The sequence below is a fragment of the Streptococcus parasanguinis genome (genome assembly GCF_001069785.1).
In the GTDB taxonomy this organism is placed as follows: Bacteria; Bacillota; Bacilli; order Lactobacillales; family Streptococcaceae; genus Streptococcus; species Streptococcus parasanguinis_T.
This window is the reverse complement of sequence record NZ_JVSR01000110.1, coordinates 1-57,671: the sequence shown is the minus strand read 5'-3', so window position 1 is coordinate 57,671 and position 57,671 is coordinate 1. Positions and strand designations below refer to the sequence as shown.

General features: G+C 40.6%; 55 protein-coding genes and 3 pseudogenes. 10 read left to right on the top strand and 48 right to left on the bottom strand.

What is annotated here, in order from left to right:
* Positions 1 to 497: 497 nt before the first annotated feature.
* Positions 498 to 752: pseudogene (locus ADG03_RS11785) on the bottom strand (hypothetical protein); the annotation flags it as partial.
* A 334-nt stretch (positions 753 to 1,086) separates the two neighbouring features.
* Here ADG03_RS11785 and gshAB point away from each other — a divergent pair.
* Positions 1,087 to 3,351, top strand: coding sequence for a bifunctional glutamate--cysteine ligase GshA/glutathione synthetase GshB (gshAB, locus tag ADG03_RS10550; protein ID WP_031573805.1), 2,265 nt, complete (start codon positions 1,087 to 1,089; stop codon positions 3,349 to 3,351).
* A gap of 120 nt (positions 3,352 to 3,471) precedes the next feature.
* On the opposite strand, the pseudogene ADG03_RS10545 reads toward gshAB, so the two are convergent.
* The 21 genes and pseudogenes from ADG03_RS10545 to ADG03_RS10445 form a co-directional block, all read right to left on the bottom strand.
* Positions 3,472 to 3,855 (bottom strand): annotated as a pseudogene (locus tag ADG03_RS10545) (ISL3 family transposase); the annotation flags it as partial.
* Positions 3,856 to 4,227: 372 nt separating this feature from the next.
* On the bottom strand, positions 4,228 to 4,467 hold the full coding sequence (locus ADG03_RS10535; protein WP_141754482.1) for a hypothetical protein: 240 nt from the start codon (positions 4,465 to 4,467) through the stop codon (positions 4,228 to 4,230).
* A 198-nt stretch (positions 4,468 to 4,665) separates the two neighbouring features.
* On the bottom strand, positions 4,666 to 5,073 hold the full coding sequence (locus ADG03_RS11920; RefSeq protein ID WP_080976946.1) for a hypothetical protein: 408 nt from the start codon (positions 5,071 to 5,073) through the stop codon (positions 4,666 to 4,668).
* Positions 5,074 to 5,089: 16 nt separating this feature from the next.
* On the bottom strand, positions 5,090 to 5,278 hold the full coding sequence (locus ADG03_RS10530) for a hypothetical protein (RefSeq protein WP_049472572.1): 189 nt from the start codon (positions 5,276 to 5,278) through the stop codon (positions 5,090 to 5,092).
* Positions 5,279 to 5,281: 3 nt separating this feature from the next.
* Complete coding sequence (locus ADG03_RS10525; protein WP_003007809.1) at positions 5,282 to 5,587, bottom strand: hypothetical protein; 306 nt, start codon at positions 5,585 to 5,587, stop codon at positions 5,282 to 5,284.
* Positions 5,588 to 5,598: 11 nt separating this feature from the next.
* Positions 5,599 to 6,333 (bottom strand): hypothetical protein, encoded by a 735-nt coding sequence (locus ADG03_RS11915; protein ID WP_053090710.1) that lies wholly within the window; start codon positions 6,331 to 6,333, stop codon positions 5,599 to 5,601.
* 87 nt (positions 6,334 to 6,420) lie between these two features.
* The gene (locus tag ADG03_RS10515; RefSeq protein WP_003007812.1) at positions 6,421 to 6,768 is read right to left on the bottom strand and encodes a barstar family protein; all 348 of its coding nucleotides are present in this window, start codon (positions 6,766 to 6,768) and stop codon (positions 6,421 to 6,423) included.
* A 302-nt stretch (positions 6,769 to 7,070) separates the two neighbouring features.
* A complete protein-coding gene (locus ADG03_RS10510) occupies positions 7,071 to 7,304 on the bottom strand; it encodes an Imm74 family immunity protein (RefSeq protein ID WP_003007814.1) in 234 nt (77 codons plus the stop codon).
* Between the two features lie 2 nt (positions 7,305 to 7,306).
* Positions 7,307 to 9,114 (bottom strand): annotated as a pseudogene (locus ADG03_RS10505) (hypothetical protein).
* A gap of 227 nt (positions 9,115 to 9,341) precedes the next feature.
* The gene (locus ADG03_RS11950; protein ID WP_275043113.1) at positions 9,342 to 9,464 is read right to left on the bottom strand and encodes a hypothetical protein; all 123 of its coding nucleotides are present in this window, start codon (positions 9,462 to 9,464) and stop codon (positions 9,342 to 9,344) included.
* A 2-nt stretch (positions 9,465 to 9,466) separates the two neighbouring features.
* Positions 9,467 to 9,814, bottom strand: coding sequence for a TIGR04197 family type VII secretion effector (locus tag ADG03_RS10495; RefSeq protein WP_049472573.1), 348 nt, complete (start codon positions 9,812 to 9,814; stop codon positions 9,467 to 9,469).
* Positions 9,815 to 10,204: 390 nt separating this feature from the next.
* Positions 10,205 to 10,789: a DUF1307 domain-containing protein gene (locus ADG03_RS10490; RefSeq protein WP_049472574.1), complete on the bottom strand. Its 585-nt coding sequence runs from the start codon at positions 10,787 to 10,789 to the stop codon at positions 10,205 to 10,207.
* Positions 10,790 to 10,916: 127 nt separating this feature from the next.
* Positions 10,917 to 11,915 carry a UDP-glucose 4-epimerase GalE gene (gene galE, locus ADG03_RS10485; RefSeq protein WP_049472575.1) on the bottom strand — a complete coding sequence of 333 codons (999 nt, stop codon included), beginning with the start codon at positions 11,913 to 11,915 and terminating at the stop codon, positions 10,917 to 10,919.
* Between the two features lie 63 nt (positions 11,916 to 11,978).
* The gene (gene galT / locus ADG03_RS10480; RefSeq protein ID WP_049472576.1) at positions 11,979 to 13,451 is read right to left on the bottom strand and encodes a UDP-glucose--hexose-1-phosphate uridylyltransferase; all 1,473 of its coding nucleotides are present in this window, start codon (positions 13,449 to 13,451) and stop codon (positions 11,979 to 11,981) included.
* Positions 13,452 to 13,463: 12 nt separating this feature from the next.
* Complete coding sequence (locus ADG03_RS10475; RefSeq protein WP_414716481.1) at positions 13,464 to 14,642, bottom strand: galactokinase; 1,179 nt, start codon at positions 14,640 to 14,642, stop codon at positions 13,464 to 13,466.
* Positions 14,643 to 14,882: 240 nt separating this feature from the next.
* Positions 14,883 to 17,315 carry a glycoside hydrolase family 3 N-terminal domain-containing protein gene (locus ADG03_RS10470; RefSeq protein WP_049472577.1) on the bottom strand — a complete coding sequence of 811 codons (2,433 nt, stop codon included), beginning with the start codon at positions 17,313 to 17,315 and terminating at the stop codon, positions 14,883 to 14,885.
* Between the two features lie 124 nt (positions 17,316 to 17,439).
* The gene (gene gtfA / locus ADG03_RS10465) at positions 17,440 to 18,882 is read right to left on the bottom strand and encodes a sucrose phosphorylase (protein WP_049472578.1); all 1,443 of its coding nucleotides are present in this window, start codon (positions 18,880 to 18,882) and stop codon (positions 17,440 to 17,442) included.
* Positions 18,883 to 19,186: 304 nt separating this feature from the next.
* The gene (locus ADG03_RS10460; protein WP_021153463.1) at positions 19,187 to 20,020 is read right to left on the bottom strand and encodes a carbohydrate ABC transporter permease; all 834 of its coding nucleotides are present in this window, start codon (positions 20,018 to 20,020) and stop codon (positions 19,187 to 19,189) included.
* A 13-nt stretch (positions 20,021 to 20,033) separates the two neighbouring features.
* Positions 20,034 to 20,900, bottom strand: coding sequence for a carbohydrate ABC transporter permease (locus ADG03_RS10455; protein WP_021153464.1), 867 nt, complete (start codon positions 20,898 to 20,900; stop codon positions 20,034 to 20,036).
* Positions 20,901 to 20,913: 13 nt separating this feature from the next.
* Positions 20,914 to 22,173, bottom strand: coding sequence for an extracellular solute-binding protein (locus ADG03_RS10450; protein WP_049472579.1), 1,260 nt, complete (start codon positions 22,171 to 22,173; stop codon positions 20,914 to 20,916).
* A gap of 14 nt (positions 22,174 to 22,187) precedes the next feature.
* On the bottom strand, positions 22,188 to 24,350 hold the full coding sequence (locus tag ADG03_RS10445; RefSeq protein ID WP_049472580.1) for an alpha-galactosidase: 2,163 nt from the start codon (positions 24,348 to 24,350) through the stop codon (positions 22,188 to 22,190).
* 160 nt (positions 24,351 to 24,510) lie between these two features.
* On the opposite strand from ADG03_RS10445, the gene ADG03_RS10440 reads away from it, so the two are divergent.
* The 3 genes from ADG03_RS10440 (at position 24,511) to birA (ending at position 27,369) form a co-directional block, all read left to right on the top strand.
* Positions 24,511 to 25,344: an AraC family transcriptional regulator gene (locus ADG03_RS10440; protein ID WP_049472581.1), complete on the top strand. Its 834-nt coding sequence runs from the start codon at positions 24,511 to 24,513 to the stop codon at positions 25,342 to 25,344.
* A gap of 67 nt (positions 25,345 to 25,411) precedes the next feature.
* The gene (locus ADG03_RS10435; protein WP_049472582.1) at positions 25,412 to 26,419 is read left to right on the top strand and encodes a LacI family DNA-binding transcriptional regulator; all 1,008 of its coding nucleotides are present in this window, start codon (positions 25,412 to 25,414) and stop codon (positions 26,417 to 26,419) included.
* Between the two features lie 8 nt (positions 26,420 to 26,427).
* Complete coding sequence (gene birA, locus ADG03_RS10430; RefSeq protein WP_049472583.1) at positions 26,428 to 27,369, top strand: bifunctional biotin--[acetyl-CoA-carboxylase] ligase/biotin operon repressor BirA; 942 nt, start codon at positions 26,428 to 26,430, stop codon at positions 27,367 to 27,369.
* Between the two features lie 1,247 nt (positions 27,370 to 28,616).
* Here birA and ADG03_RS10420 read toward each other — a convergent pair.
* From ADG03_RS10420 to ADG03_RS10375, 10 genes are all read right to left on the bottom strand, one after another.
* Positions 28,617 to 29,015, bottom strand: a complete 399-nt coding sequence (locus ADG03_RS10420) for a hypothetical protein (protein WP_049472585.1) — start codon at positions 29,013 to 29,015, stop codon at positions 28,617 to 28,619.
* A gap of 291 nt (positions 29,016 to 29,306) precedes the next feature.
* Positions 29,307 to 29,669, bottom strand: coding sequence for a hypothetical protein (locus tag ADG03_RS10415; RefSeq protein WP_049472586.1), 363 nt, complete (start codon positions 29,667 to 29,669; stop codon positions 29,307 to 29,309).
* A 198-nt stretch (positions 29,670 to 29,867) separates the two neighbouring features.
* On the bottom strand, positions 29,868 to 30,071 hold the full coding sequence (locus tag ADG03_RS10410; protein ID WP_021153475.1) for a CsbD family protein: 204 nt from the start codon (positions 30,069 to 30,071) through the stop codon (positions 29,868 to 29,870).
* 415 nt (positions 30,072 to 30,486) lie between these two features.
* Complete coding sequence (locus tag ADG03_RS10405; RefSeq protein ID WP_003007835.1) at positions 30,487 to 30,726, bottom strand: GlsB/YeaQ/YmgE family stress response membrane protein; 240 nt, start codon at positions 30,724 to 30,726, stop codon at positions 30,487 to 30,489.
* 619 nt (positions 30,727 to 31,345) lie between these two features.
* The gene (locus tag ADG03_RS10400; RefSeq protein WP_049472676.1) at positions 31,346 to 31,549 is read right to left on the bottom strand and encodes a CsbD family protein; all 204 of its coding nucleotides are present in this window, start codon (positions 31,547 to 31,549) and stop codon (positions 31,346 to 31,348) included.
* Positions 31,550 to 31,666: 117 nt separating this feature from the next.
* Positions 31,667 to 31,870, bottom strand: a complete 204-nt coding sequence (locus ADG03_RS10395; protein WP_021153476.1) for a CsbD family protein — start codon at positions 31,868 to 31,870, stop codon at positions 31,667 to 31,669.
* Positions 31,871 to 31,915: 45 nt separating this feature from the next.
* On the bottom strand, positions 31,916 to 32,494 hold the full coding sequence (locus ADG03_RS10390; RefSeq protein ID WP_049472677.1) for an Asp23/Gls24 family envelope stress response protein: 579 nt from the start codon (positions 32,492 to 32,494) through the stop codon (positions 31,916 to 31,918).
* Positions 32,495 to 32,509: 15 nt separating this feature from the next.
* Entirely contained in the window at positions 32,510 to 32,680 is a 171-nt protein-coding gene (locus ADG03_RS11100) for a DUF2273 domain-containing protein (protein WP_049472678.1), read from the bottom strand.
* An 11-nt stretch (positions 32,681 to 32,691) separates the two neighbouring features.
* Entirely contained in the window at positions 32,692 to 33,258 is a 567-nt protein-coding gene (gene amaP, locus ADG03_RS10380) for an alkaline shock response membrane anchor protein AmaP (protein WP_049472679.1), read from the bottom strand.
* A gap of 80 nt (positions 33,259 to 33,338) precedes the next feature.
* Positions 33,339 to 33,578: a GlsB/YeaQ/YmgE family stress response membrane protein gene (locus ADG03_RS10375; protein ID WP_049514611.1), complete on the bottom strand. Its 240-nt coding sequence runs from the start codon at positions 33,576 to 33,578 to the stop codon at positions 33,339 to 33,341.
* A gap of 655 nt (positions 33,579 to 34,233) precedes the next feature.
* Here ADG03_RS10375 and ADG03_RS10370 point away from each other — a divergent pair.
* The gene (locus ADG03_RS10370) at positions 34,234 to 34,722 is read left to right on the top strand and encodes a hypothetical protein (RefSeq protein ID WP_239667190.1); all 489 of its coding nucleotides are present in this window, start codon (positions 34,234 to 34,236) and stop codon (positions 34,720 to 34,722) included.
* A 267-nt stretch (positions 34,723 to 34,989) separates the two neighbouring features.
* Here ADG03_RS10370 and ADG03_RS10365 read toward each other — a convergent pair whose 3' ends face one another.
* The gene (locus ADG03_RS10365; RefSeq protein ID WP_049472622.1) at positions 34,990 to 35,352 is read right to left on the bottom strand and encodes a hypothetical protein; all 363 of its coding nucleotides are present in this window, start codon (positions 35,350 to 35,352) and stop codon (positions 34,990 to 34,992) included.
* A gap of 666 nt (positions 35,353 to 36,018) precedes the next feature.
* Between ADG03_RS10365 and ADG03_RS11910 the strand changes: the two genes are divergently transcribed.
* Positions 36,019 to 36,639 (top strand): hypothetical protein, encoded by a 621-nt coding sequence (locus ADG03_RS11910; RefSeq protein ID WP_239667189.1) that lies wholly within the window; start codon positions 36,019 to 36,021, stop codon positions 36,637 to 36,639.
* Between the two features lie 266 nt (positions 36,640 to 36,905).
* On the opposite strand, the gene ADG03_RS10355 is transcribed toward ADG03_RS11910, so the two are convergent.
* The 3 genes from ADG03_RS10355 to ADG03_RS10345 form a co-directional block, all read right to left on the bottom strand.
* The gene (locus tag ADG03_RS10355) at positions 36,906 to 37,139 is read right to left on the bottom strand and encodes a hypothetical protein (RefSeq protein WP_049472621.1); all 234 of its coding nucleotides are present in this window, start codon (positions 37,137 to 37,139) and stop codon (positions 36,906 to 36,908) included.
* 297 nt (positions 37,140 to 37,436) lie between these two features.
* Positions 37,437 to 38,381, bottom strand: a complete 945-nt coding sequence (locus ADG03_RS10350; RefSeq protein WP_049472620.1) for a cell wall-binding protein — start codon at positions 38,379 to 38,381, stop codon at positions 37,437 to 37,439.
* A 371-nt stretch (positions 38,382 to 38,752) separates the two neighbouring features.
* A complete protein-coding gene (locus ADG03_RS10345) occupies positions 38,753 to 39,688 on the bottom strand; it encodes an N-acetylmuramoyl-L-alanine amidase family protein (protein ID WP_049472619.1) in 936 nt (311 codons plus the stop codon).
* Between the two features lie 527 nt (positions 39,689 to 40,215).
* Between ADG03_RS10345 and ADG03_RS10340 the strand changes: the two genes are divergently transcribed.
* On the top strand, positions 40,216 to 41,319 hold the full coding sequence (locus ADG03_RS10340) for an ABC transporter permease (RefSeq protein ID WP_049472618.1): 1,104 nt from the start codon (positions 40,216 to 40,218) through the stop codon (positions 41,317 to 41,319).
* A 1-nt stretch (position 41,320) separates the two neighbouring features.
* A complete protein-coding gene (locus ADG03_RS10335; protein WP_049472617.1) occupies positions 41,321 to 42,010 on the top strand; it encodes an ABC transporter ATP-binding protein in 690 nt (229 codons plus the stop codon).
* Positions 42,011 to 42,053: 43 nt separating this feature from the next.
* On the opposite strand, the gene ADG03_RS10330 is transcribed toward ADG03_RS10335, so the two are convergent.
* From ADG03_RS10330 to ADG03_RS10290, 9 genes are all read right to left on the bottom strand, one after another.
* Positions 42,054 to 43,379, bottom strand: coding sequence for a sensor histidine kinase (locus ADG03_RS10330; RefSeq protein WP_049472616.1), 1,326 nt, complete (start codon positions 43,377 to 43,379; stop codon positions 42,054 to 42,056).
* On the bottom strand, positions 43,376 to 44,029 hold the full coding sequence (locus ADG03_RS10325; protein WP_009731294.1) for a response regulator transcription factor: 654 nt from the start codon (positions 44,027 to 44,029) through the stop codon (positions 43,376 to 43,378). Before ADG03_RS10325 ends, ADG03_RS10330 begins: the two co-directional genes overlap by 4 nt.
* 72 nt (positions 44,030 to 44,101) lie before the next feature.
* Entirely contained in the window at positions 44,102 to 45,478 is a 1,377-nt protein-coding gene (locus tag ADG03_RS10320; protein WP_049472615.1) for an ABC transporter permease, read from the bottom strand.
* 12 nt (positions 45,479 to 45,490) lie between these two features.
* On the bottom strand, positions 45,491 to 46,132 hold the full coding sequence (locus ADG03_RS10315) for an ABC transporter ATP-binding protein (protein WP_049472614.1): 642 nt from the start codon (positions 46,130 to 46,132) through the stop codon (positions 45,491 to 45,493).
* A 6-nt stretch (positions 46,133 to 46,138) separates the two neighbouring features.
* Positions 46,139 to 47,401 carry an ABC transporter permease gene (locus ADG03_RS10310; RefSeq protein ID WP_049472613.1) on the bottom strand — a complete coding sequence of 421 codons (1,263 nt, stop codon included), beginning with the start codon at positions 47,399 to 47,401 and terminating at the stop codon, positions 46,139 to 46,141.
* Between the two features lie 181 nt (positions 47,402 to 47,582).
* Positions 47,583 to 48,221: a YesL family protein gene (locus tag ADG03_RS10305; RefSeq protein WP_049472612.1), complete on the bottom strand. Its 639-nt coding sequence runs from the start codon at positions 48,219 to 48,221 to the stop codon at positions 47,583 to 47,585.
* Positions 48,222 to 48,325: 104 nt separating this feature from the next.
* Entirely contained in the window at positions 48,326 to 49,888 is a 1,563-nt protein-coding gene (locus tag ADG03_RS10300) for a type 2 periplasmic-binding domain-containing protein (protein WP_049472611.1), read from the bottom strand.
* A 9-nt stretch (positions 49,889 to 49,897) separates the two neighbouring features.
* Positions 49,898 to 50,794 (bottom strand): carbohydrate ABC transporter permease, encoded by an 897-nt coding sequence (locus ADG03_RS10295; RefSeq protein WP_049472610.1) that lies wholly within the window; start codon positions 50,792 to 50,794, stop codon positions 49,898 to 49,900.
* 15 nt (positions 50,795 to 50,809) lie between these two features.
* Complete coding sequence (locus tag ADG03_RS10290; protein ID WP_021153492.1) at positions 50,810 to 51,727, bottom strand: ABC transporter permease; 918 nt, start codon at positions 51,725 to 51,727, stop codon at positions 50,810 to 50,812.
* A gap of 195 nt (positions 51,728 to 51,922) precedes the next feature.
* Between ADG03_RS10290 and ADG03_RS10285 the strand changes: the two genes are divergently transcribed.
* On the top strand, positions 51,923 to 53,596 hold the full coding sequence (locus ADG03_RS10285; protein ID WP_049472609.1) for a sensor histidine kinase: 1,674 nt from the start codon (positions 51,923 to 51,925) through the stop codon (positions 53,594 to 53,596).
* Entirely contained in the window at positions 53,571 to 55,115 is a 1,545-nt protein-coding gene (locus ADG03_RS10280) for a helix-turn-helix domain-containing protein (RefSeq protein ID WP_049472608.1), read from the top strand. Before ADG03_RS10285 ends, ADG03_RS10280 begins: the two co-directional genes overlap by 26 nt.
* Before the next feature lie 43 nt (positions 55,116 to 55,158).
* Here ADG03_RS10280 and ADG03_RS10275 read toward each other — a convergent pair whose 3' ends face one another.
* Genes ADG03_RS10275 through ADG03_RS10265 form a run of 3 tightly spaced genes read right to left on the bottom strand, consistent with a single transcriptional unit; the run spans position 55,159 to position 57,568 of the window.
* Positions 55,159 to 55,356 carry a DUF3272 family protein gene (locus tag ADG03_RS10275; RefSeq protein ID WP_003002577.1) on the bottom strand — a complete coding sequence of 66 codons (198 nt, stop codon included), beginning with the start codon at positions 55,354 to 55,356 and terminating at the stop codon, positions 55,159 to 55,161.
* 38 nt (positions 55,357 to 55,394) lie between these two features.
* Positions 55,395 to 57,071 (bottom strand): DNA polymerase III subunit gamma/tau, encoded by a 1,677-nt coding sequence (gene dnaX, locus ADG03_RS10270; protein WP_049472607.1) that lies wholly within the window; start codon positions 57,069 to 57,071, stop codon positions 55,395 to 55,397.
* Positions 57,071 to 57,568: a GAF domain-containing protein gene (locus tag ADG03_RS10265; protein WP_023918486.1), complete on the bottom strand. Its 498-nt coding sequence runs from the start codon at positions 57,566 to 57,568 to the stop codon at positions 57,071 to 57,073. Before ADG03_RS10265 ends, dnaX begins: the two co-directional genes overlap by 1 nt.
* Positions 57,569 to 57,671 lie beyond the last annotated feature (103 nt).

Genomic DNA, 57,671 nt, shown 5'->3' with positions numbered 1-57,671 from the left:
GGAATAGCTAGAGGAGAGATTACAGGTTAGAGTTTTTCAACTCTTCCCGTACTTGCATTAGGAGAAAGCCAGAGTTCTATTTATATTTTCAACACATTTTGGGAGAGATTCATCTAGTGCACCTAAAGAAACTTGTCCACAACTAACGGTGTCTAAACAAGTTCCACGCAGGCTATTTCAATGGTGATACATAATTATCAGGATAAAATATGATGTAATTTTTGACAATATCTGTTAGACTATCTTCAGTTATGTTTCTCCACTTATGGAGATAGAAGGTTTCAGACTTGAGAACAGAGTGAAACCATTCGATACAGCCATTATCTGCTATTTCGCCTCTTTTCTGAGAATTCTTACACTCCTGTTTCCAGCGATAAAGGTGGAGCGTTTGACGCCGAAACATTCTAAAATAATAGATACAGCGCACGTTTTCTTATACTCTTCTACTAGCTTGATAAGACTTACTTTGTCGATTCTCTTATCAAGCTCTGATACTTTTTTAGTAATTCTACCTGCAAACGTAACTGTTCCACTTCAGATAACTGTTTCATCCCATTACCATAAGTATATTGTTTCCCCACGGGTTGGTGGAAACGGTACAATTCATCATTCTGATACCATCGCAACCAGTTCTTGGCCTGACTAGCATTTTTGATACTGAGGGTATCCATGATAACTTTATTTGATTTGCCTGCCTTCTTCATTTCGATACAGGCTAACTTAGTTTCTACCGAATATGCTTTTTTGACCATAACAAAACACTCCTGTTTCTAGTTTACCAGATTTCAACAGGAGTGTTTTCTTGTGTCTCATTTTATGGGTGCAGTGCCGACCCTAGGGATTCTTTCGTTCTCATATATACGTCATTAGTATAGGCTAATTTGATTTAAATTCCAAGAGAAATAACATTTTACATAAAAATCAGTGGGTATTTTACAATTTTTCCATATAATATAGCTAAAAAACAACTGGTTTTAAGAATTCTTATCTGAAACATTCGGAAATTCCCCTTAACCGTAGCGGAAAGTTGTTTTCATCTCCTATTTATAATAGACTATCACTAACATTAGATGAAAAGGTGACTCTATGACTATAAATCAACTGCTTCAAAAGCTGGAGCCTACTAGCCCTATCCTTCAAGCTAACTTTGGAATTGAACGCGAAAGTCTTCGTGTCGATAGACAGGGAAAATTAGCACATACGCCTCACCCTTCCTGCCTAGGAGCTCGAAGTTTCCACCCTTATATTCAAACAGATTTTTGTGAGTTTCAGATGGAACTCATCACACCAGTTGCTAAATCTACCACTGAGGCTCGTCGATTTCTTGGAGCCATTACCGATGTAGCTGGACGTTCCATCAGTAAAGATGAACTTCTCTGGCCCTTGTCCATGCCTCCTCGTATCAACGCCCAAGAAATCCAAGTTGCCCAACTGGAAAATGAATTTGAACGCCATTATCGTAACTACCTGGCCGAAAAATACGGAACTAAACTACAAGCTATCTCAGGTATCCACTATAATATGGAACTAGGGAAAGATTTGGTTGAAGCCCTATTCCAAGAAAGTGACCAGATTGATATAATTGCTTTCAAAAACGCCCTCTATCTTAAGCTGGCTCAAAACTACTTGCGCTACCGTTGGGTGATTACCTATCTTTTTGGGGCTGCACCTATTGCTGAGCAAGGATTCTTCGACCAAGAAGTTCCAGAACCTGTGCGTTCCTTCCGTAACAGTGACCACGGCTATGTCAATAAGGAAGAAATACAAGTATCTTTTGCAAGCCTAGAAGACTATGTCTCTGCCATCGAAAACTATATCGAACAAGGTGATTTGATTGCGGAAAAGGAATTTTACTCGGCTGTTCGTTTCCGTGGACAAAAGGTTAATCGCTCCTTCCTTGACAAGGGAATCACCTACCTAGAATTCCGTAACTTCGACCTCAACCCCTTTGAGCGTATCGGTATTAGCCAAACTACCATGGATACCGTACACCTACTCCTTCTAGCCTTCCTCTGGCTGGATGCCCCTGAAAATGTTGATCAGGCTCTGGCTCAAGGTCACGCGCTGAATGAAAAAATTGCCCTCTCTCATCCTTTAGAACCTCTACCTTCTGAAGCTGAAACTCAGAACATTACGACAGCTCTAGACCAACTGGTGCAACATTTTGGGCTTGGTGACTATCATCAAGGGCTGGTCAAACAAGTTAAAGATGCCTTTGCAGATTCCAGTCAGACACTAGCTGCTCAACTTCTTCCTCATATCAAAGACAAGTCCCTTTCTGACTTTGCCCTTGACAAGGCGCTTGCCTATCATGATTACGACTGGACTGCCCACTATGCCCTTAAGGGTTATGAGGAGATGGAACTTTCTACCCAGATGCTGCTCTTTGATGCCATTCAAAAAGGGCTTCATTTTGAAATCCTAGATGAGCAGGATCAATTCCTTAAACTCTGGCATAAAGATCATGTTGAGTACGTCAAAAATGGTAACATGACCTCAAAAGACAACTATGTAGTTCCTCTTGCCATGGCTAATAAAACCGTGACCAAAAAAATCCTGGCTGATGCTGGCTTCCCTGTCCCTGCCGGCGACGAATTTACCAGTCTAGAACAAGGTCTAGCCTACTATCCTCTTATCAAGGGCAAGCAAATTGTGGTTAAACCAAAATCAACCAACTTCGGTCTGGGCATTTCCATTTTCCAAGAGCCTGCCAGCCTTGATAACTATAAGAAAGCTCTCGAGATTGCCTTTGCAGAAGATACAGCTGTTCTTGTTGAAGAATTTATCCCAGGAACCGAATACCGTTTCTTCATTCTGGACGGGCGTTGTGAGTCTGTCCTCCTTCGTGTCGCTGCTAATGTTGTCGGTGATGGCAAACACACCATTCGTGAATTAGTCGCTCAGAAAAATGCCAATCCATTGCGAGGCCGTGACCACCGCTCACCTCTGGAAATCATTAAGCTAGGAGACATCGAACAATTGATGTTGACTCAGCAAGGTTATGCACCTGATGATATTCTCCCAGAAGGGAAAAAGGTCAATCTCCGCCGTAACTCCAACATTTCTACGGGTGGTGACTCTATTGATGTCACTGAGACAATAGATTCCTCTTACCAAGAATTGGCAGCAGCTATGGCAACTAGCATGGGGGCCTGGGCTTGCGGGGTTGACCTCATCATTCCAGATAAAACTCAGCCTGCTAGCAAGGAAAAACCTCATTTCACTTGTATCGAGCTCAACTTCAATCCCGCTATGTATATTCACACCTATTGTGCTGAAGGTCCTGGACAAGCTATCACTCCAAAAATTCTAGACAAGCTTTTTCCAGAAGTTGCCACAAGTCAAACCTAAAACCTAATTCTTAGGAACAAACAAATCACCTTTATCTCGATGATATGATACCTCTTAAGTAGACAAGGTAAATACCTAAAATCTACGGCTCTTTGTCAACTTTAGTGGGTTGAAGAAAAGCTAAGCTCGAGAAAGGACAAATTTCGTCCTTTCTTTTTTGATATTCAGAGCGATGAAAATTCGCTTCTTGAAGTTTTCAAAGTTCCGAAAACCAAAGGCATTGCGTTTGATAAGTTTGATGAGATTATTAGTCGCTTCCAATTTTGCGTTGGAATAGGATAACTGAAGGTCATTGATGATTTTCCCTTTGTCCTTTAGAAATGTTTTAAAGACAGTCTGAAAAAGAGAATGAACCTTCTTTATATTGTCTTCAATGAGTCCAAAAAATTTCTCTGGTTCCTTATTCTGAAGGTGAAAAAGCAAGAGCTGATAGAGATTATAGTGGTATTTCAAGTCTTCTGAATAGCTCAAAAGCTTGTCTAGGATTTCTTTATTGCCTAAATTGTCAAATTAAGTTAGACTTTTCAAGTAACTCAGAAAAACTTGGTAGGGTAATTGAAATAGTTCTAATGGGAATTCATAGACTACCCTCTGTTCAGCTATTCCCCCTTCATCTGTAACAAAAAAATATTTCTCATGATGTCGCCAAATATGTTGTCCATAACCTTTTATTTCCTCAAACTTACTAACTTCTTCCCAGCCTAGTTTACTATATTTCATGAACATTATCCGCTCTTTGTATTAATATTTGGTGATCATCAATACTGATAGGGCACAAAAATTTTGTCTGTAATAATTCTTTAAATAATTGTATCTCTATACTTTTATCATAACATATTCTTAGGTTCATTATCTAATCAATTAATCTATTGTCCATCAATTTTCTTTTTTTAACTCTTTCTCTAATTGTTTTAAGACTACTAAAATTTCGCTTTTATAATCCATAGTTTCATCTATAAATCTTCTTGCTAAACTAAAAAAATTAATGTCACCGATATTTTCTCCTCTTCTTATACACTTAGTTAAGTTATATATATCCTGTATAATTCCCGGGTATAACTTTTGACTTGGATATTCTAAGTCAATTAAATCTTGTAATTTGTCTGTATATTTCATATATTTATTTTTCATAATTCAAAACATCAACTTGGTACAATTCCTATATTCACTATCCAGTCTAATGGCCATTGATTTGGTAATAATGGAATTCTGTCAATATTTTGGACACATTTTCGGAGCGATTCATTTAGTCCACTTAAAGTAAAAACAGGAACTTGCTTACAACTAATAGTGTATAAACAAATTCCTTACAAGCTATTTCAATGGTGATACATAATCATCTGGAAGTTTACCTCTCCAGTCAATCCACATTTGCTCAGCAATCGGAATTAATCTTTTTAGCTCTTCCTGAGTAAATAATTCTCTAGTTTCAGGTATATCAATTAATGATGTGGGACTCTCTTCTATGAAACGTTTCTCACTAGCTTTCTTCTCTTCTTCCGTCAGTGGCCAGCAATCGTTCTGCGCTTTATAATCAATTTCATGTGCCGTCCTCTTGCCTAATAAGTATTCGTGAAAATCCGAAGGATTAATTTCAAAGATACGACGAACTGAAGCTACTCCAAACTCTCCAAAAGTGTAGTATTTTCCTTCATGTGTTCGAAAATCATATCCCTTCGGTGACTCAATCTTATCAAAGGCATCAAATTCTTCCCATGTTATTTTAGTTAAACTCGTTCTAGTCGCCTCCTAATTTTCTAATTGTAAATTCTCCCCACGGAACTTCATCAATGATTGCTTCTGGCATATTTCCTGGGAAGGTTTGTCCTCCTGGTTTCCAAAAATCTTCAAAAGCAGATGCTTCATTTCCGCTTGGAATTCTTGTATGAGATTGATGAAATGCTTCTAATTTTAAAATTTGATGCATTTACTATGATTCCAAGTTTTCTATTTGATTTAAAAGCTCCCATAATCTATTATTGTAGGCTTCAATTTCTTCATTAATTTTTAGTCGTTCCAAATAATCATTCTTCCAAACAAAAAAGTCTGATAGACCTCCTCTTGGAGGATAAAGGATATCTTTAATTTCTCTTATTGTAGGGAGTGAGTCACCATTTTCCAATGCACATTCTAATCCTTGTAAAAATGAAATTTGTACATGAATTGTCCCATCATTGTATTGATTTAATAGTGGTAATATTAATTTGATATTATCTAATAATTCTTTTCGTTTCATTTCTTTCCTCACTAATTTAATGATTTTGAGCTAATAACCTCTACACCTTCTATTTTCCACGGAGTTTCAATAAAAATTTGTTCATATTCCAAACCACCTTGATAGATGCCTCCTTGACTCGCAACAGGTCCTCTGTATATTGTTGTGCCAGCTGGTATTTTTATTTCGTAAACTGTATTTAAAGGAGAGCTGCCAGTGTAGTTTCCTGAACGATCTGTCCAAATTGGTTTTACTGCCGTATTTATTCTAACTTCTATCTCAGAATGTGGGGCTGATTCTGTAAACCATTGCCCTAGCGGATTGCTTTGGTCGCCAGCTCGATATAATATTTTGGGAGACTTCAAAACTTCAACATCATACCGTCCCCCATAAAAATTAACATTAGGCTGACCTCTTAAATCATTTAGTGGACCAGGATTTGTATATGAATTATATTCATAAGTTTGCAAATCGGGATATTTAGATTGAATATTATTTACTACTGGTCCCTCAACATCTAAATTCTTAGGTGCAGGCTGAGGCTTGACTACCGGCTGAAGCCTCGTGGTTGAAAAGTCTTTAAACCCTGAATTCTCCCTCGCAAGCCTGCTTTCTTCTATATTTCGTAAAATATGTTCGCGATCATAAGGTTTTGTGGTTTCTGTTATAGTTTTACCATTGATATCTACCTTAAGGTTAACCTCAGGAATTACTGGATTCTTATTGAAGAATGGAATCTTCCCTTTTACCTTACTATATACATCCAAGAACGTTGTATAGGGTTTATTGTAGTACTGATTATATCCAACATAAGTGGTTACCTTAAGGTAGCTCCTTAAAACTTTGTCCTATTTTTAATTTTCTACTATGTAAACTTGAAAACTCTTGACCTTACTGCCAACAACATGCTTTTCAACATCGCATTCCCACCAAGGAAGAATATCTTCTTCCAAAATTTCTAAAAATAAGTCTTTAGATGATAAGTCATCTTTTAAGAAGCTATCATAATTTTCAAGAATAAAGTTGTATTCTTCAGCTTTTATCCATGATAAGTCTGTCAGCCAATCTGTAATAGATGACCAATTATTGGCATCAGGAAGTCCGACATTTTTTTCAAGAAAACGAAATAGTTCTTCTTTGTTTTGGATCTGCTTCCCATCAAAATTTGCTACAAAGCCACTGAAAGGCAATCGATCTTGCATTTCAAGTTTCGTAATGTAATGAATTCTATTTTTCAGGATTTCAAACCTCTATTCTATTTTTTTAAAATGTTTTATAATGGTCTTCTGTTTTGAGTAAAATCTATTTTTGAATATCGATTTGAAAAAATAGGTTGATTCAAACTAAACTTGCTGGTTGCTGAGGAGGCCACATAACCTCCTACGATGTTCCCGATAAAGTTTGCAGTTTGAGCATCTTCTTCACTTCCACCTAGGAGTTTGGTCCCATGATAGACAACCTGACCACTTGTATAGAGATTTATTTCTCTTAGAATACAATATAATTATACAAAGTCTAATTGAATAGTTTGATTGCTCTCCATTTTTTTAGCTGTATTAATAATATTTTCTATTTCTCTTTGAGTTATCGGAAGATTCTCATGAGGAGGCTCCCATTGTGTCATACTATCTTTATAAACAACAAATTTTTTATTGATCAGCAATTCTCCTTGTGCTTTTAAGAGGAAACCATTCTCTAAATCAAAAGTAATTGTTGATCTTGTACCTGTAATTTTCATTTCTACCTCTCGAATATAATTTTTTCTACCCCTGTTTTAGGATCTATTGTTGTAACCTTAGTAACATTTGGATTGGCCTTCAATCTTGGTAGTTCGATGTTTTCCCAAATATTTCCTGGTCGTAGTTCGCTACCAACTACAGCTCTTATTTCACCAGATACTTGCTCTGCGTAAACATTCGAAGCTTCCTCCCAAGCTGTTACACTTGAAGGAGTATTAAAATCCCATTCAGGCATTACAATGTTCGTATCATCAATCGTAGATTCTAATGTAACTCCTCCTTTATTTTTTGCTATTTTTTTCGCAACATCCATTCCTCCAATGCCATCTGTTCGTCCTGACCAGAAAAAAGCCGTATCTGGATCAGTTTTCAATCTACCTCTTATTAACTCAACATCAAAGTCAGTTTGAGTAAAATCTATTTTTGAATATCGATTTGAAAAAACAGGAATTACTGGTTTCCTATTAAAGACAGGAATCTTCCCTTTTACCTTACTATATACATCCGAGAAAGTTGTATAGGGTTTATTGTAGTACTGATTATATCCAACATAAGCGGTATATAAGGTACTTGCTAGTTGGAGGGTATCAGTAAAACCTCTCACCTTCTTGATATTTTTTGCACGATTGATTTCTTCCTGTGTAGCTGGTTTGCCTGTAAAAGGATTAATTCCTTCTTCAATTATATAATAATCATATTTAGTTTGAAAGGTGGGATCTCGCCAACTAAGCATTTTTTGACTATCTAAAAGGAAATAGCGATCTAGTAGGTAATCATAATTAGCGCGTTCTGTTTCAGATTTAAATAGTTGTGCATAGGGATTCACATGAGCCATGGAGATCAATGTTTTAAGTTCTGGGTAGGCCTCTTCTAACGCTTCTTGATCCATTGCATCGATACGTTTCTTAAATTTCGGGTCCACCTTGGCTAATTCTGAAGGTAATAATCCTAAGTGATCATCCTTCACTTCATTATACCGTTTCCATAACAATTTGAGATCGTTCATATCCCATTTGGCAAGGATCGCATCACCTTGCCCCATATTCGTAAATCTTATATAGGCTTGAATCACATCTCCATACTCTTCCTCCAGTTCTGCACGTGACATTTTTGAAAGTTTGTCTTCCAATGTTTCAACCTTAGGATTCTTCACTTTGTTTAGGATTGCTTGACGTTTTTTCCACCCTAAAGAGACTGTTTGCTTCCACGATAGATCCACTCCACTACTTGGAGGTAAGTAGGTTCCACTAGCAGCATCCCATGATTGTGCAGCTTGGGCAAAACCATTTTGAACGGCCAATAAATACCGCTCTGAATTTAAAAAGATAGTTGGAGATACTGCATTAAAAGTAAGCAGGCTAATTAATATTTTCTGTAATTTTTGTTTTGCTCCTTCTAATACGGCTATGGATACCGAAAGATTTAGAAAAGCTGAAATCTTATTATCCGATTTTGTTTCCATTAACTGTCGTAGACTGGAAATCTTTTGATCTGCTTCTCTAATTTTTTCTTCTAGATCCACTTGACTCCAACTTTTACTATCTACGTCAGAGGTATACTGACTGACAAATTTTTGACACTCCTCCGCCAGAGATTCTTGGTATAAGACAATTCCTTGAATTAAAGGAATAACAGTACTTGTAATATGCGCCTTTGCTGAGTCGTAAGCATGCCCTTTAACTTTTCTTCAGCGACAAAATTTTCAAGAACTTTAATCAATTCCATATTCTGTTGCACGCACTGGGTGGATATACTAGATAAACTAGTTGCCTGACTTCTGGCGGATTCTAGATACATATCTATACTCATGTGATTTCCTCCGTCACTAATCGTCTTTTTTCTTGGTGAATTGAATCTAACTTCATTTCAATAGATTTATGTTCTTTCCGAAGTTTTTCTAATTCTTCATCCAAACTGTATTCCATTATTCTCACTTGATGCTGAAATTCTAACCGGTCATCCATCATTTGACTTTGATATCTACTACCTTCAAAAAGAAAATTTAGATCATTTAACCAATGTGAATCATTCAACAGCTAATCCATTACTTCCATTTTTTTAAAATCTAATTTTTCTATCCGCTGATATAGGTCCCACTCCTTATCTGAAAGTTGTAGTTCTTTCTCATGGAGCTTATTCCATGTATCTTCTGCACTCATATCTAATCCTCTAATACATCTAAGTATTTTGATTTCACTTCATTTGAGAATGATGGCTTAGACTGAATGGTATTCAAAATATTTAAATTTTGACGAATCATGGCATCCTTATCTTCAAATTGGTCGGCTAAGCTATGGATATTTTGAATCATATTAACAATATGATTCGATAGTTGAGTCTGAAGATTCTCAAATTGACTAATACCATTTTTGGCACTATTATTACCAGCAACTGTTGTTTGTTCATCTCTTTGAACTGTAATAGCTGAATGATTATTGGCAAATCCTATTGCAGTAGCATGCTTAGCAGCCACCGAAAGATCACTTTTTACGGTGTATTTATCTCCCATTCATTTCTCCTTTAAATTTTTTCATATTATAACATCTTTCACAGCTATAAAAAAGCCTAGTTAGTGGTATTCCCAGCTCATTCGCACACAAAAAAACTCAAGCTGATTCACTTGAGTTCCTTCTTATGGATCATTGTAATCATCTGGTTGGTGGCCCTACCAAGCCTAGGGGGTTAAGTGAAATAGCTCGAGAAGAGAAGTTATCTGCCCCACAAATCTTCTATAGTACTCGTCTGAAAAACATACAAGATCGTATTGGTTATACGATAAAGTAATCTCTACTTCTTTGACATCTTCATCTATCCATTCTTTTTTCCACATTAATCATTAATTTCTCCGCAACATCTAAAACAAAAAGAGAGCAGCAAACTGAGCTGCTCTCCATTTTGTTTATTTTTCTACCATTCCGCCTTTGATAAGACTGTCTTTCGTTACTGAATAACTAACTGTTTTGTCATCTAGGGGATTAAATCCTGGGACGATTTCTTTTAATTTATTAAAATCGATTTTTGTGTAATCAATGGTATTGCGGATATAAAAGATTCCGTCTTTGTATTCTGATGTTAGTTCAAATCCATGTCCCATCAGATCTTTGAATTTTTCTTGGCTCTTAGCGACGGCTTCTTTCATGGTTTCAAGAGGGTTCTCACCAGGCACTTTTGAGACGTCGTAATCATCAACTTTTTCTTGTAATAACAAGGTATCTCCCTTGTAATACAAGGTGATAGTTGACTTACCTGCTTCATCACTCGTTTCGAGAACAGTCATTTGTGCACCTGCTAGTGCATCTTCTTTTTTGCTTTCATCAGTTGATGACTCTTTTGTCTTCTCTTTGGCGGATGATTTGCTTGTTGCTTTACTGGTCGCTTTAGTAGACGATGGACTAGTAGATTTTGTAGTCTCTTTTTGTGTGCAACCAGCTAAAAGAAGACCCGCTGTCAAGAAGACGGCTAACATTTTTGTGGTTTTATTCATTTTGAATACCTCACTTTTTATGATGGTTAAGGAAATGACTGACGTTTGAAACGAGTCATTTAGCAAGATCAACTGTCGTTTTAAATGTTATTAAAAAAGTCTCAAAAATGATGTTCGCAGTCCCTCCTTATCGATCATTGTAGCCATCTGGGTGGCTGGAATGCCAAGCCCAGGCTGTTTGGATGATGGTTTCGATATTGTCAAATTTTGGTTGCCAACCGAGGATGGCACGCGCCTTCTCAGATGATGCGATCAGGGTATCTGGATCTCCTGGTCTGCGATCGGCTATCTCAAGTGGGATCGGATGTCCTGTAACCTTGCGGGCTGCTTCAACGATTTGAAGATTGGAGAATCCAGTCGATGAGCCCAGGTTAAAGGCGGTAGATGGGTTGCCGTTTCGGAGATACTCCACTGCTAAAAGATGGGCATCTGCCAAGTCAAATGGATGGACATAGTCCCGAACATTGGTCCCATCTGGTGTCTGGTAGTCATCTCCAAAAATAGAGATCTTTTCGCGTTTGCCTTGGGCTACTTGCAAGACGATCGGCAAGAGATGGGTCTCTGGTCCATGGTCTTCTCCGATGGATCCATCTGGCTTGGCACCCGCTACATTAAAGTAACGAAGGGGCACATACTTGATCCCGTAGGCTTGATCGGCCCAGCGCATAATGGTTTCCATCATGAGCTTGCTTTCGCCATAAGGGTTGATTGGTTTTTGCGGAGTGGTTTCAAGAATCGGAATTTCTTCTGGAATGCCGTAAGTGGCAGCAGTTGAAGAAAAGACGATGTAGTGCACCCCACATTCATGCATGACTTCCAAGAGTTTGACCATGCCTGCTGTATTATTGTCAAAATATTTCAATGGATCGGCCATGGATTCAGCGACCAGTGAGTAAGCCGCAAAGTGGATGACCGCATCGATATCTGCATGTTCCTTAAAAACAGTGCGCATAAAGTCTTGATCCGCCAGGTCTCCTTGGTAAAAGACGGCATCTGGATGCACCGCTGCACGGTGGCCTGTGACCAGGCTATCGACCACGACGACTTTTTCCTGTCCTTCATTGACCAAACGGTCCACCATGTGGGAACCGATATAGCCAGCTCCTCCGAGTACGAGTATTGCCATTTGTTTTCCTTTCGCTTCTTGTCTTCTCTCTTATTGTACCAAATTTCTGCCTCTTCTCCACACTTAAAGTGTCGCAACAAAGCGTCTAAAGGCAGCTTGTCCTTCTGCGGTTCGCTTGTAGACTCCGGCATCTTCGAGCACGCGCGCAAAGATCTGACCGACTGATTCACGGACAAGGGCCTCTGCCTCTGCTTCGTCTGTAATAGCTGGGTGAGTAGCTTTCAAATCATCTGCCCAAGGCTGGTGGTAAGTTGCCACTGTGCTCTCACGTCCAAGCAAATAGTCTTGAACCTGCTTGAGCTCTTCCTTGAGGCGAGGTGGCAAAATGGCCAAGCCCATGACTTCGATCAGGCCGATATTTTCTTTTTTGATGTGTTGCACATCTGCATGTGGGTGATAAATGCCATCGGGATGCTCTGGTGAGGTTTGGTTGTCACGAAGCACCAAGTCCAGTTCATAATGCCCATCACGAATCCGGGCAATGGGGGTAATGGTATGGTGGGGCTGACCGTCGGATGCCGCTAAGACCTGAACAGCTGGATCCGAGTAGCCTCGCCAGGCTGTTAGGATATGGTCTGCCAGGGCAATCAATTGCGCCTTGTCATCTGAATTCAAACGAAGAACTGACATGGGCCAGTTGACAATTCCTACCGATACAGCCTCAAATCCCTTAATGGTAAAGCTTTCCTCCACAGGAGCCAGCTCCATAGGGAAGGTGTGGCGTCCGCCTTGGTAATGGTCATGAGTCAGGATGGATCCCCCTACAATGGGCAGGTCTGCATTGGAGCCCGCAAAATAGCCTGGAAAAGTCTCGACAATGGTCAAGAGTCGCTCAAAGGTCTTGCGACTAATGGCCATGGGAACATGCTGGCTATCGAGGAAAATGCAGTGTTCATTGAAGTAGGCATAAGGGGAATATTGAAAGCCCCAATCATGCCCGTCCATGTCAAAGCGGATAATCCGATGATTGGCACGGGCAGGATGGTCTAGGCGACCTTGATAGCCTTCATTTTCAAAGCACAGTTGGCAGGCTGGATAATGACTAGCTTTAGCCAGCTTCGCCGCTGCGATGTCTTTAGGATCTTTTTCAGGTTTTGACAGATTGATGGTGATTTCAAGGGAGCCATATGGAGTTTCTGCCTCAAAAGCGATATTTTGCGCAATCGCCTTGACCTTGATGTAATCATTGCGCTTGGAGAGGGCATAGAAATCAGCAATCGCGTCTTCCTTGGACTGACGATAGGTCTCCCAGAAACGATGGTTGACCTGACTAGGACTAGGGGTGACCCAAGCCATCAATTCCGCACCCAAACTGTCTTTTGCGGCCATGCTGTCTTGGATCTTATTATTCGCAACAGCGATTTCCACCAGCTGATCTTTGAGTGCGATCAAGTCAGCTTGATGAGCTGGGGCGTCTAGCCCTTCTTCTCCAATGCGACTCATAACGCGGTTTTTTAGATAAATCCGATCCATCTCTTCATAGTCACTTGCCGCAATGACGGCTGTGACAAATGCATCTAATACCAGTTCTGTCATCCTATCTCCTTTTTAATCAAGCACCCGTGTCCCTGCCGCAACCTCTGCAATGTAGAAACTTGGCGCATAGCCAATGATTTCCTCATAGCGTTTGCCAACAGCTTCTTTAAATGGTTCAACCTTATCTTTGTTGACAAGGGCGATAGCGCAACCACCAAAGCCTGCTCCCGTCATACGAGCACCAAGCACTCCTTCTTGTTCCCAGGCTGTATGCACCAAGGTATCCAATTCTAGACCAGTCACTTGGTAGTCATGCTCTAAGGATACGTGGGAAGCATTCATGAGACGGCCAAAGCCTTCCAAATCACCTGCTTCAAGCGCCTTGCGTGCTTGGAGGGTCCGTTGGTTCTCAAGTACAGCATGACGAGCCCGTTTGATGCGATTTTCATCCTTAATCAAGTAGCTGTAAGCATCAAAAGCCCAGAGATCCAATTCCCCTAAGGTTTGGATGTCTAGTTTTTCTTGGAGTTCAGAGACGGCGGTTTCACATTCTGCACGGCGTTCATTGTATTTGGAATCCGCTAATTCCCGGCGTTTGTTGGTATTCATGATGACTACGACATTGTCTTTGAGGTCCAGCGGTACCAGATCATACTCTAGGGTGTTGGTATCGAGATAAATAGCCCGTTGATCAGCTCCCATACCGATGGCAAATTGGTCCATGATCCCAGAGTTGACTCCGATAAAGTGATTTTCAGTTTGTTTGCCGATCTTGACCAGATCTAGACGATCTAACTGAAGATCATATAGTTTCTCAGCGATGACGCCAATCAAGAGCTCAAGCGATGCTGAAGAAGAAAGACCGGATCCATTTGGAATATTGCCATAGACATAGACGTCCATTCCGCTATCAATGACATGACCAGCTTCTTGTAAGAAATGGAGCACGCCTTTTGGATAGTTGGTCCAGTTGTGCTCTTTTTCAAAGTGGAGATTTTCAAGTGGAACTTCAATGATCCCCTTGTCTTCAAAGTTTCCTGAGAAGAAACGCAAGACCTTATCCTCGCGCTTTCTTGCCGCTCCGTAGGTACCAAGTGTGATGGCTGCTGGGAAGACATGCCCACCATTATAGTCAGTGTGTTCACCGATCAGATTAATCCGTCCTGGTGAAAAGAAAGTGTGGTCAGCCTTTTCCCCAAAGACAGCCTGGAATTTTGCTTGTAAATCTTGAGATGTGATTGTTGTCGTCATGAGAAACTCCTTTAGTTTTGTAAACGTTTTTATACTTGTATTATATCTGATCGCAAGTAAAACTTCAAGTGTTTTTAGTAAAATTTTATTAATTTTTTATTTTATGCCCAGAAAGGCGATAACAAAGGGTTTTCCTCCGATTACAACTTCTATTCCATCATTGCCATCTCGAGTTAATTTTAGTAAACTTTTACCAAAAAATCTCAATTGGGAAATCACCCAATTGAGATTCTGAATCCTTTAGTGTTTCTTTCTTGGATAGACAAAAGATCCAAGGAAAGTTAAGAGGCTGATGCCCATGAGGGAGAGGAGGTTCCCTGTTTGACCGGTTTTTGGCAATACCGATGATGCAGGACTTGCTGAAACACTTGCAGGAGCCTGATCAGTGGCTTGTTTCACAGCGATCGGAATAACTTGTGGAGCATCAAGAGTGCTAGCTTTTTCTTGCTTGCTAACAAGGACCTGAGTTCCTGTGTTACCAACCTCTACTGGTTGTGTCTGATGGGTTGGTTCTTGGACTGGTGAAGTTGGATCTTGGCCTGGTGAAGTTGGATCTTGGACTTCTGGTGTTGGCAATGGAGCAGGTGCTGGATAGAAAAGACCATGACCAATGCGGTAGGCATACTCTGTTTCCGACATTTTTCCGTCTACAATTTTTGGAATATCAACCGGTAAGGTACCTAGATGTTCCTTGCCATTGAAGATGACTTCCACTCCTGCAGGAATATTAGGACCAAATGCATTGTCTGGTTTGAGGGATTCCGTTGGATCCATTCCCTTATTTCCATAGACTGCTAAAATGGCTTTGGCTGCGGGATAGTTGGCTACATCATAAGGTTTAGAGATAGAAAGGACAGCTGCCTTCTTATGGTTGGTATTGGCATAATTGACGATTTCTGTTGGAATCTTGGTCCGCCAGAAATCTTTATCCAGTTGCCCTTCATAACCGATCTCTGAAATCACTACGATATGGGTGGCTTTTTCAAGGTCTTCTTTTAGACTATCAAGGGTGGATTCCTTAGTGAAGTTCTTGGCCACAAAGGAGGTATCTTTTGGAAGCACTCCATCCGCGATTAAGCGACGCATGCCCAAATTTAGTCCTGGGACTTCATTTTCAAAAGCTCCGAGTAGTAAGACATGGTCCCCTGTTTGCACCTTAAATGGCAAGGTATTGTCTTCATTTTTTACAACCGTCACCGCTGCTGCTGCAATCTTGCGTTCCAAGTCACGGTTGAGGCTAGATCCGACTGCTTCCTCTGCTTTTTCAGCTGTCCGAGCACTTGGATCAAAATTCAGGACCCCACGTTTTTCTTTGAGGGTCAGGATCCGACGAACCGACTCATTTAAGCGTTCTTCTGAGATGTCACCGGTTTGGACCGCATCTACCACTGCATTGACGATGGTATCAATCTTGGTCAAATCGGCTTTGCTGCGAAGGGTCGTTGGCATCAAAACCAGGTCAACTCCGGCTTTGATAGCCATCTTCACGGCTTCCACCTCACCGAAGTTCTTAGCGATAGCATCCATTCCCATGGCATCAGAGACAATCACGCCCTTATAGCCGTATTTCTTCCGTACCAAGCCCGTTAAAATATCATCAGATAGAGTAGCTGGAACATAGATTTTCTCACCCGTTTCTTTTGACACAACCTGATCTTTTTCAATCTGCGGGTATTGGATATGAGCCGTCATCAAGAGGTCTACCCCTTCATCCATAGCTTTTTTGAATGGAAGGAGTTCCAATTTTTCAAGCTCGGCAAGAGATTTATCCACCAATGGCAGACCCGTATGTGAATCGACTGCTGTATCTCCGTGGCCTGGAAAATGCTTGGCAGCTACAGCGACATTGTAGTCTTGAATCCCTTTCATCATCGGAATACCCAAGTAGGCAACCCGGTTTGGGTCAGATGAGAAGGAACGAAGCCCAATTACAGGGTTTTGAGGATTATTATTGGTATCTAGAACCGGAGCAAAGTCCACATTCAGGCCTAGTGCAGAAAGTTCACGTCCTATGATTTGACCGGCTTCTTTCGCTAGTTTGGGATCATTGGTAGCCCCAATGGCCATATTCCCAGGAAGGGCTGTACCCGTACCCAAGCGGTAGACGATCCCCCCTTCTTGGTCGATGGCTAACAATAGCGGAATTTTCCCGTTATTGGCCTTGTTTTCAATCGCTGCCTTTTGCATATCTTGCGTCAGAGCCAGGGTTTGCTTGGTCTCTTTGACGTTTTCAGCAAAAAGAATGACGCCTCCAAAATCATATTTATCAATCGCATCTGCTACTTCAGCATTGACCTTGGTGAGATCCTGTGGCGACTCCTGATTAGCCTCCTGCCACTTACGGAAGTCCGGCATGATCATTTGAGTCACCTTTTGTTTGAGTGGCATGTTTTCAATCAGTTTTTCCACTTCAGGAGATGCTGTCTCTGTCGATGTTACCGTTGGAGAGGCAGCAGGGACAGCTGCACGGTCTGTTGTCGTCGGCGTTTCGGCCACTTCTCCCTGATTTTCTGTGGCGGTTTCTGGAGTTGGAGAAGCCACCACCTCTTCTACTGTTGCTGCCGGTTCATTGGCTTGATCCGGTGCTTGAGCTGTGTCTGCTTTTGCTGTTTGAACGGATAATAGAGCAAAAGCCGTTAATAGGGCCGCAGATGGATAAATGATTTTTTTCATAAAGCGACCTCCTTTCTTTCAATAGATATTGTACCATTGTTTTATAGTTTTGTAAACGGTTGCAATATCTAAAACAGAAAAAGGATAAGCTTTTTTACTTATCCCTTAGTTCGTTCATATTTTTTTAAAACACCATTTCTTGACCGTTTTCTGTCACTTGGTAAGTGCCCTCAGCAAGATCGATTCGAGCTACTGCTGTGACAGTCTGGTCTTTGTTTTGGCGCGTGATGACAATGGTATGATCATCTGGTGTTTCCACTTCAATGCTTCCTTCTAGGTCAAAAGCTTGCGAGTTGTTCCGGAAACTAAAGAGTTTGAGAAGGGATTGCACGACTGGACGCTCTACTTCTTGAGCGATTTCTTCATTGCTGTAGTAATGACGGTTGATATTGCGGCCTTCTTTGGTGTTTTCTAAGAGTTCCAAATCATTCTTCCCAGCTAGGAATCCAACATAATAAACTTGTGGAATGCCTGGCGCAAAGGCTTGAATCAAGCGGGCTAAGAAATACTTGCCATCGTCATCTCCAAGCGCTGAATAGTAGGTCGAATTGATTTGGTAGATGTCCAAGTTGTTGTATTCTGCTGTGGAATATTTGCGTTTCACATTCGCTCCTACCTTATAGAGCTCATTTGATGCATAGTCAATTTCTTCATCTGTCAAGATATCCTTGACATCGACTACCCCAATCCCATCATGGGTGTCGAGTGTCGTGAACTGCTTCATAGGACTCATCTTCAACCACTTGGCAAGGCGCTCCACTTTTGAACTATAGAGGCTATAGAGGGTTACCATGGGTAGCGCGAAATCATAGACATAATAGTCGTGATCGGCAATCTTAAATTGGATGGAATAGTGTTCATGAATCTCTGGCAAGAGCTCAGCACCATAGCTGGCCGCCATATCGCGCACCTTATCCAACAAATCCCAAATATCTGGCTCCACGAAGAAATCATTAGTATCCAATTTCTTGACTGCATAGGCAAAGGCGTCCAAACGAATGAGGTCACAGCCATTGCTTGCCAGATGTTCGATGGTCTTGCGAATAAAGTCCATGGTCACTTCCTTGGTCACGTCTAGGTCAATCTGCTCTTCCCCGAAGGTATTCCATAGATGCTCGGTCGTCCCATCCGCAAAAGTGATAGCTTGTTTAGGAGCCCGGTCTTTGCGCTTATAAATCAAATCTACATCTGCTTGAGTTGGGCGATTCTCTGGCCAGAACTTGTCCCAGTTGAGAAAGAGATCCTTGTAGGCACTTTGGTCATGCTTTTCTTGGTAGTCCTTGTAGTATTTAGATTGACGAGAAATGTGATTGATCATAAAGTCAAACATAAGATAGTACTTGTCGCCCAAGCGTTTGACATCTTCCCAATCTCCAAAGGCTGGATCCACTTGGTCATAGTCCACAGGCGCAAAGCCTCGGTCACCAGTTGATGGGAAAAATGGCAAGAGGTGAACCCCACCTACTGCATCCCCAAAGTGCTTCTCTAGATTTTCATAGAGATCCTTAAGGTTATTTCCTAAGCTATCTGAGTAAGTGATTAACATTGTTTTGTTTTGAATTGGCATAATGGTTTCCTTTTCTTTTTTGAAAGCCAAGTCTTAAGAGACCTGGCTTTCTTGAGTTTTTCTATTTTAGAATTGCTTCCTAGGATACGATTTAAATCAGCAAGCTGAATCGTTACTTTGTATTTGGAATTGAACACGGGACTAATTTCTTAGGAAAAAAGATAAATCTCCTTGTGTGCAAGCACACTACGTCGATTTCCTATATTTCCACAGCCGTTACTACTTCAGTAGTTTACGGATGTGGATGCCTTAGGGTACTACAGAAATTTTCAGCAAGCTGAATCGTCCCTTTGTATCTTATTTGTTATTTCACTGCGCCGTTGCTCATTCCTGCGATGATATGGCGTTGGAAGAAGAGATAGACAATGGTGATACTGATAATGCCGACCACGTAAGAGGCAAAGCTTGGTCCGTAGTCGTTGAAATATTGGCCTGCGTAGTTGTATTGGAACAATGGCAGGGTCCACATTTTGGAATCCCGGTTCAAGACAAGGAGTGGCAACATGAAGTCATTCCAGAACCAAAGGGCATTGATGATCATGGTTGTCGCATGCATGGGTTTCATCATTGGGAAGATGATGCGGAAATAGGTTGTGAATTTATTAGCCCCATCGATCTCTGCTGCTTCATCCAGACTTTCTGGGATAGAGATTTTGATATAGCCGACATAGAGGAAGAGGGTCTGTGGAATCGCATAGGTCAAGTAGAGCAAGATCAAACCAAAGGTGTTAGCCAAACCGAGTTTACTCATCATAACCGTAATCGGAATCATGATAACTTGGAAAGGTACGAAAATCCCAAGAATCAAGAGGGTGTACATGATGGTAAAGGCTTTTCTCTTACTCATATTACGTGCGATGGAGTAGGCTGCCATGGGGATAAAGATCATTACTGCAAGTAAAGACAAGACAGTGATGACGACAGAGTTCCAATAATAGCCTCCGATCCCATCAGCCAAGAGACGGCTGAAGTTGTCCCATGTGAAGTTGGTTGGAAATCCAAAGAAATTGTCTACGATATCCTTGGTTGGTTTGAAGGAACTAAAGAGGGTGGCAAGGAGTGGCACTAAAATCAGAACCGATCCTAGAATCAATAGAATGTATTTGCCAATCAAGGCTTTTCTTTCATCTTGTTTCATCGTGCTTCTCCTCTTAAATTTCAAATTTCTTAGATACTCTCAATTGGATGATTGAAATCACTACAATCAAGAAGAACAAGATTACGGCAATGGCATTGGCATAACCGAATTGGTTGTTTTTAAAGGCATAGTTATAAACCAAGAGCCCAAGTGAGGTTGTGGCATTATTTGGACCACCACCAGTCATGGCAAAGACTTGGTCAAAGGCGGTAAGCCCACCTTTTAGGGCTAGGATAAAGACCATAGAGACACTTGGTAGTAAGTAAGGCAATTCAACATTCCAGAAGACTTGCTTGCTAGTCGCGCCATCGATTCTTGCTGCTTCTGTAATTTCAGATGGGATAGATTGCAGACCAGCTAGGAAGATAATGATGGGCATAGCTACTCCTTGCCAAAGAAGGACAAAGACAGCCGCGAAGATCGCTCCCCACTTAGTCCCTAAAAGACTGGTTTGAAGAAACTCGATATGAAGGGCATTCCCAATTGCTGGAAGACCGTAGTTGAAGACTTGTTTGAAAATCAGAGCCACTGTCAAACCAGACAAAACTGCTGGGAAGAAGAACCAAGCACGAAAGAAGGTTTGGCCTTTGATCTTAGAGTTCAAGACACGCGCAATGAAGATCCCAAGGGCAATCTCACCAACTACCATAGCAATCGTGATGATTGCAGTAAAGCCAATAGCATTCATGAATTTTGGATCCATAAAGAGGAGCTTAAAGTTGTTCAAGCCGACAAACTTGTAGTTATAGGTCAAACCTGTCCAGTTGGTAAAACTGTAAAAGGCTCCTTGGAACATTGGCACATAGAAGAAAATTGCTTGTAATAAGAGGGGAATGACCACAAAAGCCCATGCCCAATATTTTTGTAATACTTTTTTCATTGTCTCTCTACTCCTAATCCACATCCGCTTTCATCGGGTTAAAGAAGGCATTCAAATCATTGACCATTCCTTGTTTATCACCTGTCAAGACATAGTTCATCGTCAAGGTATGGAAGTCTGCTTCACTGGTCCAGTATTGTTGCAACCACACCAAGTGACGATCCGTAAAGGCATATTTGGTCATCCCAGCAAGCGGTGAATCCTCTCCTGCTTGTTTGACCCCTTCGATCGCTGTTGGAGATCCGTCCACATCATAGTACTTTTGCATGACTTCTGGACGGGTCATGTATTCCACAAAGGCATTGGCTTCTTTTGGATGTTTGGTAGTAGCAGAGATAGACCATGCTAAGTCTCCTGCACCAACGGTTAAGCTTTGTCCTTTTTCTTTTCCTGGAATCATGAAGGTTCCAATCTTAAATTTCGGTTTTTGTTCATTAATCGCTGTAATCGCCCAAGACCCATTTGGTGTCATGAGGACGTCCCCACGCGCGAAGGCTCCGATAACGTCTGTATAGCCAGCACCTTCCCAGTTCTTTTGCTTCGAACCTTTAATGCGAAGAATATCCATCACCTTGATGTCATCTTTCATAATCGGATCCGTCAATTTAATAGCATTTGGTTGAGAATAACGAAGATATTGATTGGCTTCTTTTCCTCCACCTGCTGCTGTCGCAAAGGCTAATTGATTGTAACCATTGAGTGTCCAAGCATCTGCACCTGCAATTCCAAATGGTGTTTGTCCTTTAGCAACGATGTCTTTGACTAACTGTTCAAATTCATCCCAGGTTTCAGGGACCTTCAAGCCTAGTTCTTCGAATTTATCTTTGTTGTAGTAGATTCCGTAAGCATTGGCTGTAAAGGGAACGTTGTAGACTTTTCCGTTCACGGCATATTTTTCAGCATAGCCATTTTTCACGCGTTTCATATAGTCTTTATTGGACAAATCTTCGAAGACACCTGCTTTTGCCCATTCTTGTAGTTCGATGGACTGTGGGTAAATATTAACCACATCTGGCACATCTCCTGCGAGGACACGTGTTTTCAATACTTCTCCACCGTTCGGTACATTGACAACTTTGACCTTGACCTTTGGGTTTTCCTTTTCAAAATCACGCGCGATTTCTTCCAAAGTTTTAGTCATTTCTTTTTTCTGGTTGAAATACTCGATGGTCACTGTGCCATCCGCAGATTTTCCATCGTTGGAGCAGGCACCGAGCCCAAACAAGGCTAGGCCTGTAGTCGCAAGAAGTCCGATTTTTTTATACCATTTCATTTGGCTGTCTCCTTTTATTTTTTGACAAAAATATATTGTTTGCTGAGGAAATCTCCCTGAGGAAGAACGACGGTTAAGCCAGCATACATGAGCTCGGCTCCTGAATAGACTTTATCTGTCCCTTCTAGGCTATAGAGCGCATCTTCTTCCAACCCTTTGAGTTTCAGGGTCGGCTCGATCTCTTCAACCGTTGATAAGACTCGTACATAGGTTAAAACCGTACGGTCTTGATAAGTGAACTGGACGGCTGCTTGATTGCTTCCTTGGCTTGGATTGATCAAGCGGTAGTGTTTTCCGAATTGAACAACTGGTCGAATCGTTTTGTAATGAGCGACTTGAGCTGCGATCCGATCCAACTCTTCTTGCGGAAGACTGGTTAGATCCAATTCATAGCCCAGATTTCCCATCATGGCTACATGACCTCGCGTTTCAAGTGGTGTCATCCGTTCCATCTGGTGATTTGGCACTGCTGATACGTGAGCCCCCATAGAAATGGTTGGATAGAGATAGCTAGATCCATACTGGATTGGAAGTCTAGCAATGGCATCCGTATTGTCACTTGCCCATACCTGAGGGAAGTAACGCATCATACCAAGGTCGTTGCGACCACCACCACCGGAGCAGGACTCAAAGAGGATGTTCTCATACTTCTCTGTTAAGTAAGAAACCACTTCATAGAGACCCAAGATATAAGCATGGGATTGCATCTTGGTTTCAAGGTAAGTTTTACCATTTCCAAGTTTGGTGATATTGCGGTTCATATCCCATTTGATGTAGTCGATCTCATGGTTTCCAAGTAAGTCATCCAAGACCTGCTTGATATAAGAAACCACTTCTTTATTTGCGAAATCGAGTACTAGTTGATTCCGTGAATAGGTGTGTTCATAGCCTGGGACTTGAATAGCCCAGTCCGGATGAGCCCGGTAGAGGTCGCTATCAACAGAAATCATTTCTGGCTCCACCCAAAGGCCAAATTGAAGTCCCTTGCCGTGGATGCCCTGGATCAGTTCTGCTAGGCTTCCTCCTAATTTTTCTTCATTGACAGTCCAGTCACCGAGGGCCCGATTGTCATCATAGCGATTGCCAAACCAGCCATCATCAAGAACGAAGAGTTCGATTCCCACTTTTTGAGCCTCATCCGCTAGCTCCAATAATTTGTCTTTCTTAAAGTCAAAGTAGGTTGCTTCCCAGTTGTTGATGAGAATTGGACGTTCTTTATGGGCAAACTGGCTAGAAATGATATGGTTTTGGACAAAAGCTTGACTCTCTTGACTGAGTCCGGTCAATCCCTTATGGGAGTAGCTAATCATGGCTACCGGCGTATCAAAACTCTGATTCGGTGCCAACTCCCAGGAGAAGTTTTCTGGATTGATTCCCAATCCAACGCGAACTTCATTGAGTTGATTCTTTTGAACAAATCCTTCAAAATTTCCACTGTAGAGCAGTTGGAAGGCAAGAGCAGAACCGGCATCTTCTGTCACTTCATGGTCAGCAAGGATAAGAGCTGGGGTCTGGGCATGTCCAGAAGCACCACGGTTGGAGCTGATGGAGAAGATTCCTTGCTCTACTTGCTGGCGGCGGACTGTTTTTTCTCTCGCATAGGCCCCTTGAAGGGTGATGACATCGTAGTCACCTGCTGGGACATCGGCCAACACACTGAAGGCCTTGTGGATCACGACGATTTCATCACTGCAGTTTTCAATCTTTGAAAAGCTAGTGATGGTTGCTCGATCCTCGTAAGCCGTGTAATAGAGGGTCAAACGCAGGGCCGCTTGATCATCTTCAAAGACCAAGGCCAAGGTTTCAGCACTATCTACTGTATGTGGATTGGGAAGACCAGTTGCCCCGACACTGCCAGAGTAGATATTGGCTCCGACATAGAGGAAATCCGTCACCTCTGTGGCGCCGTGCTGGATTTGAATAGACGGCTTTCGGAAATCTCCAAGCCCGTGCTGTCCTAGGATCTGACGCTGGGTATCCAAGCTGAAGGTTCGATTGTCAGGTGTTGGATTTCCAGAGAAAGCATGATCCTTCTCATGCACCGTATTGGAAAAATGATAAGACGGGATCGGACGTCCCAGATGCTTAAGCATCAGGTAGCCATCTCGATTTTCAAGGATCAGGCTCAGTCCCTTACTTTCTACATAGAACAAATTTTGTTCAATACGAATTGCCATATCTTCCTCCATTGGACCCGAAAAATATCACTATGTATTTTTAATTTCAGTTCCAATAACTTTCTTTTTTAGCATGTCTTTATTTTACTTGATGTAAACGCTTTCGAAAATAGAATTTTGTTGGACTTATATGGTAAAATGTTAGGTAGGAGGTTTCCCTATGTTAGTCTTTTCTGAATACCAAACCGATACCATTGACCTAGCCCTTGATTTTTATGGCTATGAAGATTGTCCAAAAAACTATGAATTTGGCCCTAGCGTCCGAGATAATTTTGTCTTGCATTTTATTACAGAAGGAAAGGGAGTCTTCCACTTCAATAAAAAAGAAATCCACCTAGAGGCCGGGGATCTCTTTCTTCTTCCCAAAAATAAGGTGACCTACTACAAGGCCGATGCAGAAGAACCTTGGTCCTACTACTGGATTGGCATCAGTGGCACCAAGGTGAGTGATTTCATGCGTTTTTCAACCCTGCATGAAAAAGGCTTTTTAAAGAAAACAGAGGTGGAAACAGAAAAGATCGGCCAGTTTATGGAGCGACTCGTCCACAAAGCAGAGGCTTCAAAAATGACTTCTCACTACCAACTCCACCTTCTCTCGCAGATCTATGAACTGCTATTTCTTATCAGTGAAGTGGCTCCCGATATCCATCGGAGCCATCCATCTCCAACCTATCAACTCTACCTGACCTGCAAGCATGTGATTGAGACGCATTACAATAAAGAGCACTTGAGTATTCAAGAGATCGCTGATGACCTCAATGTCCATCGCTCCTATCTGACAACTGTCTTTAAGGAGTTTCACCAGATCTCTCCCAAGGAATTCTTACACTCGGTCCGAATGCAGCGTGCCCAGCAGTTACTGACCAACACAGACGAGAGCATCAAGATTGTAGCTTACTCAGTGGGCTTTTCAGATCCCCTCTATTTTTCAAAGGCTTTTAAGGCCTATAGCCAGCTGACTCCTAGCCAATATCGCAATAAACATAAAATTTAGTAAAATTTTATTTCTTTTTACTAGTTTTTAGAGTATACTGGAAGTAGAAATCAATAAAGGATGAACTATGACAACGATTAAAGACATTGCGGAAAAAGCAGGCGTTTCTCAGGCAACGGTCTCTCGCGTCCTCAACCAGGATGCGACCTTATCTGTTGGGGAAGACACGCGCAGTCGGATTCTTCGCATCGCTGAAGACTTGCATTACCAAAAGAAAAACCGCAAAACAGGGCCTCAACCAGTTGAGGATTTTCATAAAATCGTCATCTTTGAATGGTACACGCGTGAAGAAGAATTAGATGACCTCTACTACTATGCCATTCGGATGGGGTTGGAAAAACAAGCCCAGGAATTAGGCTATGAGATCTTTCGTATCTTCAATAATGACGATTGGTCCTTGATTCAGGAGGCAGACGGCATTATCGCTCTTGGGAAATTCAGTCCCAAGACCATTCGAGATCTAGAAAGCTACGGCAAACCCCTGATCTTTGTCGATAGCAATACCCTCTATTTAGGGCATTCCTGTGTGACGACCGATCTAGAAGATTCTGTCATCACCGCTCTCGAGTATTTCCTTGAGCATGGCCACAAGGAGATCGGGCTCTTGGTCGGGCAGGAAGAGACGGCAGATGCGACACCGTTACAGATGGATCCCCGTCAACGGACCTTTCAACAGTTTCTCACGGAAAAAGGACTTTATGAGGAGCGCTTTGTCTCTGTTGGGCAATTCTCGACCGAGTCGGGTTATCAGATGATGGAGCAACTGATTCAAGCATTGGGCGACGACTTACCAACTGCCTTTTTCATGGCCAGTGATGCCTTAGCTGTCGGAGCTCTTCGGTCCCTTCAGGAGCATCAAATCGCAGTTCCTGAGCGCGTCAGCCTCATTTCCTTCAATGATACTTCCATCGCCAAGTACGTCTTTCCTGCTCTCTCTACAGTGACCGTCTACACAGAAGAAATGGGTAAGCAAGCCATTCAAATGTTGCGGCAGACCTTTCAAGGGAGTCAACCAAGTGTTCCCTATATGGTCAAATTAGCTACCAAACTCACGATTCGAGACAGCAGTCGCTAGGAGGTCTTATGAAAACACACGAAATCCTCTTTCAAACCCTTTCTCAGGCAGATGATTATGTCAACGGGGAGCAGCTGGCAAAAGAATTAGGCGTTTCCCGCACCTCCATCTGGAAGGCTATTCAGCGCCTGGAAAAAGATGGGGTCGTCATCGAATCCCTCAAAAAGAAGGGTTATAGACTAGTCTCAGGCGATATTCTGCTTCCTGAAGTCATCGCAAAAAATACCCAATTGACCGTTTCCTTAAATGAACAATGTAGCTCCACCCAATTGGATGCCAAATTAGGCATAGAAGCCCATCAAGAAGGCAAGGCGCTCTATCTGGCCAAGTCCCAATCTGCCGGAAAGGGCCGCTTTGGTCGCGACTACTACTCTCCCGATCAAGGCGGCATCTATATGTCTCTTCATCTCAAGCCCCAACTCCCACCTGCGGAGCTCCCCCCTTATACCCTCATGGTCGCAGGAGCCATCTATAAGGCTATTAAAAATCTGACCCTGATCGATGTCGATATCAAATGGGTCAATGATATTTACTATCGCCATAAAAAAATTGGGGGAATCCTAACCGAAGCTATCACATCCATCGAGACTGGCCTTGTCACGGATGTCATTATCGGAGTCGGTCTCAATTTGGCTATCTCTACTTTTCCAGATGAGCTAGAAAGCAAGGCTGGTTCCTTATTTGAAGGCCCTTGTCCCATCACCCGCAATGACCTCATCAGCGAGATTTGGAGGGAATTTCTTCATACGGATATTGATGAACTGGTCTACCTCTACAAAGAGCGCTCCCTGGTCTTAGGACGAACCGTTACCTTTGAGCAGAACCAACAGACCTATCAGGGCCTCGCCAAAGACATCTCCGATACCGGCCAACTCTTGGTCCAATTAGACAAGCAAGAAGAAATCTGGCTCAATAGCGGAGAAATCTCCCTCAAGCAGTGGAATCTATAAAACAGAGCTCACAACTCACAAAAGAGTCTGGGACAAAACGCTGTCTCAGACTCTTTTGTGTGAAGAAATATCAAAAATTTTTAAACCAATTCTTGATAAATTCTAAGCATATATCCAGTAAGAATTTGATAAATAATAATACAATTCCAATCTTCACAAACATGTAATATTTAAATGTGTCATCAAATTCATGCACACGGATCGGAAAGGTGAAGATATTAGACGGATTGATAAGAAAATATAGTGAGATACAAATAGATAAAACCAACGCCACTATAAAAATTTTTTTATGTATTTGCATTTTTTACCTTTTCCTTTCTTGTTTTCCAACATTAAATACCAATCACCAATTTTATACCTTCATCATATACCAATTTCAAAATAATACAAGTCTGTTTTTCTAATCATTTTTATGATATAATAATAAAGTTCGAATGATAAACAAAAAACTCAGTAACTATTCCAACAAACTCTGTAAAATTAACTTTTTAGATAGCAGCATGATATATTTAAGCTACTAAACAGTTCAATTCAGTATGTTTTTTGCCCCATTTTTAAATCATGACATTGAAAACACCTAAAAGTACTTCCCTAAAATCAGCTATATCTCAACATTTTTGATTACTTTCAATATTAAAAGTTCTTACAAATTCATGCAGGGGGCATCTAAATCAACAGGAAAAAGCCTTGATTTCAAGGCTTTTTTGCTTGTCATTTTGTTTTTTGTACCAAATAATTATAAAAGTTTTCTAACGTTATCAAATTCTTCATTTATTTTCTCTTGTAGTGTATGACCATATACTGCTCTTCTTCTATAGCCTGAGACTCGTTTGATGAAAATAAATCCGCAGAAAAAGTAAATGCTTCTAGTAAAACATTATCTGCTCATACTGTTTTATTACATTCTTGGGTATGTAATAAAACCAGCACAATCAAGAAGAGATTAATAATTAGTAATACAAGTATTTTATTATGTTTGATTTCCATAACTATATTATGGTCGGTCGCCTTCTTCTTATCAAAAGGTTTTGAAAAATAAAATTGTCAACATACTAATAACTAAATTTAGAGAGTGGGACAGAAATCGGTAATTCGTTAGAATTCGATTTCGTCGTCCCACCTCCGCACAGTTGAGTAGGGCTGTAAAAGCTGATGAAATCAGCGCAGTAGAGCCCACTCAACCACTGCGTCTTACTCGATAATCCAAAGACAATTGAGAGGCTAGGACTTTTGTGTCCCAGCCTCATCTATTTTCTTATCTCACATAAATATTTTACATGACCAGGTTCATCAAATTCGTTTTTCTCAATAGCATACGCCACATTTGTATCCTTATTGAGAAATAGTATCATAGAATATGGTGCCATAAAACTTGCTTTCTCTTTCAAGAACCAAGAATCAAAACATTGGTCGCCTTCGTATAACACGATTCTTTCATATTCATCTACATCATCACCTTCTGAAAGTCGTGCTCTTACTTCAAAATTAGCGCTGGGTTCTTTTCTCAAGATATCCCCAATCCAATAAGTTGCTTGTTGAAGCGAATAGAAATCAGCAATCCCCCAACGGAAGTACTCTCCCATTTTTTCTTCTACAAATTCAAAATCTTCAGTGGTGTCCATATCTCTAAAACTTGTTATTCTCATATAGTATTCTCACTTTCTATTGATACAACTTATTTTTATTTTACAGCAAGCAACAAGGCTAGCTTGTTATTTAAAGGATCTTTCTTAGTTGCAGTAATTTGATTCAAATCCTTATATAAATTTATTATATCAAATTTATGTAATTTTGTCAATTTTGTCAGATTTAGTACACACTAGGATAACTGAGAGTCAATTCTTGATCTAGGAGATACACAATATAAAAACGCTTAATCCCTTTGTATAGAATAAGCGTTAAATGACAAGAGCAAAAGAAAAGATTAATTATTGTGGTCAATTTTCATCTAAATCCTTCAGTGCCTTCTTATAAGCCTCACTATCTTTCTTATAATAATCACGCTCTACACCAGAGATATCTACAGTAAAGACACCATCTTCATATATATAACTTGTTGTACGGTTTAACATTTGCGAGCCCATTAACTCAATTGTTTCATTCTTTCGATCAATTACAAAGTTGTCAGCAACACTACTATCAAGTATCCCTTGATTTCCTGAGATAGTAAATGCTCGTTCATTTCTAGATTCACTAACCCAATAATATTCCCCATCCAAAGTCTGATTTCTTTGATTAGAGCATGAAATTAAAGGCATACTCAAAATCGTTAAAAATAGTAGAATCAATAGTTTATCCAATGTAATACCTCCTTAATTGTTTATGTTATAACAAAATACCATTATAGGAATACTACGAAAATGTCTATGATAACAGCAATTTTTAAAGATGTCTGTTACAATAGCAAATTAATCTCACAGAATCAAAAACGCACTCTATTCTCCATAGTGGAGCTAATTAGAATGCGTCATTAGGGACTAAAAGATGACTATTATCAACTATTTATCGTCACCTTTAATCATATTTTTAACGCCTTCGATTGCTCCTTCAACAGCATCTTTTGCGTCTTCTGCGACTTCTTTAACTTTAGAAACTACTTTTTCAGCAGCTCCTTCTTTTTCTGTTTTCTTATCGCCAGTCAATTTACCGAATCCTTCTTTGACTGTACCTTTTGCTTGATTGATTTTTTCTTCTGTAGACATACTATTACCTCCATCTGTAATATATTTTATTTTATATCAAAAGAAAATCGATTTTTCGCTTAAATCTTATGCTAAGTGTGCCATCATTCAGTTAAATTGAAATAGTGCTTTACTTAGGTTTATTTGATTATATCGGCTTATAGCCTATATAATCTTATTGTAAAAGTTAATATGAACAGAACTAAAAATTGTATAGAGTATGTTGATCTAACCCGAAAAATCGATTATACTTATGACTTATTTGTCATCACCATTAAATAAATTCTTTACATCTTTGATTGCGCCTTAAACAGCATCTTTTACTTAGTTGCCTTTTTCTTCTGTAATTTTGAAATAACGAATCTTCTCAAAACTACAATCAAATCATAATCTTTTCCTGTTATAAAGATTATGATCTATTCTTGAAAAAAGAAATTTATTCCTTCTTCCCTAAGAAGAATGAAACGACACAAACAACAATGACAGCTCCCGCAATTGAAGGAAGCAATGCCATACCTGCCAAAGATGGTCCCCAAGTACCCAAAAGAGATTGTCCAACTGATGAACCAATTAAACCTGCTAAAACATTAGCAATGATACCCATTGAACCACCCTTTTTTGTGATTCCTCCTGCAATGAGACCAATAAGGCCTCCTACAATAATAGACCAAAGCATAATAGGACTCCTTTCTATCTCAAAGAAACACTATTTAAATCATATTCAATAAGCAATTATGATGAATATAACATTTTTGTATTTTGATTTTTTAGCTAAAAGTCTCTTATTGAATAAAAAATTAAAGCGCTTACTTTTCTAGAGATAATATAATTATAGACTATTTTTTATATGGAGTCAACTAAAATACTTGACTTTTTTAAAATTGTTGAAATATATTAAATTATAAAACAAAATACCTAAATAGTATTATTGTTTGTGATAAACAAATAGAAAATATATGTTGAATCATTCTATTGTATATTGATTTATATATATTTTCCTGCTTTTAAATTATGTCTTATCTCACTTTATTTTTTATAGTTATTTACATTTGTTTAATGTATAAAATAAATATAAAGTGTGTGTTTCGTTAATTTTTTAAAGCAAAGCAGAAATGTAGCTAATTGCTTATATCATTAAAAGATTTTTTTAGATTCTCAACATATCTGTATAGTAATAGCCTCTTAAAAATTTTGATCAAAAAGCACCCCATCTTCTATAGTAGATATAAAAACTATAGAATTTAGGGTGCTTTTTTAGGATAGACTAGTTGGGATTGAATGATAACAAATAACTATTATTTGTCGTCACCTTTAATCATATTTTTAACGCCTTCGATTGCTCCTTCAACAGCATCCTTTGCGTCTTCGGCAACTTCTTTAACTTTAGAAATTACTTTTTCAGCAGTTCCTTCTTTTTCTGTTTTTTCATCGCCAGTTAGTTCACCAACTTTTTCTTTTACAGCACCTTTTGCTTGGTTTAATTTTTCTTCAGTTGACATAGTCTTGCCTCCGTTATAATTTATTTATTCTATGAATAATTTTTACTCGAATTAAATCTGATCGTCATTTAACCTATTAGTTGGCTTATGACCATTTACCATCTTTTATCTTGACAACTATTTGTCGTCACCTTTAATCATATTTTTAACGCCTTCGATTGCTCCTTCAACAGCATCTTTTGCGTCTTCTGCGACTTCTTTAACTTTAGAAACTACTTTTTCAGCAGCTCCTTCTTTTTCTGTTTTCTTGTCGCCAGTCAATTTACCGAATCCTTCTTTGACTGCTCCTTTTGCTTGGTTTACTTTTTCTTCTGTAGACATGGTCTTACCTCCGTTTGTATATGTTTTTATATATCCAAATTCAAATTAATGAACACGTGGTTTTTCATTTGATGAAGAATCAGTTACAGCTTCTACGCCTTCACCAACTTTTTCTTTAACTGCTGAGAATCCATTTCCTAAACCTGTTTTAACATTTTCAAACTGTTCAGATGCGAATTCACCTGTTGATTCAACAACTCCAGTCACACGATCTTGCAAGCTTACTGAGTCAGCTTCATATTGTTCTTTTGTTTTAATATCAACAACATTCACATTCACTTCAACAACTTCCAAGTCAGTCATCTTAGAAACTTGTGATACAACTACATCTTTAATGTGTTTGTATATTTCAGGAACATTCTTTTGATATTCAACCACGACATTCAAGTCGACAGCAACTTGTTCTTTACCAACTTCAACGTTTACTCCGTTAGCAACATTGTCAGTGTTGATAATCTTATCAGTTAGATTAGAGAAAAATCCTCCGTCAACAGCCAACAAGCCATTTACTTTTTCTAAAGAAAGTCCGATAATTTTTTGAATGACTTTGTCTTCGTAAGTCAATTCACCCTTCACATCTTCTGCTTTCACATTAGTTTCTTTGACATTTTTTTCGTTTGACATATTGAAACTCCTTTATTATTTAAATAGTCCTTTTTGTTGTAAATAATATCCAACTCCAGCTCCTAAGACGGCGAAGATTAAAACAAATAATGTTTTAAAGAAACCATAGGAGAGGATGAAGCAAGCTAAAATAATACCTGCTAACCCAGACAGGAGTGGATACTGGTATTTTTTAAACCATTCCATTTTTTATTTCCTTACTTTACACGACTCACAGTTTTTTTAGTTGGTTTTTTAGGCTTATAATCCTTTACAGAAACATCAAGCTTAACACCATGATTTAGTCCAAAAAACTGTGTTAATCCATTACCGATTTCATCTTTTATAGACTGAGTTCTTTGAATAATATTATCTGAAGGAAGAATTTCTCCTTCCACGTAAACTAAACATTTCTTTTTCCGACTATTTACACGAACTTTAGGGTTCTTAATGAAGTTGTTTTCATTAACTACACTACGAACAAATCCTTCAATAGCAGAACTTTTTAGTTTTAGTTCACCACCAGTATTTTCTAACTCTATCTCTAAATGTTGTTTAGGATAAAAAATTATCACTAACATAGAGAATAGAATTAAAATTGAAAGAACTAAAATACCCCAAAAAATGTATCTAGAAAGATAATATCCTAAAAAAGAAATCCTCTTCCAATTAATCAAATGGAGCTCTAAACCGCTAACTTTATGATAATCTAGCAAAATAGGAATCAAAATTGTCAAGATTAAAATACAAAATATAAGAGAAAGTATTTTCTTAGATTTTGACATATTGAATCCTTTCACGAATACAATCAAATCATAACCTTGCCCTGTCTTAAAGATTATGATTTATTCTTGAAAAAAGAAAATTATTCCTTCTTCCCCAAGAAGAATGAAACTACACAAACAACAATGACAGCTCCCGCAATTGAAGGAAGCAATGCCATGCCTGCTAAAGATGGGCCCCAACTGCCCAAAAGGGATTGTCCAACTGATGAACCAATTAAACCTGCTAAAACATTAGCAATAATACCCATTGAACCACCTTTTTTAGTAATTCCTCCTGCAATGAGACCAATAAGGCCTCCTACAATAATAGACCATAGCATAATGGGCCACCTTTCTAAATCAAAGAATATTTATTTAAATATTATCTATCTCCATTGATTAATAATATTATCAATTTGGATTGATAAAATAAATAGTAGAATTTTAGCTAAAATCTTATTTCGGATATTTTTTCCAAAATATTTTTCTATGATTGATATAACTATAAACCTTTACCCAAACAAAGTCAACTAAAATGCTTGGGTATTTTTAAAAAGCATAAATATTTCTTATAAGACAATGAACCTTTATATAGTAAGATTGTTTGCGTTTTCACAACATTTTAATTTAGGTTAATTTATATATTCATTTGTTTATATATCTATAAAAGCGTGTTTATTTTTGTTTGGTTTCTATATTATTTGTTCTATCTCGATCACCAATAAAATGAATAAAAAATTTATTTTATTGTATTTTATATTTAATTTAGGATGATGTATCAGTCTCTATTCGATAGAAATTTGAGTTTTTTTAAAAAATTTTTTTAAAATACTATATTTTATAGAGAATTTTTTATAAAATTTGACGTATACTTTTATAAAATGTATAATATTTATATGTAAGCCCTTCCAAACTAATTTGACTTTTAGCTACCATTCCAAGAGTGTCTATTCACGACACTCTAATATTTTATTTAGAGAAAATTTGGAGATTATTATGGATTTTAGAGAAATATTGGTTCAACCAGAGTATTCAAAATTAAGCAGCTTCAATACTCAACTTGAAGGTTTTGAAAAACTTTTTAGAGATAAGGACTTATTAGACATCCGAGAAGATTTAACCAAAATTAATAAAGATGAAGTCATCGCTCTTTGTTCAGAAATAAAAGGATATAAATCTGGCTTTCTGGATACATTATCTTTAATTGCTTCAGAGTCTAATATAGAGAATTATAGGGATGTCTTTGAGGAGTTATGGACTGAGTATGAATTTGATAATCGTATCGATGACTTACTTGATCGTTACCCGTATACAAACGTTGAAGAACGAATTGATTATAAATTGTTAGAAGAGTACGGAACAACCTCACGCGAAGAGGTAGCCAGAATGATTATCGAGGATTTAGATACTTCATCAGATGGAGAGGCTAAAAAACTATTCCTTCAAGAGTTTCTCTCTATGCAAAAAAGAGAAAATGATAACTAATAATCTTTAATATCTTCATTACCATTTTTTCAGTGTATTAAGAGGAAAAAGTTAATAACATGGCATTATTTTTGTGTTCAAATTTTTCAAAATCAGGTAAACTAATTAAGGAAAAGGTCGAAGGAAAAAATATACTCTTCTCTAATTTTTTAATTAAATTATTCTGTAAGAAATATAAACTATTTGGTACAAATTGATAAGTCCAAAATAGATAAATCATCTAAAAAGCACTAAAATACACCTATTCGGTAAAATAGGTGTATTTTCTTATCTATAACCAAATTCTTTAAGAGCTTTCTTATATGCACTGCTACCTTTTAAGTAGTAGTCATGTTTCATTCCACTAATATCAACAGAAAAGACTCCATCGTTAAACGAATATTCTTCTGTCCTGTTTGCAATATCTTGTCCAGTTAACTCAATGGTTTTCTTCTGTTTATCAATACTAAAGTTATCGGCTTCTCCATGCTCAATAGAACCTTTGTTACCTTTTATAGTAAATGCTAATTCATTTCTTTCGTCCGATATCCAATAATATTCACCATCCAACGATTGTTGATTGCTTTTAGAACATGCAATTAATAGAACTGCCATTATTGACAGTAGCAAAACACTTATAATTTTTTTCATATACTTCGCCTCCTTTTGTAATATTATTTTACCAAAATAATATTACAAAATTGTGTCAATGTCTGTTATAATAGAAATTTTAATAAATGTCTGATATAACGGACATTTATTGTAAAATAAATTGTTAAAAATGATGCTGAGATAGCCATTCTGAGCTATTTTCAGATTAGAGGACGGACAAATCCCACCACTAAAATTCCCTACAACCCCAACAGTTGAGGCTTTTTTTGCTTATCATACAATAACACGACTCATGAATCATGACCGTGTTATGTTTTACTTAAACTAATTATCTAATCCTCTTAGTTAATTTAAATCAGGCTTTTACTATCTATATTGGATTTCCCACAAGATCTCCAACAACTTTTAGATTTCATAATTATTTTGTTTTTTTTGAAAATTAACGGATTATTCTTGGAGGTATATTTATAATTTTCTGTCATCGCTAAACGAATTAGACCAGGTCCTATTGCCATGATATCAGCAACCTATACAATCAAATACGATAATAATATAGTTTATTTTATTTGACTTTAATGCATAATAATGTTATAATTAAAGTAGATTAAATAGATAGATAGATTATTTAGGTTGGAAAGGAGGAGAGCTAGCAAATCCTGAATGAAAAACGTGGATAATAAAATAAATTAGAAAGGAATAGCTATCATGAAAAAAACATTCAAATATACAAATGCCCTATTAATTGTTCTGACTCTTTGTGTAACAATACTTTCAAGCGCAACATCTGTTTCTGCAAACACTAAGAAACCCTCAACACCTGAAGAAATATCAATAACCGATTTCCCTGATATTCACTTAAGTGATCTCACTCCTGAACAAAATCGAAAATTGAATTTAATGTTCACTATCGGAGAAGAACTCGCTTTAACAGATCAAGGAGAATTATATTTCAAACACAATGCTGAATTTATCAAAAATAAGTATAATTTAAGCAATGATGACCTCACCTTCTTAACTGAATCAATTGCTAATTACAATACAACTATTACAACGCCAGTTATGATGCCGAGAGCCAGTTTTAGCGGAGGATATATTCATCTATCATACTACGAAGTGCTCGATATCGTTAATTTAGCTGCTAGTTATGGCCCAGGTGTCATTGCTGGAGCAATGTCTGTAATATTGTCATTTTACCCTGGAATTGGCACCGTTATCGGAGGTTTCGTTGGATGGTTCGGGGCAGCAACTATATTACAAGCAATGAGTGATGCAGCATTTCAAAAGAAGGGAATAAAAATTGGTATTGGTGGAATATCCGCAGAATAGAGGTATAACATGAAGAATCTTAAAGAATTTATTGTTATTTTTTTAATATTTTGCTTATTTTCGGTAATCAATCATTATTCCCCAATGATTTATAATTCGATACAAACAACCATATTTATTCCCATATTAGTATTTATAGTTTACAAAATCATCATGTGGTTGATACGATATATCCGTATTAAAATAAGCACCACAAAAAGATAAGTTAAGTTAGATGTAATCAGACAAAAAAGATGATTATAATGTATCAGATTGAAGAAAAAAGTCTATTTTGGATAATTTTCTTCAATCTTTTTTACTACTAGGAAAATTAAAAGCTCTAAAACTATTGTTACATCATTATTCACATGAATTTTCACTATATGGTAAGTCACTTCTAAAAGAGCTTTTTTTGCTGACCATAATTTGCATATTCTTAGTTCATCTTGGAATGCTTTGTTTTCTTCATATAATTCTATTAAAACTTCAAAACATGTTATAAAATAATAAGGGTGTCCCATTTTGGGGCTACCCTCTTACTATACCTAAAATTAGTTAAGGGTAACTAAAGGGGTAGTAAAAACAAAAAAAGCACTAAGGAAAAACGCGCCAAAGTGCTTAATATCAAGGCTTTATAGCCTATCTTATTCTATTTTTCAAAGGGCTTAGTCCTCTGAATCTAACCTTAATTTGTCAGTGACCTTTAAAATTTTTTTAATCCATATACCTACTTCCTAAAATCATAGTTCATAACATTATTCTCATATGTAAAAAACCCCAAAAGTTAGAAATAATCCAACTTTTGAGGTATCAATCAATTAAGGCTCATTATTGATAACAGCACCACCACTACTGAATGTATAAGAAACACCATCTATAATTAAAGTTTTATCCATTGCAAATGCACCACCGTCGTTAGGATCTGCATAATATCTTATTCCGTTTAAATCAAGCCAGCCTGTTTTTAAATCACAATTAACTGGGTCAAAATAATAATGTTTGCCCTCATCTAATATCCAATGACCTGCAAGCGCCTTACCAAATTCGTCAAAGCAATACGTTTTCCCATCTATAGTTTGCCAACCTGACACTTGTGCTCCACTTTCTGGGTCGTAATAATACCACTCTAGACCACGCTGTCCTTGTTTAGATATCCAGCCCGTTTTCATATCGGAATTAACTGGATCAAAATAATAACTTTTATCACCTATCTTTTGGAAACCTTTTAACGCATGATGGAGAAAGTAATACCATTTCCCATCTATATTTCTCCAACCGGTAGCTTTTTCTCCGCTTACAGGGTCGTAATAATTCCATTCCGTACCAGAATATCCTGGATTAGATATCCAACCAGTTTTCATATCACCATTAACTGGATCAAAATAATAAAGTTTTCCATCTAAATTTTGTTCACCCATACGTGCCCCATCTGTCGTAAGGTAATACCATTTCCCATCTATGTTTTGCCATCCAAGTTTTTTATCCCCATTCACTGGATCAAAATAAGACCAGTTTTTGTATATATCCCCATTAACATACCTACCCTCACGTAGATACCAGCCGGTCATCATATAACCTCTTTCATCAAATTTATACGACTTCCCGTCAATCTGAGCTTCTGTATCTTTATAATAGGAACCAAATTCTGGTTGATACCACCAACCAACATTATCTCGATGCCAATCAGCCTTTACTTGAGATACTGGAGTTAAAAGTAATATACCTAATACAATACCTAGCAAAAACTTAGTTGCTTTTTTCATTTTTATTTCCTCCTTATATTTTGTATACGCTTTCATTGTAACATGTTTATTTCTCTAAATCAAATGATGTATGGATATAGAGAGGTCGCTGTCAACGAATTCAAATATAAAGCACTCTCTTTTTATTTGTCCTTTTAAAGCCTATCAGTATCCACTTTTAGATAAAATTATATAAGATATTATCTAAAAGTAATTAAAGAAATAACCTGCTCTATTATTAAAATTTTAGCAACTGACTTTATCAATGATTATAAATGAAGCTTATTAACTACCTAATAACTCACTCTGGTTATATTATAAAATTCTTTATCATCATAGTTAAAAACACCTTGACAGTTAGAAAAAAATCTAACTTTCAAGATGCTGATCAATTAAGGTACATTGTTAATAAGAGTACCTCCATAATCGAATGTGTATGAAACACCGTCTATTATTAAAGTTTTATTTGATGCAAGTGCACCACCATCATTTGGATCTGCATAATATTTATAATTACCTAACTCTAACCATCCTATTTTCAATTCACAAGTATCTGAATCAAAATAATATTGTTTTCCTTCTATATATATACGACCACTGGATGCCCCATACTCACCAAAGTAATACCTTTTCCCATCTATGTCTTGCCAACCTGATAGCTGTTCCCCACTCTCTAGGTCGTAATAATATTTTCTTGTAGCAGAGGCCTTTTCTCTGGTTACCCAACCCGTTTGCATATCGCAGTTAACCGGGTCGAAATAATAATTTTTTCCATCTAAATTCTGGGAACCTTTTAACGCACTATGTTGAAAGTAATACCATTTACCGTCTATATTTTGCCAACCCTTTACTAATGCTCCACTTACGGGGTCGAAATACATATTTTCTGTCCCATAATGGAATTGTTCAGATACCCATCCTGTTTGCATATCACCATTAACTGGGTCAAAATAATAATTTTTCCCATCTATCAATTGCTCACCAATAAGTGCTCCACTTCTAGTAAGGTAATACCACTTTCCATCTATATTTTGCCAGCCAATTTTTTGATCACCATTTACTGGATCAAAATAAGACCAGTTTATTTTTTTCAGACTAGTAGCATTACGCTCCGCTATCGGCTGCCAGCCGGTCATCATATAACCTCTGTCATCAAATCTATACCACTTCCCGTCAATATAAGCTCCTGTGTTTTTATAATAAGAACCATTGTTCAGTGAATACCACCAACCAACATTATCCCGTTTCCAATCAGCCTTTACTTGAGACATTGGAGTTAAAAGCGATATCACAATCGCACTAGCAAGCAATAGCTTATTTTTTTTCATTTTCTTTCCCTCCTTGCACGATCTTTGTATACGCTTTCATTGTACCATGTTTATTACTCTAAATCAAATAATGTGTGAATATAAGGAGGCTATTATCAATGTATTCAAGGGTAAACAAAAAAATTTGCACAATTTGCTTATAATAAAAGAGGCACTTACTACTCTACTTATTTTCTTCCAAAATATTGCCAATGTCCATTTAATGTCAAATACAATGTGACTTATCCATCAATTGTTTATTTATCGATTGCGAAATCCCCTAAAAGCAGTAATTTGAAAAATAACAAAATTTTAAAAATCTTAAATTGAGTCTTGAATATTCATCATAGCAAACTCTCAACTTTCCGGAAAACGTTTCTTTTTTTAGAAAAATATAATTTCATTATTTATCATTCAATAATTTTTGATTCCTTCATACTCCCCAAACACCATCCCCCTACTATCCCCCCACTTGTGGTATGATGGTAGAGTATGTTTAGGTGCCGTCAACCCTGCTCGAGCACCTCCGTGCTAAAAGGAGAACGAATATGAAAATCGCATGGAATGAAATGAAATACCAACCCAAGAAGTTTATCCTGATTGAACTCCTCATTACCATCCTTATGTTTATGGTGGTATTCTTGTCCGGTCTGACAAATGGACTGGGCCGGTCGGTATCAGCCCAAATCGATAACTATGGGTCGCTGCACTACATCCTTTCGACGGATTCAGAAGGGATTATCCCCTTTTCAACTATTAAGGTGAAGGATTTAGATGAGGTCCAAAAGATAGAGGGGATGGACTATTCGGGCTTGTCCATCCAGCGGGCGACCGTCTCAAAAACAGAGGATTCCAATACTCTGGATATCACCTACTTCGCGACCGATCACAATGAAGAAGAAATCCTCAACCCAATCATAGAAGATACAGACCTCAAGATCTCCGACTTAAAGAAAAACGAGATCATTTTGGACAGTTCTTTCAAAGAGGATGAAGGGATCCAAGTCGGCGATCACGTGATCGATAAAACCTCTAAGCAAAAACTCAAGGTCGTGGCCTTCGCGAAAAATGCCAAATACGGCTATAGCGAGATTGGTTTTATCAGCTCGGATACCTACACAGGCATGCGACAAAAAACAGATCCAAGCTATCAATGGCAAGCCCAAACCCTTGTGACCAAGAAAAGCATCCCTTCTAGTGATCTAGCCAGCAACTTGATGGTGGCGGATAAGAAGCAGGTGATCGATAAAATCCCTGGCTACAAGGCTCAAAATCTGACGCTACGGATGATCACGTGGGTGCTCTTACTCGCTTCTTCTGCTATCCTTGGGGTTTTCTTCTATATCCTTACCTTGCAGAAGTTGAAACAGTTCGGCGTCTTGAAGGCCATTGGCATGTCCATGAGCCAGATTACCTATGTCCAACTATCCCAGCTCACCATTATCTCCCTCATTGGAGTGCTGCTGGGACTTGGCTTGGCAACCATAATGGCGCCATTTTTACCCAATAGCGTCCCTTCCTTTATGACCCTGAAGGACAATCTCACCATCTCGGTTAGCTTTATCCTGACCTCTATTTTGTGTGGTGCCTTGTCCCTTGTCAAAATCAAAAAAGTAGATCCAATCGAAGTCATTGGTGGAAATGGAGAATAAGATGGCCATTATCGAATTAGAAAATATCAGAAAATCCTACGCCGATGGTAGCCAGATGCACCATGTCCTCAACCAGCTGAATTTAAGCGTCGAACCCAACGAATTCGTCGCCATCTTGGGCCCTTCAGGATCTGGTAAATCCACGCTTTTGGCCATCGCTGGCTTGCTTTTATCAGCGGATGAGGGGCGGATTCGCATCGCAGGCCAAGACTTGACTGGTCTCAACCAAGGCCAATGGACGCAAAAACGGCTGGAATTACTCGGCTTTATCTTCCAAGACCACCAGCTCCTCTCCTATATGAAAATCGGTGATCAGTTAGAACTGGTGGCCAAATTAAAAGGGGAAAAGGACAAGAAAAAACGCCAAGAGGAAGTCAAAGCCTTGTTGGCAGATCTTGGCATCGAAGCTTGTTACCACCAATATCCTAATCAGATGTCCGGTGGGCAAAAACAACGGGCAGCCATCGCTCGCGCCTTCATCGGAAATCCACAGGTCATTTTGGCCGATGAACCAACGGCTAGCCTAGACCCAGATCGAGGGCAAGAAATCGCTCAATTGATCCAAAAAGAAGTCAAATCCAAAAACAAGAGCGCCATCATGGTGACCCATGACCGCTCTATCCTGACCTATGTGGATACCATTTATGAATTAAAACACGGCCAATTGCTAAAGGTAGAAAAGGTTGATTAAATACAAACTAGCGAACAAGCATTTCACTTGTTCGCTAGTTTTTTTATTCTTGTGGCTCCTTGGGCAGCTCCATACGGAAGCGCAAGCCCATAGCCGTTTTGTCAAATTGGTAGGCCAGTTCCTCATGGTCTAGCAAGTGTTGGACCACGAAGAGTCCCAAGCCGCCTTCCTTCTTCTGACGGCTAGCGGTCATTGGCATTTCAGCAGTCTCTACCATTTCTTGACTGGTATTTTCAACTGCCAAGTGCGTCCCTTCTTCTTCGAGACGGAGCTGGATCTCTCCACCGGCATCCGAATGCTTGACCGCATTGCTGATGACATTTGAGAGGACCAATTTCAGAATCGCTGGGTCCATATAGACTGGTTTGGCTGGAATCTGATTGTCAATCGTGAGCGCGCGGGAGTGAGCCAAGACTTTGTACTGGTCAAGGATCTGCTCTAAAACTTGATCCAGCTGGATCCACTCCTTGTCACCGGCCAATTCTTGGACAGAGGAGAGGGACAGGATTTCTAGGACGATCTGGTTCATCTCATCGACGATATCGAGGGAGACCGCCAGGTAGCGGTCCCGGTCCTTGTAGCGGCCGATCTTATCCCGCATATTTTCTAGGATAATCTTCAAGCTGGCCAGAGGCGTCTTGAGCTCATGCGAAGCCCCCCGTAGGAATTCCACCTTCATCTGCTCCAACTTCAGATTTTCCTGTTTCTGCTGCTCTAGATTGTCGATTACCTCTAGGAGATGGTGATAGAGGTCGTTGATCTGTTGCTTGAGAACGCCAATCTCATCCTGCGAATGAATGGGAAGACTAGCTGTCCGATCCAGCCGTTTCATCCGCTTGGTCATCTGCTTGATCTCAAGGATCGGAGCGGAAATCATGCGGGCATAGAGATAGGAGGCAATTAGCGACAGAACAAAGGAAGCAAGGAGACTATAGGGAAGAAAGCCCAGACTGATGTCCCGCGCTTCCTTTTGCGAATCGACGGTCGCTAAGAATTGCAAGGTTAAGTCTTTCCCTTCCTTGGTCTGAATCTTTCGCTCTTCAATGACCAGGGAATTGTTCTGGCTGTCAGGGTTCAGGAGCAGGTCATCCTTGACCTCTATGGCATTTTGTTTTTGCTTTCCTTTGATAGACACCTTGATATCATTGGTCTTGGAATAAAGGTCGATGACCGACTCAATGGTTCCTTCTTCCTGCCCTTGGAAACTCTTGGCCAGGGCCTGCGATTTCTTCAAAATCGTCTGGCGCTGGGACTCGATATAGGTCGACGGGAAAATAAAGTAAACCGAAGCATGTAGAAGGATGACTAAGCCACTAAATAGGGCAAAGGTGATCAGAAAGATCTTTGCAAAGATACTTCGTTTGGTCATGGTCTCTCCAATTTATAGCCGACATTGCGTACCGTAACGATACAGTCCAGCTCTAGTTTTTTTCGTAGTTCCTTGATATAGACATCGATCACCCGGTCAAAAGGAATCTCCTCTGTCTCCTTCCAGACGGCATCGAGGATCTGAGAGCGGGTCCGGGCCTTGCCTTCATGCTGGAGCAGGTATTCCAAGATCTCCAACTCCTTGGCATTCATGGAGATGGCTTGCCCAGCAAGGCTGGCTGTGTAGCTCTCAAAATCCACCCGTGCCTCTCCATAAGTGAAGACCCGGGAAGGCTGGAGCTTTTTAAAAATAGCTTCGATACGGACCTTTAAAAGTGACAAGGAGAAAGGTTTTTCCAGGTAGCCATCTGCCAACTCTCCAAAGGCCGTCAACTTATAGTCCTCGTCATGGAAGGCCGTCAGCATGAGGACAGGGACTGAGCTGGTCTTCCGGATGGTCTTAAGGACCTCCAAGCCATTGAGGATAGGGAGCTGGATATCCAGCAAGACCAGATCTGGCGCCTCTCTGTGAAAGAGGTCCAGGGCCTCCTGCCCATCTCCTGCTTCAAAGACTTCATAACCACATTCCATGAGATAGTCGCTCATCCCTTCGCGAATCAGGACTTCATCTTCTACGATTAGTATCTTCATACACTTTCCTTTTATCTAAGAAACTTCTTCTACCTCCTATTATACCCTATTTCTATTTTAGGAAACAATTTCTTATTCGACATCCACCAAGAGATCTTTTGGTTTCTTATGCAAGAGCCATTGAGAAGAAAGGATGGATACGAGAATCAAGAGGAGGCCGCCAACCAAAACAATCACGAGCAATTGGCTCGGTTGGATGTCCATATGGAGGTCTGTCAGGGTCTTACTGAAGCTTTCTGCCTCAGCTCCACCACCAAGGTTGGCTGCAGAGGATTCTTGAGCCATTTGTTTGGCAATGCCACTGGTTACGTTCTTGAGTACCGTATCTCCGACTGTTTTGGCAAGAAGTCCTGCAACTCCATAGGAGAGGAGGAAGGCTGGGATGGAAATCATGACCAATTCTGCCACGAATTGCCCTGCAATCTGCACCTTGGAGAGTCCCAGAGCTAGCAAGATACCCACTTCTCTGCGACGGGCATTGAGCCACAAGACGAGGAGAAGGGTGAGAAGCAAGCTAGCAAAGATGAGACTACCGATAAACAAGTAGTCCGCCACTTGGAACATGCTGCTGATCGATTTTTGCAAGGCCGGGTAGTTGGAAGAGCTCTTAACCAAGTCAAAGTAATTCCATGGGATATCCAAGGCTTTGATTTTTTCGATCAATTGATCGAGGTCCTGATCCCCCTTGGCAAAGAAGGTCGCATCCTCATAGGTAGCTGTTTGGACAGTATTGCCATAGAGTTTGGCAGCTGTATCCAGGTCAGAGATGAGGGTATCTTCGTACAACTCTTGGGCGTAAGTTAGAGGAGCTTGGTTCTTCCCTGAGAACAGACCCTTAATGGTCACTTCGACGGTTTCATTGGCCCCTTTTTCATTGTCAGCATCGTAGAGATTGGACTTGAGGCGCACCTTATCGCCCACCTTAAGACCATTCTTTTTCGCCAAATCTTCGTGCATGAGGATTTGGTTTTTGTCCTTGTCTGTCAAGTGATCTCCTTGGACCAGCTTGTAGGCTCCAGAGACAAATTTATCTTCTTTAGAAGAGTCATTAACCCCTGTCACCATCAAAGTATTCTTAAAGTGCTTGGCCCGCTCTGGAGATTGATTTTGCAGGGTTTCTTCAGTCTCAATGATCTCGTGGTCTAGGATATCTGCGATGGAATTGATCCGCTTGATGGAGGAGGTGATCCCCTCTACCTGGCTGATTTTTTCGATATCTTCTCCTCTGAGATTTCCAGCTCCCCGAGGAGTTCCTGGATTGGTCCTGCGGTTGATCTGCATGGAGAAACTATTGGTGATGGATCCCAGGCTTTCCGATGAAGCTTTTTGGGTCGCTCCCTTCATAGAGAGTCCGATCAAGCTCAAGGTCCCCATGAGGAGAATGATGGCAAAGAGCAAGAGAGACTTGGGCCATTTACGTGTGATATAAGCAAAAGCATTGCGCAACATAGCATTCCCTCCTTACTTGCTCTTCTCAACGAGACTACGGCGACTCAATTCCAAGACCACATCGGAGGCCTCTGCCACTTCCTTACTGTGGGTGACGACAATGACACATTTTTGGCGTTCCTTGGCCAACTTCTTCAAAATGGCAATGATGTCACCAGCTGTCTGTTCGTCAAGGTTTCCAGTCGGCTCATCCGCCAAGATGACAGGTGCTTCTGAAACGAGCGCACGCGCAATAGCCACCCGCTGTTGCTGCCCGCCGGATAGTTGCAGGACATTGCGTTTGATTTGCGTTTCGTCCAATCCCAATTCCAAGAGAATGTCTTTCCCAGCCTGTTTGTTGACCAGGCGGACATTTTCAAGTGGCGTCAAATAATCGATCAGATTGTAATTCTGAAAGACCAGGGAGACATGGTGCTTGCGGTGGTAGCTAGACCCTTTGGTCTGGATGTCCTCTCCATCAAAGAGAACCTGCCCCTTCTTGGGATTATCCAGTCCAGCCAAGAGGGAGAGGAGGGTTGATTTTCCAGCTCCAGACTGACCGATAATGCTGTAAAATGTCCCATTTTTGAACTGATAGTTCACGTCTGAGAAGATCTCTTCTTGGTAGCTTTGGTAACTATAGGATACATGTTTGAGTTCTAACATATATGTCATTTCTCCTTAACTCATTTTTGTTAATATTTCTTTTGGACTCTTGCGCCAGATCATGCTGGTAGTTACACCGAGCGACAGAAGGATCAAGCACAAGAGGCTAGCATAGGCGATTCCTAAGGAAAGGCCTTGAGGGATTTGGTTGAGCAATTCTAGGGTCTGCTGTTGACCGGTCTGTCCGACAAACTGCTCTAAGAAACGATGGCTGACCATCCGCCCGATGAGAAAGGCTGGGATCACCGCTAGTAAGGATACCAGCACCACTTCCAAGAGGAACTGTCTAAAGATCCGGCCCTTGCTCTTCCCAATGGCTAAGAGAACCCCGATTTCGTGGATCCTCTCCCGTGTCCAGAGACTGAGTAAGAGCGATAGAGCACCTGCTCCCGTCACCAGGAGGACGATCATCATGATCCGCACCAGGCCTTCTAGGGTCTGAGAGGATTCCTTCATCTGGTCAAAGGCCTTGCGATCTTCGACCACGCGTAGCGATTGCCAATCCAGATCCAAGCTTTTGACTTGCTTCAAGAGGGCATCGATTTTCTCAGGATCTTTGACCCCAAAGGTGACCTGGGTCACTTCTTGCTGACTGAGACCAAGAAGCTTGGTCGCATCCTCATAAGAAAGGTAGACTTGATTCTCACTCAAATCAGAGGTCATTCCTGTGAATTTTTCCTGTTTCTTACCCGAAAAGATCCCAACGATTTTAAAGGTTTGCTCTTTGGCAGGAGTCTCTCCCATCTGAAAGCTGGATAAGGTCAAGGAATCTCCGACCTTTAGCTTATTCTTCTTAGCCAACTCTTGGTGAATCAAGATCTGCCCGCGAGCCTTATCGGATAAGTGCTTGCCTTGCACCAGTTGAAAACTGCCACTGCGGAAATCTAGGTGCTGGTCTGTCTTCTGGGTAAAAACAGCGCCTAGCGCTTGCTTAGCTTCCTGACCCAAATCATCCCGCTCTACCGACTGCTGCCCAGTCACCGCTTCTTTACCAAGAATACGAACGGGACTTTCATATTGAGGAACCATGGCTCCCACCCCAGCTAGCTGCTGCACCTTTTTAGCCTCCTTCAGTGCAAAGGGAGTAGCCCCCTGCTTACTGGTCAGGGCAAAGCTGGTCCCAGCCGACTGTTTGATATGGTCCTCCAACCTTTCTCCCACTTGCATCAGTGAAAAACAGAAATACAAGCAAGAAAGGATCAAGAGGAGAATCAGAAAGAGGACCAGATTCCTCGTTCTTTTTCGAGAAATATAGGCGATTGCCTGTTGTAAGAGCATGATCTTACCCTCCATTTCAAAGCCCACGACAATACAATGTGGACGCTTTCATCATTTGTTGCTTTCATTATAGAGGAGAAATGTGAAATGTTTATGAAATAGAAAAAGTTTCCTAAATTTTCTAGGAAACTATATTCGATTTAAATAATATTAGGAAAATATGCGTCCCACCTGCTTGACCTTATTTTTCAAAGATTTCTCCTTCTTGGATCCTTGAAAAGATCTGATCGGTCAGTCGGACATTCAAGAAGCCCCAAAGAGCGAAACCACCAAAGGTAAAGAGATAAATAGCTGTCAGTAACCGTTCAGGACTACTGAGACTGATATAAACCACTGCCAGATTGAAGAAGACAAGAAAGATGGTTTGAATTGGATTTAAGAGAGCAATGAGGAAACTATTCAGACAGACCTTTCTTGTAGGGTCTTCAAAGAGGCCAATATAAGGGAAGATCAAGGTCATCCCTCCACATAGAAGGACGATAAAGGGAAGCAAGATCCAAATCCCATACTCACTTAAAAAGGCCGTATTTGAAAAAAGACAGTAATCCAGATAAAGAAGGGCTGATAGTCCTAGGCAAGTCAGCCAAATCACCGTCGCTTGCTTGAAATTGGCGCGAAAGAGACGGAAAAAATGAAAGACGAGATCCGTATCTTCCCCTTTCAACAAGCGGTGCCACATGGTTGCTAAAGCCGTAAGCGATGCACCGATCGTGAGAACCGGAAGGCAGCAAACGATAAACAAGGTGTTCAAGATAATAATGTCTGTCAACCGGGTCAAAGTCTTGACCAAGCGTCCATCCAATGAAAATAATTTTTGCATCTTCTTCTCCTTGTTCTTCATCTCAATTTCTGCTACTTCCTCTACGGAAGCACTCAGGGGCTCTACGCCCCTGAGTTACTTACTTGAATCCATTTAGACCCCTGTTACTTCACTTCTTTTTGGTAACGATCATAGGCATCCTGTTGAATCTTCATAAAGTCATCAATGCCCATCTTCTTCAAGGTTGCTTTGTAATCATCCCATTCTTTTTCAATGCCCCCTTCTACTACCCATTTAGAAGCTTGTTGGGTAACATAGGAGTTGATATCGACATAAATAGACGACAATTTGTTCAATTCTTCTTGAGAGTAGATGACATTTGGATATGCTGGCAAAGCGTATTGTTTCAATTCTTTGTCCATCTTCAATTTGAGACCATCACCTTGTGTTTGGTCGATGTCGACATGACTATTGATATCATCAGACACATATTTTGGTCCAAAGTCACGAAGGGAATTGATCCAAGCCCATTCATCGGCTGATTTACCATCTTTTGGAGCCAAAACCTTGTACTTATCGCCATCTTTTTCAGTCGCAATACCAAAGGATCCATAGAAGTTTTGGATGCTGGCATCATCCTTGTAGAATTTATCCAACCATTTGAGCAATTTTGCAGGGTCCTTGCACTTATTCGTGATCAGGATTTCATTGCGTCCATAGTTCAAATGATCTGGGTCAGAAATGACATATTGTTTGCCATCTGGGCCTTTCAATGCTGGGAGAGGAGCATATTCGCTAGCATGTTGGCCGAAGGTTGCATCTGCTGTCCAACCACTTGACACACCGACACGCGCCACACCCTTATCCATCCGTTTGGCAACAGACATAGAGGTATCTTCTGTAAAGAGTTCAGGGTCGATCAAGCCTTTCTTGTAGGCTTCATGCATAGCCGCTATCCCTTGTTTATAACTTTCTTCTGTTCGTAGATAGACCGGCTTGCCATCTTTGACGGACATTTCATAGGTATTATCTCCACCCAGACGGTTGTTGAATGGCAAGATATAAGAGAAGGTCGGATCAAAGTTACCAGAACCAAATGGAATTTCATCATTGACATCCCCATTGCCATTAGCATCCTTATCCTTAAAGGCTTGTAAAACAGTCACCAATTCATCATAGGTTTCGGGCATCTTCAAGCCAAGGTTGTCCAACCATTTCTTATTAATAAAGAGCTGGTTGCCGACGATTGGCCGCATTGGCAATTTCTTAGGCAGGCTGTAAATATGACCATCTGGGTTGGTCACCATGGCTTTTAATTTTGGTTCTTTTTCAAAGGCCTTGTTCAAGTTTGGCATATTATCCTTGATCAAGTCTTCCAATGGAATGAACATGTTTTGGTTCTGAGCGATTTCAGAATCCGTGAAGGCATTGGATCCCAAGAAAGCGTCTGGTAAATCTCCACTGGCTACAAGGACAGATTTCTTATCCGACCAGTCTGCAGCCACCATGGTATCCCATTTGATCTTGATACCTGATTCCTTGGCTGAATCATCTAGAAAACCTTTGTGATAGTCTTCCCCCCAATCCGACCAACGAACGGTCGTGATCTTGAAGGTATTTCCATCATTCTTGTCATTGCTTGATTTATTTGTGGAAGCTCCACAAGCCGTCAAGCCAGCTAAAGCAGCTGCTCCAAGGAGCAGATAGGCAAATTTCCTGTTTTTCATGATCTTCTCCTATTCTTTCAAGGCACCTATCATGACACCTTGATTAAAGTATTTTTGGACGAATGGATACAGCATCATAATCGGTGCTGTTGAGATAACGATGGCTGCATATTTCATCATATCAGCCTTAATACGGAGGTCAGAAGCTACCTCCCCTGTTGCTTGCGATTGCAACATTTGATTACTAATTAAGAGACGGCGCAGGATCAGTTGCAGGGGTTGAAGATTTTCATTGGTCAAATAAATCAGAGCATTGAACCAAGAATTCCAGATCCCTACTGCTGTCCAAAGTCCAATAACGGCAATAATAGCCTTGGACAAGGGGAGCACGATCTTTCTGAAGTAATGAATGGTTCCGCACCCATCGATCTGGGCAGCTTCCCACATCCCTTCTGGAATACTATTGTTAAAGAAAGTCCGAGCTACAACGATATTGTAAGGAGATACTGCAAACGGTACGACCATCACCCAGAAGGTGTCGACTAATCCCATTTGTTTCACTGTCAAATAAATGGGAATCAAGCCCCCAGAGACAAACATGGGAACGATAAAGAAGACACTGACCCATTTCTTAGCAAAGAGGTCCTTTCGCGACAAGGCGTAACCAGCTGGGATATTAATGACCAGGGCAACGATGGTTCCAACAACCGTGTAGAGGATAGTGTTGAGATAGCTCTTTAGAAACAAAGGCTGTTCAATCAAGCGTTGATAGCCATCTAGTCGCCATTCCCTCGGGATAAACCAAACCTTACCAGTTGCCACATCAGACGGATTACTGAAGGAGGCAATAATGACAAACCACAAAGGGTAGACAATCAAAAGAATCAAGCAAATCGCTAGACCATAGATAAAAACATCAAAGAGGATTTCCGACTTGGTCTTTCTAGCATGTTGAAACAATTTCACAATTCCTCCTCCTTTCTAGAACAATCCCGTCTTGGTATAGCGTTTCGCAAACCAGTTGACCGACAATAAGATGATCAAGTTGACCAAGGTATTAAAGAGACCGATCGCTGTCGAATAACTATATTGGAAATTAATCATCCCCACTTTGTAGACATAGGTCGAAATGATTTCACTTCCTGCCAGATTAAGTGGATTTTGCAAGAGCAAGACCTTTTCAAAACCAACACTGAGTAGGCTTCCTGCTCTGAGAATCAAGAGAATCATCGCCGTTGGTAACAGTAAGGGTAAGTCAATATGACGAATCTTTTGCAATCGACTCGCCCCGTCCATGGTCGCAGCTTCATAAAAGGTCGGATCAATGGCCGAAAGAGCGGCTAGATAGATGATACTATCCCAACCGATATGTTGCCAAACATCGCTCCAGACATAGACACCCGCAAAGCTCCCCGGTTTGGATAAGAGGGCAGGCATCTTTAAGCCGACCAATTTGAGGACATTGGCTAACAGTCCACTACTTGGAGAGAGAAAGAGAATAATCATCCCACACATGACCATGGTCGAGATAAAATGAGGCAAATAAGTTGTTACTTGAAAGATTTTTTTGAACTTGCCCACACGAATCTGGTTGCAAATAATAGCTAGAACAATCGGCAAGGGAAAACCAACCAGAATACTGTAAATAGAAATTTTCAAGGTATTCTTCATGGTTGTTGCAAATTGGAAGGATGAGAAGAACTGGTTAAAATACTTGAGACCAGCCCAAGGACTTCCAAATATCCCAGTAGCGGGAGAGTAATCTTTAAAAGCGATGACTAGACCCGCCATAGGGATATAGGCAAATAAAATCAATAAAATAATCGATGGTAGGAGCAGCACATATAAAGGAATATTTTTCTTAAATTTGCTCTGCTTCGCATTCACTTCGCTTTTCATAAGGCCCTCCTTTTCTTTCTCCTCTATTTTATAGGAATCCTTTCCATCTTTATAGAACTTTTTCGTGCATCTTCATTCACTTTTCCGTTTTCTCCACACAAAAACATGCACTTTCCCGATTTTTTTTACTTTACTATCGGTTTTGTTCATGAATCCGTTTTCAAATAGTGCTATAATATATGTGAGGTGCTCATTATGAAAGCTATTCACAGAAGTACACGAGATCACTCGATTCAATTTTTTTCGCGCCTACTCTTTCTCCTCTTAGTCGTCAATACCTTGATCAACCTTTTGATTGGTGGGATTAGCCGAAATTTTATTAAACACCAAAATATGCTCCATTTAGAGGACTCGATTCATATCTATGCGGATTCCTTAAATACAGAGCTTCACTCCGTTGAGCGTTTTATGTACAGTACCATTAGTCACAATGACTATTTGACAGAGCTCAATACCCCGCTTGATTTCACGGATTTCCAAGAAAATCTTAAAAAACTGCGGATCGATTTCACGGAGTTTCAGTACCAGATGGATAGCCCCATTACCTTTTTCATAGAGACAAGAGATATCCCCCATTTTTTCAATGCCTCCAGTCTTCAACTGCCCTACCTGGACTATGTACAATTGAAAGATCATCTTAAAACCTATGACAAAGAAACAGACAAGACCAGTCAAAAATGGCAACGAATCAGCCTGAACCAGCATGATTACCTCTTGAAATCCCTCCATTACAAGGGCAAGGCTATCTATGCCATCATTTCTACCCAGGATATTTTAAAACCCTTGCAAAAGCTCAATACTGGGAAAAAAGGGCGCTTATCCATCGATCGCCCCAACCAGATCCATGCTACAGATTCCGTCATTCAAGCCGGTAGCAATCAAACCCACCTTCCTTTTGATCTGTATGTGACGGTCGATTACGGAGACGTTTTCCGTACAAATATCGTACTGGAAACCCTTCTCTCCTTGGTCCCTTTGATCATCGCAGTTCTCTCTACCATTCTGATCCTTTATATTCGTCAACGGATGATCCAACCGATGAAACGACTCACCCAGCGTCTTTCTCAGCTAGATGCTGCCTCTACCAAGCTAGATGTGATCGAAGACCAAGGGATCTTAGAGATCGATCAGGCCAATCACAAGCTCAATCAGGTCCTGATCCATATGAAAGACCTCCAAATTCGAGCCTACCACGCGCAACTCAACCTCAAAAAAGTCGAACTCAACTATCTCAAAAATCAAGTCCGACCCCATTTTTACCTCAACATGCTTTCCATGATTCACAGCATGCTCCAGACCAAGGACTATAAGGAAATCGAGGAGTTGACCAAGGTGACTTCTAACTACTTGCGCCACCTCTTTCAAGCCAATCAAGATTTCAATCGCTTAGCAGATGAAATCCAACATATCCGAAATTACCTAGAGATCCAGAAAATCCGCTATGGGGACAGCATCCACTTTGACCTGGACTGGGATCCTGGTCTGAAAGATGCGGCTATTCCCCCTCTGCTTCTACAAACCTTTGTGGAAAATGCCATCAAACACGGCTTTTCCTTCCAAGATTCCTTCCACATCCAGCTTTCCATTCATGAAGAAGTAAACCAACACCTTGCTATTTCCCTTCAGGATAATGGTCCTGGTTTTAGCTCCGCTATCTTACAAGATCTAGCAGAGAAAAAATCCTTAGTCACTGAAGATGGCCACCACATTGGTTTGACCAATGCACGGGAGCGACTAGATCTCCTCTATCCAGATCACTACACGCTTCAATTTTCAAATGGACCTCAAGGAGGTGCCCGCATCCAGCTGAGCCTTCCTTATGAACCCTACAAAGGAGACACACATGAATATCCTACTCGTAGACGATGATCGTTTTATCATTAAAGCCCTACAGGAAACCATTCATTGGGAAGCCTTGGGCATTGAGCAGGTATATACCGCCTCCAGTCTGAGCCAAGCCCAAGCCATCATTCAAAGTCACCCGATTGCCCTCATGATCAGTGATATCGAGATGCCACAAGGCAGTGGTCTCGATCTCCTAGCCTGGGTCCGGTCAGAAAAATATGACATTCAAACGATCTTCCTCACCAATTATGCTGATTTCAATTATGCCCAAAAAGCCATTGAACTCCAAAGTTTTGAATACTACCTCAAGCCGATTGACCCAGATCGCTTAGAATTTATCATTCAAAAAGCCCTCAATAAGATCAAGCGCCACAAGAGTGCGGCCCAATTAGCCCAGCAAGGACAAAAAGAAGCTGAATTTTGGCATGACTACTTGCGAAAACCGCGTCCATCTCAAGCAGAACAGCTCCTTCAAGAAGTAACAAAACGGGGCTATAGCCCTAAACCACATGAAGACTACCTCTTGGTCCTCATCACTCTCCACTTAGTTGAAGAAGACTTTCACCCCAGCGTCCCTTCTTGGCGCTTGCAGCTCCGCCATTGTATCAAGGATCTCTCCCTGGATTTCCCTGTCCACTACTGCGCCCTCAGTAAAATCGAAAGCCAGACCGATCGCTACCTCTGCCTCTTCAAAAAGAATCAGACTACAGAGTGTGCAGACTTCCTAAAGGCTATCCAGCAGAAGATCCAGCAAGACTTAGACCGATCCTCTATCCTTCTCTATTCAGATGCTATTTCCCTTGAGACGCTCTTGATGAAGGCTCTGCAACTCTGCCAATACAGTGAAGAACAAGTCTTCCATTGGAACAGTATCCACTCCTATGCTTCTTTGGGTCCACAACCTCAAAAGCCCGCTCATCGGACATCGCTTACTTTTACAAATCAACTAGAGACGGAACAGCTTCTCCAAATCATCCATAGCTTAGAGACTCAAGATCGCATCCCGCTCTCAGATCTGAGTGAACTCCAGCTAGACTGGACCCAGCAAATTGGGATTTATCTGGATAAAAACGGAATTCTCGCTCACAAGTTATTTCAAAACAAACACCATCAATTTCTCTTCGAACGGCGTTTTCATGCCATCGAAGCTTTTGAAGCCTATATTGGGGATTACTGGAGCTCTGCTCGCCATTATGTGATCGATCTAGAACACCAATCCAATCTCATCCAGCGGATCACCGACTACATCGACCACCATTACAAGGAGGATATCAGTCGCACCAAGCTGGCCGAAATGGTTTTTCTTAGTCCAGATCATCTAGCACGGATGTTTAAGCGCGACACCGGCGAAACCCTGGTGAAATACATCACCGATAAACGGATGGCCGCTGCAAAAGAGATGCTATCGCAAAGCGATACCCCCATTTACCAAGTCGCTCTCCAGGTGGGCTATGACAACTACTCCTACTTTACAAAGGCTTTTAAACAGAAGGTCGGCCTCTCCCCAGGAGATTACCGCAAACAATGCCAAGAAGCCTTTTAAAACAAGAAAAAAACCTTTGAAAAAGGATTCCTTTTCAAAGGTTTTATTTTCTTTTCTTTCTGATTTCTTTTTCAATGGCACTAGCAATCTTCTCCACCATATAGGCCGTCTGGAGATTGCGCAAGATCAAGAGGGCCCAAAAACATGCAAAGAGCATTTGACCCGCCATGGTCGCTTCATTGAAAAAATAAGTCTCCATAGCAGTAAAGACTGCTATCACTGCAAATTGTTTTCTATTCATAAAATTATTTTACCATGATTCAGTAAAAAATTCATGTATTAATCGTCTTGCAGGGTGATTTTATCGGATAAAAAGTGAAATTCCTCAGGGATGACACTTTCCTCTTCTTCCACCACTTCCGCTTTTTGACCACGCGCCTTAGCCGAAAACTCTGCCCGGATTTGGGTCCATTCTTCCATCGAAACCGCTAAAATCTCTGGTGAGAAGCCCGCAGCATTGCTGAGGATATTTCCAAACATGGTATTGAGGTTGTCCCGCTTCATGGTCTGTTCAGCATTAAAGGCAGACTCAAAGGCTAAAATAGCGTGATTTTCATTGGCAGCGACCGGCTGGGATCCGATTAAGAGGGCCTTGTCCGCACCTGCCAAGCTCTCGATGATTTCCCCCCAAGCGTTCTGAAGACGGATCAAGTTGGTCCGTGCCAACTCTGGGTTTTCAACCGCCTCTTGTAAAATGGCATTGACCTTGTTTCGATCTGCACGGTAGCCCTTGCTCGACTTGGTTGGACGAGTTACCGCTGGTTTTGAAGCAGGAAGACTGCTACCTGATTGCGCTAACTGTTGCTTGAGTTGAGCGACTTCCTTCTTCAAGTCTTCCAGCTGAGCTAGCACATTGGAAGGAACCTCCACTGCAGCTGACTTAGAAACTTGGCCTGTACTTTCAGCCAATTTAATGGTCATCATTTCAGTATAGATACGCGGTTGCAGACTATTTTTGATATCCGCTAGACTAGTCGTCGCCTGATCAATCAGAGCAAAGAGACGGGCTTGATCGGCTTCAAGATTCGCCGCAAATAAGTCACTAGCGTGAGTGTTTTCTCCGCCTGTCTGAACAATCAAGAGATCTCTCAGGTATTGAAGTAAGTCCGTGACGAAACGGGCCATATTCTTCCCATTATCAAAGATAATCGCCAGCTGATCCAGCGCCGCTGTCGCATCATGAGCCAGGATGGCAGCCACGTACTGATCGAGCGCAGCTAGACTGATGGAGCCCGTAATCTCTTCAGCTATTGCTGTCGTCAACTCACTACCTGCAGTCAGACTTAGGGCTTGGTCTAAAATGGACAAAGCATCCCGCATCCCACCTTCAGCGCGCCGGGCGATGATCTGGACAGCATCTGCTTCATAGGCAATCCCTTCAGTAGCTAGGATATTTTCCAAATGCTGGAAAATATCTGGCAGTTTGATGGATTTGAATTCAAAACGTTGCACCCGTGACAGAATGGTCGCAGGAATTTTGTGCAATTCTGTCGTTGCGAGGATAAAAACCACATTTTCCGTCGGCTCTTCCAGCGTCTTCAACAAGGCATTAAAGGCCCCTGTCGAGAGCATGTGGACCTCATCGATAATGTAGACTTTGTGCTTGGCTAGACTTGGAGCATAGGTCGACTTGTCGCGAATATCGCGAATTTCATCGACCCCATTGTTAGAGGCTGCATCGATCTCGATAACATCTTCAAGACTCCCATTGGTAATGGATTCACAGATATAGCAGTTGTTACACGGCTCCCCATTGACTTGATTGGGACAGTTCATGGCCTTAGCAAAGATCTTGGCCACACTGGTTTTCCCAGTTCCACGAGGACCCGAAAAGAGATAAGCATGGCTGATCTTGTCCTGCTCGACGGCCTGTCTCAATGTCCGTGCCACCACTTGCTGGCCGACCAATTGGCCAAAGGTCTGGCTACGGTATTTCCGATATAAAGCTTGATACATTAGTTCTTAACCCCAAACATCTTAAAGTCCCAGTTTGTCTTTTCGATCAAGAGAGCGACAAACTTTTCCAAATACTCTTGATCCAGCTGATCATAGTCAGAGACACACTCCGAATCCAGGTCTAAAACCCCAAGGAGATGACCGTCCTTGACCATAGGCACCACAATCTCACTCATAGCCCGGCTATCACAGGAAATATAGTTGGCATGCTGGCGCACATCTTCAACAATCATGGTTTCCTGCTTTTGAGCTGCTTCTCCACAGACACCCTTTCCAAGTGCGATATGGACACAAGAAACACCTCCCTGAAAAGGTCCCAAGATCAATTCCGTTTGGTCATACAAATAAAAGCCTGCAAAGACCGAACGAGGCAGGGCTTGATTTAAGAGCGCACTGGCATTGGACAGATTAGCCAAGGCATTGCTTTCTCCTGTTAAGAGAGCGTCTAACTGAGCCAGCAAGAGCTGGTATTGTGATTCTTTTTCCGAATGTTTCATACCTTCCATTATACCAAATCTTTGCCCAAAAATTAAGCTTCAAACAGCGAAAGAAAAGAGAGTGGGACAGAAATCGGTCATTCGTTAGAATTCGATTTCGTCG

What these genes read in the sequence shown, in the direction of transcription:
- gtfA (WP_049472578.1), bottom strand. Translation starts at nt 18,882, where the DNA reads ATGCCAATTCAAAACAAAACAATGTTAATCACTTACTCAGATAGCTTA.
- ADG03_RS11950 (WP_275043113.1), bottom strand. Translation starts at nt 9,464, where the DNA reads ATGAGTGCAGAAGATACATGGAATAAGCTCCATGAGAAAGAACTACAA.
- ADG03_RS10320 (WP_049472615.1), bottom strand. Translation starts at nt 45,478, where the DNA reads ATGTTGCGCAATGCTTTTGCTTATATCACACGTAAATGGCCCAAGTCT.
- ADG03_RS10400 (WP_049472676.1), bottom strand. Translation starts at nt 31,549, where the DNA reads ATGTCAACTGAAGAAAAATTAAACCAAGCAAAAGGTGCTGTAAAAGAA.
- ADG03_RS10310 (WP_049472613.1), bottom strand. Translation starts at nt 47,401, where the DNA reads ATGCTCTTACAACAGGCAATCGCCTATATTTCTCGAAAAAGAACGAGG.
- ADG03_RS10435 (WP_049472582.1), top strand. Translation starts at nt 25,412, where the DNA reads ATGACAACGATTAAAGACATTGCGGAAAAAGCAGGCGTTTCTCAGGCA.
- ADG03_RS10530 (WP_049472572.1), bottom strand. Translation starts at nt 5,278, where the DNA reads ATGCATCAAATTTTAAAATTAGAAGCATTTCATCAATCTCATACAAGA.
- ADG03_RS10390 (WP_049472677.1), bottom strand. Translation starts at nt 32,494, where the DNA reads ATGTCAAACGAAAAAAATGTCAAAGAAACTAATGTGAAAGCAGAAGAT.
- ADG03_RS10280 (WP_049472608.1), top strand. Translation starts at nt 53,571, where the DNA reads ATGAATATCCTACTCGTAGACGATGATCGTTTTATCATTAAAGCCCTA.
- ADG03_RS10450 (WP_049472579.1), bottom strand. Translation starts at nt 22,173, where the DNA reads ATGAAATGGTATAAAAAAATCGGACTTCTTGCGACTACAGGCCTAGCC.
- ADG03_RS10285 (WP_049472609.1), top strand. Translation starts at nt 51,923, where the DNA reads ATGAAAGCTATTCACAGAAGTACACGAGATCACTCGATTCAATTTTTT.
- ADG03_RS10335 (WP_049472617.1), top strand. Translation starts at nt 41,321, where the DNA reads ATGGCCATTATCGAATTAGAAAATATCAGAAAATCCTACGCCGATGGT.
- ADG03_RS11100 (WP_049472678.1), bottom strand. Translation starts at nt 32,680, where the DNA reads ATGGAATGGTTTAAAAAATACCAGTATCCACTCCTGTCTGGGTTAGCA.
- ADG03_RS10300 (WP_049472611.1), bottom strand. Translation starts at nt 49,888, where the DNA reads ATGAAAAACAGGAAATTTGCCTATCTGCTCCTTGGAGCAGCTGCTTTA.
- ADG03_RS10370 (WP_239667190.1), top strand. Translation starts at nt 34,234, where the DNA reads ATGGATTTTAGAGAAATATTGGTTCAACCAGAGTATTCAAAATTAAGC.
- galE (WP_049472575.1), bottom strand. Translation starts at nt 11,915, where the DNA reads ATGGCAATACTCGTACTCGGAGGAGCTGGCTATATCGGTTCCCACATG.
- galT (WP_049472576.1), bottom strand. Translation starts at nt 13,451, where the DNA reads ATGACAGAACTGGTATTAGATGCATTTGTCACAGCCGTCATTGCGGCA.
- ADG03_RS10395 (WP_021153476.1), bottom strand. Translation starts at nt 31,870, where the DNA reads ATGTCTACAGAAGAAAAAGTAAACCAAGCAAAAGGAGCAGTCAAAGAA.
- ADG03_RS10490 (WP_049472574.1), bottom strand. Translation starts at nt 10,789, where the DNA reads ATGAATAAAACCACAAAAATGTTAGCCGTCTTCTTGACAGCGGGTCTT.
- ADG03_RS10345 (WP_049472619.1), bottom strand. Translation starts at nt 39,688, where the DNA reads ATGAAAAAAAATAAGCTATTGCTTGCTAGTGCGATTGTGATATCGCTT.
- ADG03_RS10325 (WP_009731294.1), bottom strand. Translation starts at nt 44,029, where the DNA reads ATGAAGATACTAATCGTAGAAGATGAAGTCCTGATTCGCGAAGGGATG.
- ADG03_RS10495 (WP_049472573.1), bottom strand. Translation starts at nt 9,814, where the DNA reads ATGGGAGATAAATACACCGTAAAAAGTGATCTTTCGGTGGCTGCTAAG.
- ADG03_RS10355 (WP_049472621.1), bottom strand. Translation starts at nt 37,139, where the DNA reads ATGGGACACCCTTATTATTTTATAACATGTTTTGAAGTTTTAATAGAA.
- ADG03_RS10455 (WP_021153464.1), bottom strand. Translation starts at nt 20,900, where the DNA reads ATGAAAAAAGTATTACAAAAATATTGGGCATGGGCTTTTGTGGTCATT.
- ADG03_RS10475 (WP_414716481.1), bottom strand. Translation starts at nt 14,642, where the DNA reads ATGACGACAACAATCACATCTCAAGATTTACAAGCAAAATTCCAGGCT.
- dnaX (WP_049472607.1), bottom strand. Translation starts at nt 57,071, where the DNA reads ATGTATCAAGCTTTATATCGGAAATACCGTAGCCAGACCTTTGGCCAA.
- ADG03_RS10420 (WP_049472585.1), bottom strand. Translation starts at nt 29,015, where the DNA reads ATGAGAATAACAAGTTTTAGAGATATGGACACCACTGAAGATTTTGAA.
- ADG03_RS10315 (WP_049472614.1), bottom strand. Translation starts at nt 46,132, where the DNA reads ATGACATATATGTTAGAACTCAAACATGTATCCTATAGTTACCAAAGC.
- ADG03_RS10340 (WP_049472618.1), top strand. Translation starts at nt 40,216, where the DNA reads ATGAAAATCGCATGGAATGAAATGAAATACCAACCCAAGAAGTTTATC.
- ADG03_RS10375 (WP_049514611.1), bottom strand. Translation starts at nt 33,578, where the DNA reads ATGCTATGGTCTATTATTGTAGGAGGCCTTATTGGTCTCATTGCAGGA.
- amaP (WP_049472679.1), bottom strand. Translation starts at nt 33,258, where the DNA reads ATGTCAAAATCTAAGAAAATACTTTCTCTTATATTTTGTATTTTAATC.
- ADG03_RS10405 (WP_003007835.1), bottom strand. Translation starts at nt 30,726, where the DNA reads ATGCTTTGGTCTATTATTGTAGGAGGCCTTATTGGTCTCATTGCAGGA.
- ADG03_RS10365 (WP_049472622.1), bottom strand. Translation starts at nt 35,352, where the DNA reads ATGAAAAAAATTATAAGTGTTTTGCTACTGTCAATAATGGCAGTTCTA.
- ADG03_RS10510 (WP_003007814.1), bottom strand. Translation starts at nt 7,304, where the DNA reads ATGAAAATTACAGGTACAAGATCAACAATTACTTTTGATTTAGAGAAT.
- ADG03_RS10445 (WP_049472580.1), bottom strand. Translation starts at nt 24,350, where the DNA reads ATGGCAATTCGTATTGAACAAAATTTGTTCTATGTAGAAAGTAAGGGA.
- gshAB (WP_031573805.1), top strand. Translation starts at nt 1,087, where the DNA reads ATGACTATAAATCAACTGCTTCAAAAGCTGGAGCCTACTAGCCCTATC.
- ADG03_RS10515 (WP_003007812.1), bottom strand. Translation starts at nt 6,768, where the DNA reads ATGCAAGATCGATTGCCTTTCAGTGGCTTTGTAGCAAATTTTGATGGG.
- ADG03_RS10410 (WP_021153475.1), bottom strand. Translation starts at nt 30,071, where the DNA reads ATGTCTACAGAAGAAAAAATCAATCAAGCAAAAGGTACAGTCAAAGAA.
- ADG03_RS10440 (WP_049472581.1), top strand. Translation starts at nt 24,511, where the DNA reads ATGTTAGTCTTTTCTGAATACCAAACCGATACCATTGACCTAGCCCTT.
- ADG03_RS11910 (WP_239667189.1), top strand. Translation starts at nt 36,019, where the DNA reads ATGAAAAAAACATTCAAATATACAAATGCCCTATTAATTGTTCTGACT.
- ADG03_RS10305 (WP_049472612.1), bottom strand. Translation starts at nt 48,221, where the DNA reads ATGCAAAAATTATTTTCATTGGATGGACGCTTGGTCAAGACTTTGACC.
- ADG03_RS10470 (WP_049472577.1), bottom strand. Translation starts at nt 17,315, where the DNA reads ATGAAAAAAATCATTTATCCATCTGCGGCCCTATTAACGGCTTTTGCT.
- ADG03_RS10535 (WP_141754482.1), bottom strand. Translation starts at nt 4,467, where the DNA reads ATGAAATATACAGACAAATTACAAGATTTAATTGACTTAGAATATCCA.
- ADG03_RS10460 (WP_021153463.1), bottom strand. Translation starts at nt 20,020, where the DNA reads ATGAAACAAGATGAAAGAAAAGCCTTGATTGGCAAATACATTCTATTG.
- birA (WP_049472583.1), top strand. Translation starts at nt 26,428, where the DNA reads ATGAAAACACACGAAATCCTCTTTCAAACCCTTTCTCAGGCAGATGAT.
- ADG03_RS10525 (WP_003007809.1), bottom strand. Translation starts at nt 5,587, where the DNA reads ATGAAACGAAAAGAATTATTAGATAATATCAAATTAATATTACCACTA.
- ADG03_RS10330 (WP_049472616.1), bottom strand. Translation starts at nt 43,379, where the DNA reads ATGACCAAACGAAGTATCTTTGCAAAGATCTTTCTGATCACCTTTGCC.
- ADG03_RS10275 (WP_003002577.1), bottom strand. Translation starts at nt 55,356, where the DNA reads ATGAATAGAAAACAATTTGCAGTGATAGCAGTCTTTACTGCTATGGAG.
- ADG03_RS10265 (WP_023918486.1), bottom strand. Translation starts at nt 57,568, where the DNA reads ATGAAACATTCGGAAAAAGAATCACAATACCAGCTCTTGCTGGCTCAG.
- ADG03_RS10290 (WP_021153492.1), bottom strand. Translation starts at nt 51,727, where the DNA reads ATGAAAAGCGAAGTGAATGCGAAGCAGAGCAAATTTAAGAAAAATATT.
- ADG03_RS10350 (WP_049472620.1), bottom strand. Translation starts at nt 38,381, where the DNA reads ATGAAAAAAGCAACTAAGTTTTTGCTAGGTATTGTATTAGGTATATTA.